Below are 57,671 nucleotides of genomic sequence, written 5' to 3' on the forward strand. Positions count from 1 at the left end.
CAGTTAGGCAGTATCATCTCGAAGGTATCCAGCTCCCCTTTCAGGAAGTGACGGAAGGCGATGTTGTGGTCGCGGATCACCTGCACCTTGATGGTGTCGAGGTTGAATCTGTGCTGGTTGTAGCGATCGTCCTTTGCCCACCAATCCTGCTGCTTGCTGAAGGTGACCGACTTGCCCTTCTTGACGTCGCTGATCACATAGGGGCCAGTGGTGGGCACCACAGCCCAGTTGTACTGCTTCACCCAGTTGGGGGTGAGCTTGTAGTAGTGCCTGGGCTGGGGCCACAGCTCTGTGGTGTTGAGCAGGTCCAGCTTGGCCTTGCGGTTGCCCGCCTTGACCAGAATGGTGTGGTCATCGATCTTCTCTACCGCCACCACCTCTGTGGTGTAGTAGTTGTTGAACCAGGGCCCCTTGATGTCTTTGGAGCGCATCATCTCGTAGCCGAAGGTGTAGTCGTCGGCATTGACCGGTTTGCCGTCGGACCACTTGGCCCGCGGATCCAGCTTGAAGTAGACGGTCTGATTGTCTGGCGCTATGGCCCAGTGGGTCGCCAGCGAGGGGATGGGGTTGCCGGTATTGGGGTGGAAGCTGATGAGCCGCAACTGGTTGTCCATGATGAAGGAGCGGAACGAACCGTTGGAGTCGGGCCCCACTGTGCGGAACGTCAGCGGAAAGCTGTCGACAAACATGTTGAGGCTGCCGCCCGGCAGCGCCTTGGGTGAGGCGAACACGGGGTCGGTGTCGTTGGTCTCCCATTTGAGATCCGTAGGCAGGCTGGCCGCCCACACCCAGGATCCGTTCACCAGCACAAAGAGAGCACCTATCCATTTGATTTTATTTTTCATGTTTGACTTCCAGGTCTGGCCCCTGCACTGGGGGCTTCTCAATTAAGGGTGGATACACACGGCGATGAAGCACGCCGCGTGTCACTGATAACGGGTAAATTTGCGCGGGTCGAACGCCTCGCGGATCGCCTCGCCGATAAAGGAGACCATGATCAGCACCAGACTCACCGCCGCGACGACCGAGCTGACGATCCAGATGGCATCCAGATTGTTGATGCCCTGGGAGAGCAGCTCGCCCCAGCTCGGAGTCGGTGGTGCCAGCCCGAAGCCCAGATAGTCCAGCGCCGTCAGAGTCGAGATATTGCCCACCACGGCGAACGGTGCCAAGGTGACTATCATCATCAGGGTATTGGGCAGTATGTGGTTGAAGATGATCCGTTTGGTGCTCGCCCCTTGCGCCCGCGCCGCCATCACATAGTCCCGCGCCCGCTCCTTGTAGGTGAGGGTGCGCATATACCAGGTGATACCCATCCAGCCGAACAGCACGTTGATGCCGACAAACAGGCCGAAGTTGGGCTTGGCCAGCGACACCAGGATCATGATGACGTAGAGAAACGGCACCTGGGACCAGATCTCGATAAAGCGCTGCAACACCAGGTCAAACCGCCCGCCGAGAAAACCCATCATGCAGCCAATGCTGACCCCGATGGCATAGCTGGCCGCCAGGGCTATAAAGGCAAAGCCGATGGCGATGCGAAAGCCATACACCAGCCGCGCCAGCACGTCGCGGCCGCTGGTGTCGGTGCCGAGGAAGTGGAGCTCCTCGGCGCTGGGGGCGTAGGGCGGATAGGCATCCTGCTTGAAATCCTGCTCATAGGGGTTCCAGGGCACAGGGGGCAGCAGCACCCAGTCGCCCTTGCCTTCCTCTGCGAATTTGGCCTTCAGCTGGCGGTAGTTGGTCTCGTACTCGTAATCGAGCCCGAAGTGCTGGCCCGGGATCACGTCACCATAGGTGGGGAAGTGGAGCTGGCCCTGATAGCTCACCATCAGTGCCCGGCTGTTGACCAGCAGCTCCGCCAGCAGGGAGAGCAGCACCAGGGTGGTAAAGATGACAAAGGAGTAGTAGCCGCGTTTTATCGACTTGAAACGCTTGAGTTTTTTTAAGGTGACCGGGTTCATGTTCACTCTCCAAACCGCACGCGGGGGTCAACAGAAGGTGCAACGCAGATATCGGAGACGATATGGCGTGATATCAGCATCGGCATGACAAGAGAGATAGGGTTCATGCTCACTCTCCAAACCGTACGCGGGGGTCAACAGAAGGTGCAACGCAGATATCGGAGACGATATGGCGTGATATCAGCATCGGCATGGCAAGAGAGCTCTGGTTCATGCTCACTCTCCAAACCGCACGCGGGGATCGACCAGGGCAACGCAGATATCGGAGACGATATTGCCCACCAGCATCAACATGGAGGTGATGGCCAGTATGCCCATGACGGTGGGGTAATCCCGCTCGACGATCGCCTCGTAGCCGAGCAGGCCTATACCGTCGATGTTGAAGATGGTCTCGATGAGGAAGGAGCCGCCGAAGAAGACGGTGAGCACGGACCCCAGGTGACTGGCGATGGGGATCAGGCTGTTGCGCATGGCATGATCGGTCACCGCCTTGCGAAACGGCAGCCCCTTGGCCACGGCGGTACGCACATAATCCGCCGACAGGTTCTCCATCAGGCTGTTCTTCATGGTCATGGTGAGGATGGCAAAATCCCCGATGGCATAGGCGATAAGCGGCAGCAGGGCATGGGCGAAGACGGTACGGATCTGGTCCCAACTGCTCTCCATGGAATCGAAATCGTCCCCCGGAAAACCGCCCATGGGCAGCCACTCCAGATGGAAGGCGAAGACTGTGATGAGGAAGATCCCCACCACGTAGGCGGGTAGCGCATAGGCCATGTAGATGAGCATGGAGCTGAGCGAATCGAAGCGGCTGTTGTGCCTGAGGGCCTTGGCTACCCCGAGTGGTATGGATACCGCGTAGCTCAGCAGAAAGGTGGCCAGCCCGAAGAAGGCGGTCACCGGCAACCTCTCCTTGATGAGGCCCCACACCGGCTCGTAATAGCGGGTCGATTCGCCGAGATCCAGCACGGCCAGCTTCTGCAGCCACTCCCAATAGGCGATCAGCATGGGCTTGTCGAGCCCGTAAAAGGCCTTGAGCTCCTCGATCTGCTCATCGGAGAGCGCCTGGGCGCCCTTGCTGCCACTGGAGCGTCCGGTCTCGTTTTGTGACACCTGCGCCTGCAGCAACATGCGTTCGACCGGGCCGCCCGGCACGAAACGGGTGATGGTGAAGACGAGCAGGGTGATACCGAGAAACGTCGGGATGATCAAAAGCATCCGACGTAAGAAATACGACAGCATGGTGAAACCTCGTCCTTGTTGTTCTTTTATGGCCAGTCACATCCGGTGACGGGCCTCTCCTTCCTGGCATTACTCACTGGATAGGCTGTTATTGGCAGACAATCCGCTGGGTCACTGTAAAAGCTCTGCAACAAAAATCAAGTAGAACGAAGAGGACAGCATCTGCCTTTGGCAAATAGCAGAATTTACTGTGAGTTTTTTATGAAAACCCCAACTTCAAGATAAAAAACTACTCACAGAGCAATTCAACCATCGTTTAAATTTTAAATTAAAATAATAAAAAACAACCACAAAAACAAAAATACCTTATTAAACATGGCATTAAATAAAAACTTGTTAATTTACCCTATCTATATACACAAGTTTGAATTCCGCAAAATACCAAGTCTGAACAGAAACACAACACACCACAAAAACAGCTAATAATTCTATATAAGCAGCCTTTTACAAGATAAATATCAAGGGGACAGATCCCTTATCGATAAGTTCAAAATTAATCAATAAAATGGAAACACATCGATTTAACACCGATTTCACATCGTAAATGAATGCCAAGTCAGAATAAAAAGCTGGCAATAGCGAACTAATAAAACATAGTCATCTTATTGCCCACCCCTACCCCATCCGCACCGCCTCAATTGACGTCCACATCGAAAGCTTGATAAGCCTTACGCATCGCTCCAACGAGGGCGGTATGGAAGCAAACAAAAAAACAACCAGGAAGGATATAGCGATGCTTAGGAAAAGCAGACTCTCTGCTGCCGTTGCGTTTGCCTTGGCGAGCGCGGCAGTGGTAGTTACCCCCGCCATGGCCGAAGAAAGCCAAAACGTCGAAAAACTGCAGAAAATCAAGGTTACCGGCTCCCGCATCTCCCGTGTCGATGTGGAAGGCGCCACCCCTGTCGTCTCCGTCACCAAGGCCAAGATCGAGCAATCCGGTCAGCAGACCGTTGCCGATTACCTGAAACAGGCCTCCTACAACTCCTTCGGTGGTGTATCTCCCTCCTCCGGCAGTTCTTTCCAGTCTCAAGCCACCATTGGTCTGCGCGGTCTCGGCTCCGAGCGCACCCTGGTACTGTTGAACGGCAAACGGGTTGCCGGTTCTCCCACCATGGGCGGTACCTCCATCAACCTGAACACCATTCCCATGGCCGCCGTTGAACGGGTGGAAGTCAATCTGGATGGTGGCTCAGCCATCTACGGCTCCGATGCCATCGGCGGCGTGATCAACGTGGTGCTGAAAGAGGGTTATGAAGGCCTGACCTTCCAGGGCAGGATTGGCAGTCCGACTGAAGACGGGGGCGATGAAAAGAGCGGCTCCATCGTTGCCGGCATTACCGGTGAAAAAGGCTCCCTGATGACTGTCTATGAGCATGACAAGAAAGACGTCATCTACAGCCGTGACCGTGACTATCTCGCCAAGCAAGGCAATGATTCCCCTAGCGTTTACGGCCGTAACGTGGAAGGTATCACAGGCCTGGACGGCAATGGCGATGCCATTTGGAAATACGGTCCACTGGCAGGTTCCACCAATGCAGACGGCACCTGTAAGGAACCCTTCACCAATTTCGAAGGCGGTTGTAACTTCAACTACGGCCAGGTTGCCGCCAAGACGGCCTCACGCAGCCGTGACACCCTCTACGTGAACGGTCGCTACCACATCAACGACACCGTGGACTTCGTGCCGCAGATCATCGGCTCCAGGGTCGAGAGCTTCGGTCGCTTCGCCCCCGCCGCAGGTGCCTTCACCATAGACCCGGCCAACCCGAAAAATGCGCAGTTTTTCACCGACAACGGCCTGGATGCCGCAGCCACTCAAGGGCTGGGAGAAGCTGCTTATGCCTACTACCGTTTCAACAACGTCGGTACCCGTGACAATCTGGTCACAGACACCACTGGCAGCATGAACCTGGGCTTCGAGGGCACCATTGCGACCGAAAGCGTCGGCGACATGCAGTGGAACGCTGGTTACATGTACTCCAAGACAGACAACAAGGAGAACGGGACCGGCTATGTGCTGAAGTCTGCCGCTCAGAAAGCGATCGAGGATGGCAAGTTTGTCGGTGGTGAATTTGATGCCTCCACCACTGCCTCCATGACTGCCGATACCAGCCGCCGCTCCACCATGGACTTCTACCAGTGGTATGCCGGTGTCCAGTGGGACATGGGTGAACTGCCGGCCGGTCCGGTCAGCTGGTACGCCGGCGCCGAATACAACGACTGGGTCTATGCCGACAAGTACGATGCCCAATCGGAAGCTGGCAACATCATAGGTTCAGCGGGCAACTCCTCCGGTGGTGTTCGTGATGTAACGGCTGCCTATATCGAGTCCCTGGTTCCCATCACGGATCAGATTGAGCTCAACGTGGCCGGTCGCTTCGACAAGTACAGCGACTTTGGCAGTGCCTTCTCACCCAAGACCAGTCTGCGCTACCAGCCGCTGGACAACCTGATGCTGCGCACCTCCTGGTCCCGTTCGTTCCGGGCCCCCAGCCTGAGCGATCTCTACTCTGCAGATTCTGAATCTGCCGACTGGGCCAAGGACTATGTCTATTGCGAAGCAAACGGCATCTCGGCTGCCGCCTGCCCGAACCAGCAATACACCACCATCCGCACCGCCAATGAGAACCTGAAGGAAGAGACGGCCGATACCTGGAACTTCGGTGTGGCCTACAGTCCGCTGGATGAGCTGAACCTGTCGCTTGACTACTACACCATCAAGATCACCGACCTCATCCAGCTGAACTCCCTGCAGTCCATCATCTATGACGAGCTGAACAACGGCAGTTCCAGCAACATAGTGCGTAACAGCCAGGGCAAGATCAAACAGGGCACAGCCCCCATGGTCAACCTGGGCGAGCTGAACACCAGCGGCCTGGACTTCAAGGCGGATTACAAGTACGACCTGAACATGGCGACAGTGCGTTATGACTTCGGCAGCACTTACATCCTGGAGTACAAGGAAGGTCTGTATGCCGGTGGCCCCGTCGTCGACAAGATTGGCCAGAACGGCAAGCCACAGCTGCGCTTCAACACCGGGGTTGGTGTCAACGTGCCCCAGTGGTGGAACATGGACACCTACCTGAGCGCCAGCTACATCGACTCCCAGAGCCAGGACTACATCGCAGATACCGGTGAGGAAGTGGGCCATATCTCGTCCCAGACCACCTGGAACCTGAACGTCGGTGTCGATGCGCCTTGGGATGGCAAGATCCAGGTCGGGGTGAAGAACATGTTCAACACGGCTCCGTCTCTGGAAAGTGATGGCTTCACCTATGACGATGAGCTCTACGGCATCGACGGGCGCATCTACTACCTCGACTACACCCAGAAGTTCTAATCAACCTCGTTGATATACAACCCAAGCCGGCCCGGTCGGGCCGGCTTTGCCCAAGGTTCCAAGGAAGTTACGGAGATAGGGTAATCCTATGAAGACAAGGACAATTACAATGAAGAAAGCGCTCCTCGGCAGCCTGGTTTCGGCCGCCTTGCTGACCAGCTTCAATCTGAGTGCCGCCTCTGCCGGTCAGGCAGTGGACGCTCAAGCCGCCACCGACAATGCATCCAAAGTTTCCCAGCAGAAGATCGACAACTACGCCGAGTCTGCCGAGTCTGCCCTGGCGCAGTACAAGGCCGCCTTGCGTCAGGTCGACAGTCTGCGCACCTACAACGAGCAAGTGGGCAAGATGGTCGACTCCCAGACCACAGAGCTGGCCTCGATGCAGCGCCAGATCGCCCAGATCGACCAGACCAGCACCGAAGTGGTGCCCCTGATGCTCAAGATGATCGACTCCCTCGATCAGTTCGTCTCTCTGGATCTGCCGTTCCAGAAGGTCGAGCGGGAGGACCGCGTGGCGGCCCTGACCGATCTGATGAACAGGGCCGATGTCACCATCTCCGAGAAATACCGCAAGATCCTGGAGGCCTACCAGATCGAGGAGGGCTTCAGCCGAACCATAGAGTCCTACAAGGCCAGCCTGGACAAGGCCGGCACCGAGAAGACCTATGAGTTCCTGCGCGTCGGCCGCATCGCCTTGCTCTACCAATCCCCGGATGGCAACGAGACCGGCATGTGGAACAAGAAGACCCGTCAATGGGAAGAGTTGCCCCAGGAGTATCGCAGTGCAGTAGAACAGGGCTTGCGTATCGCCAAGAAGCAGGCGCCCCCCGCGCTCATCAAGCTGCCGGTTCAAACTGCGGAGAAAGCATCATGAAAGGAATCAAACTTGCCATTGCCTCCCTGATCGCGGGAGCCACCCTGATCACCCTGCCGGTGACTGCCGCCGAGAAACCGGTGGACTTGAACGCCCTGCTCAATCAGGTCAAGGCCGCCAGTACCAGCGAATCCCAGCTCAACAAGGAGCGGGAAGCCCGCTTCCTGGCAGACAAAAACGAGCAAGGCGCCCTGCTGGCCAAGGCCAAGGCGGAGCTTGCCGCCGAAACCGCCAAGGGGGAGAAGCTCAAGGCCACCTTCGATGCCAATGACAAACAGCTGACAGAGCTGACCGACACCCTGCGCCAGCGTTCCGGCAACATGGGCGAGATGTTTGGCGTGCTACGCCAGTTTGCCGGCGAGTTCAAGGGGATCTTCAACGCCTCAGCCCGCCGGGTCGAACACCCGGAACAGGCGGCGCTGCTGACCCGACTGGCAGAAAGCAAGGAGCTGCCCTCCAGCGATGATCTGAGCGCCTTCTGGACCACCACCCTCAGCCGCATGGTCGATGGTGGCAAGGTGAGCCAGATACCGGCGACTGTGGTGTACGGCGAGGGCAACCAGGCCGAGAAGACGGTGACCCAGATAGGTGAGTTCAATACCGTCTCCGAGGGCAAGTACCTGACCTTCGTCCCGGAAACCGGCAAGTTCGAGCAGTTGCCCCGTCAGCCCGACAAGGGTGTGCTGGAGCCCATCGCCGAGTTTGAGCAGGGTGGCGGTGGCGTCAAGCCCATCTTCGTCGACCCGTCCCGCGGCGTGATCCTCTCCCTGCTGGTTCAATCCCCCACCTTCAAGGAGCGGGTCGATCAGGGTGGGGAAGTGGGTTACGTCATCATGGTGCTCGGCGTGCTCGGTACCCTGCTGGCCCTGTTCTGCGGCGCCCGCCTCTCCCTCATCGGCGGATCCATGCGCAAGCAGCTGAAATCCAATCAGATCATCAAGGGCAACCCCATAGGCGACATGCTGGGGGCTTACCAGAACCATCGTGGCGACAACATTGAGGATCTGGAATCCAAGCTCGACGAGATCATACTGCGCAACGTGCCCAAGTTCGAGAAGGGCATCAGCATCATCAAGCTGATCGCCTCGGTCGCGCCGCTGCTGGGTCTGCTCGGTACCGTAGTCGGGATGATAGCCACCTTCCAGGCCATCACATTGTTTGGTACCGGCGATCCCAAGCTGATGGCGGGCGGTATCTCCGAGGCCCTGGTCACCACCATGCAAGGTCTGGTCGTGGCGGTGCCCATGCTGTTCCTCTACACCATAGTGCAGACCCAGAGCCGCCGTCTCATCCAGATCCTGGAAGAGCAGAGCGCCGGTTTCGTCGCCCGCTATCAGGAAAATCTGCACGCCGCCAAGGCCGCAGCCTAAGGAGTCACCCATGTGGTTCTGGTTGATTGAAGAAGTCGAGTCGGTCCGCCGGTTTCTGGGATTGGGGGGCGACGTACTGGTCGCCCTGTTCTTCCTGACCCTGCTGATGTGGGCCCTGCTGCTGGAACGCTGGTTCTACTTCATGACCGTCTATCCCAAGCAGGTGAAGCAGACCAAGGCCGCCTGGCTGGCCCGCAGCGACCACCTCTCCTGGTCCGCCAGGCAGATCCGGCGCGAGCTGGTCTCCCGGGTCGCCATGGCGGTGGACAAGGGAATGCCGGTCATCAAGGTACTGATCGCCCTCTGCCCGCTGATGGGGCTGCTGGGAACCGTGGTCGGCATGGTGCAGGTGTTTGACACTCTGGCCATCACGGGCACCGGCTCCCCCAGGGCGATGGCATCGGGCATCTCAAAAGCGACGGTACCGACCATGGCGGGCATGATTGCCGCCCTTTCCGGCCTGTTTTTTGTCAACCAGCTCGATCACAAGGCCAAGCTGGCGGTCGAGAAGCTGGAAGACAACCTGAAACACGGTTGATGCAGGATGCACTCCCCCGCCGGGCGCGAGCCTGGCGGGGGCACAGAACAAGCAAGGAGTTTTTGCCATGAGAAAACGTCACAGCGACAGCAGTGCTGATGAGGCGGCCATCGATTTGACCCCCATGCTGGACATAGTGTTCATCATGCTGATCTTCTTCATCGTCACCACCTCGTTCGTCAAGGAGTCCGGTGTGGAGATCAACCGCCCGAGCGCCAGCACGGCCGAGACGGTGAAGAAGGGGAACATCATGGTTGCGGTCCGTGAAAACGGCCAGGTCTGGGTCGACAAGCGCATCGTCGAAGTGGGCGCAGTGCGCGCCAACATAGAGCGGCTGCGAGCCGAGAACCCGGAGAGCGCCGTGGTGATCCAGGCCGATACCGAATCCCGTTCAGGTCTGGTGGTCCAGGTCATGGATCAGATCCGCATGGCCGGTGTCCAGAACATCTCCATCGCGGCGAGCAAGAGCAGCTGATGCCGGAGCGAGCACCATGAGATACCTGATATCGTTGGCTGTCTCCTGTGTGGTGGTGTTCTTCCTGTTTCTGGGAATGAACAAGCTCATCACACCGGATCACCGGGAGTTGGTGGAATCCGAAGACGTCAGCATGACCGACTTCATTCGGGTTCGCCCTCAGGAGACACTGCAAGAGAGACAACGCGAGCTGCCCAAACCGCCACCTCCGAACCGGCCGCCTCCCCCTCCCGAGATGGAAGTGGCCAGCACGGACCGGCCGCAGATGGAGAGCTCGCCGATGGACATGCCCAAACTCGACATCCCGGTCAACATAGGCGGCGGCAACGCCCTCGGTGCCTACAGTACCGGGGGCGGTGGTGGCGGCATGGGTGGCAACAACGGCGCCATCCCGATGGCGACCTTCGAGCCCATGATGCCCCGCAAGGCGGCGCTGGCAGGACTCGCCTCCGGCAAGGTGCTGGTGGAGTTCACCGTCACCGAACGCGGCACCGTCAGCAACGTGCGGATCGTGAAAGAAGAACCCCGTAGCTATGACCTCGGCAAGGAGGCGCGCAAGACCATCGCCAAATGGACGTTCAAACCGGCCATGGTCGATGGCAAGGCGCAGGCCACCCGCATGCAGCAAGAAATCGAGTTTGCGGTCAACTAAGGAAGGTGGCGATGAAAAAGTTACATACCCTGATCCTCGCCCCGGTCGCCATGGCGGTGCTGCTTTGCACCGCCAGCTGGGCCGCCGAGCAACCTGCCCTCTCTGACCGCGCCTACCGCGCGGTCAACAAGGCACAGGCACTGATCACCGAGAAGAAATACGGCGAGGCCAATGCCAAGCTGCAGGAGGCGCTGTCCGGCGCCGGCGAGCGGGTCTACGACAAGGGGGTGATACTGCAGACCCTGGGCTTCGTGGCGGCGCAGCAGGAGAAGTACGGTCAGGCGACCAAGTACTTCGCCGATGCCATCGCCACCGGCGGCCTGCCACAACCCGTGGCCCAGCAGGTGCGCTACAACCTGGCCCAGCTCTACATGGCGGAGGGCAACTTCAAGGCCTCCATCAGCACCATGAACCAGTGGTTCGCGAGCCTGGGCAAGGACGAGAAGCCGACCCCGCACGCCTACATCACCCTGGCCAACGCCCATGTGCAGCTCAAGCAATATCGGGAAGCCATTCCGGCGGTGGACAATGCGATCAAGCTCTCCGCCGGCAAGGCACCTGAATCCTGGTATCTGCTCAAGATGGCGGCCCACTACGAGCTGAAACAGTACAAACCGGCCACCGAGGTGCTGACCGCTCTGGTCGACCGCTATCCGGAGAAGAAGAAGTACTGGACCCAGCTGTCGGCCATGCACATGCAGGCGGGCAACGATGGCAAGGCGCTGGCGGCGCTGGAAGCCGCCTACAACCTCGGCATGCTGACCGAGGCGGCCGAATTGCAGCGCCTCGCCAACTACCTGGCTTTCGCCGGCATTCCCCACCGCGCGGCACGCGTGATGGAGAAGGCGATGAAGGAGGGCTCCATAGAGAGCAACGCGGCCAACTACAAGGCGCTGGCCAACTACTGGCATCAGGCCAAGGAGCTGGATCCCGCCATCGATACCCTGGCGAGATCCTACAAGCTGGCTCCGGACGCGGAACTGCAACTGAAGATGGCGCGCATGATGATCCAGAGCAAACGCTATCAGGATCTGGTGGCCCTGGCCGCCAAGCCTGCGGCCAATGCCAATGGTGAACAGCGCGCCGATCTCAAGTTCCTGACCGGGGTTGCCTATTTTGAGCAACAGAAGCCGAAGGAGGCGCTCAGCGCCTTCACCCAGGCCGCCCAGAATGGCAACGTCAGTGGCCGCGCCTCCCCCTGGATCAACTTCCTCAAGGAGCAAGGGGGCGGCGCCGTCACTCAATAAACAAGGCCCCGGCCTAGCGCAGCAGGGTGGCGCAGTCCCCCTAGAGGTGCGAACCGCGTGACGGCCCGGCCACCCGGCCTCGGCCATCACGTCATGGCACCCGGCAAGGCGCCCTCCCCGCCCGTCGCAGATAACAAGGGGTTCGCCCCGCAGGTTGCCTTGGTGGCAATTGGCCGCTCTTCGGAGCGGTCTTTTTTATTCCCCTCTTTATATAATCCGCCATAAAAAAATCCGGAGCCTGAGCTCCGGATTGTCATGCCGCTTGCTGGTGCTGCCTTGCCACGAATGGCGTCGGCAGCCCAGACTCCATGCAGGGGTTATCAGTAACTACATACCTGCTTCCAGCTGCCATCGGTGGCCTTGGGTTCGCTGCTGGTCCACCAGTTCGCCTGCCATACCACCTTGTTGTTGGTCATGCGATCGCCGCCATTGGCGTGATCCCCTTGCGGCCAGCTCGGATAGGCCTTGTAGGCCGCCGGGTTGACGTTCTGGCTGCTGCAGGTGGCGCCGCCCGGATTCTCGCCGCCACCCGAGCCCAGTACGGCCTCCGGCAGGGTCGGGAACTCGGCCTTGAGCCCTATGGTCTGGCTGCCGCTGATGATGATGCGCATGCCGCTCGGCACGCCGGCGGCCGGCAGGTAGTAGGTCATGGCGACTTCAACCTCGGCGCCCGGTGCCAGGGTCTGCCAGCTCGGCAGCGTCATGGCGACCTTGTGGAAGTCCTTCTCGTTGGCGATGCCTTCGGAGTTGTCGTTGCCACCGCTCTCCACCACCTTGAGCCCCATACCGCTCTGATCCGTGATGGTGTCAGAGGTGGAAGTGGGCATCAGGAACTCGATCCTGGCGCCGCCCGGGATGGTCTGGGTCGACTTGTTGACCAGCTTGAGTTTCGGGTTGATCGGGTAGTTGGAGTCCCCTTCCTTGAAGCCGGAGAGGCTCACGGCGATGTCGAGCTGGGCGCTCGGTGCCGCCAGATCGTTCTGCCTGGTGTTGTACTTGGCTGCCTTGGCGAACTTCTCGTAAGCAAGGGTAGTCAGAGTGCTGCCCATGCCGTACTCGTTCTTGGCCGGATCGAAGGCGTAGTCGCCCGCCATCTCCCAGAACATGACGCCGCCCAGACCCCGCTTGATGATGTAGTCCAGCTTGTGACCCATGGACTCCTCATCTTCGGTGGAGAGGAACACCTTCTTCTCTGCGTTCCACAGCCAGGGCGCCTGCGCCTTGTCATCGTAGTAACGCACGTACTTGCCCTGCATCACGTGGGCCTGATTGTTGGGATCCAGACCCCAGGCCGTGCCGTAGCTCGGCAGAATCGTGATGCCGAGGCTGGCCGCGTTCTCCAGGTTCTTGGCATGCCACATGGGCACGGCGCCACCGCCTATCTCCTTGCCGTTCTTGTCCAGATCGTGCCAGATGTTGTCGATGCCGACCGCCCCGTTGCCGCACGGAATCGTGCTGCCACCCGTGCCGGGCTGACACTCGTTCTGGCTCGGCAGGGCCGCCTTGCCGCCCAGCCCGTTGCTGCCGCCGCTCACCCCCTGCCAGCCGCGGGTGTAGTAGGGCACACCCACGTTGATCTTGCCGGCCGCCAGGGCGCCACGGAAGTAGTGGGCAGACCAGGCCGCGTTCAGATAACCGATGCCGCCGAACTGGGCCTGGCTATAGACGCCCCAGTGGGAGAGCTCGGGATCGGCATTGTTGTCGAACAGGGCGGCGTTGTGGCCGACGAAGTGGTTCCAGGCACCGTGGAAGTCATAGGTCATCAGGTTGACATAGTCGAGGTACTGGGTGACCTGAAAGTTCTCCATCCCGCGCAGCAGGTAGGCCGACGCCGGCGAGGCTATGGTCAGCATGTACTTGCGACCGTCCTCGGTGCCGGCATTGTCGAGCCGCGCCCGCAGGGTCTTCATCAGCACCTCGTAGTTGGCGAACAGCTTGGCCCGGCACTGGTTGGAGAGCGGGAAGTCGTTGGGGTTGCCCGCATCCTTCATGGAGGTGGGGTACTCGTAGTCCACGTCCACCCCATCGAAGCCGTACTGGCGAATGAAGCTCACCGCCGAGTCGGCAAAGGCGCTGATGCCGGCGGTATTGACCGAGCAGTCACCCTTGGTGGTGGCGGTGTAGAAGCCACGGGTATCGGCCCAGCCTCCCACCGAGATCAGGGTCTTCACGTCCGGATATTGCTTCTTGTACTTCGACAGCAGGTTGAAGTGGCCCTGATAGGCGAATTCCGGGTCCATTTCGGCGCCCGGCACCCCGTTCCAGGTCATCTTGGTGGCGGCGTCGTCCACCTTGATCAGGTGGCTCTGCTCATCCACAGCCGCGAAGGCGTAGTTGATGTGGGTGATCTTGTCCCAGGGGATGTCGCTCACCAGGTAGGAGGGCAGACCGTTCTTGCCGGTACGCCAGGAGGTGAAGTAGCCGATGACCCGGCGAGCATGGTCATCCCCCATGCACTCGTAACCGTCCGGGCGATAGATCTGGCGGATGTCGCAGGAGAGGTTGCCACCTGTGGGCGGCAGGGCCGCCTCTTCCACCTGCACGTCGACCTGGGCCGACTCGCCGGTGAGGTTCTCCTTGTCGGTCGCCACCAGCTTGAGGCCGGCAGCGCCCTTGCTCTGGGGCGTCCAGCTCACCTGCCAGGGGGCGCTTGTGTCTTCACCCACCTTCTTGCCATCCACGTAGAGCTCGACCCTGGCCACGTCGTTGTTGGCATCGGTGACATTGCCACTGACCGCCACGCTGCGACCCAGGGTCACCTTGGCGCCGCTGGCCGGGCTGCTGATGCTCACCCTGGGCGCCTCAGGCGCCACCACGGCGTTGACGCTGAAACTGGCATCCGCCTCGCTCAGCAGCTTGCCATCCTTGTCCAGCCCACGAGATTTGAGTTGATGGGGGCCGACACCGGTAGCAACCCAGCTGGCCGACCAGGGGGATGCACTGCTCAAGGCGACCTGCTTGCCATCGACCAGATACTCCACCTTGACCAGGGCGTTGCTGTCGCCGCTCAGGGTCACAGCGAGCGCCACCGATGCGCCCTCGTTGAAAGCGCTACCAACGGCGGGCGAACTGATTGCCAGTCCGAGCGCCGGTGGTGGCACCTCGCCGCCATAGAGCTTCCAGGCATCGGCCCAGACCACTCCCACCCCGGGGGCGTAGTGATAGGGCGAGGCCCCGCACCAGCCGGAGTAGGGAAATTCTTTGCATTCGTAGAGGGAGCCTGCGTTGCTGACGACATCGCCAGCCTTGTAGGCGGTGCCGGCCTGATAGGCGGGATAAGACGCGGCTTGTGCCCAGGCGGGCATGGCAGCCAGGGCCACCAGCATGGCAAGCCTGCTGGGCCTAAAGGTCTGTTGCATATTGTTATCTTCCTTGTTTTATCTTGGCATTGGTCACCAGGACAAAGAACAATCGCAACCTGCGTGATGGAGGGCAGACAACTGGCAATGGACCTGCCACAGACACCACCATCACCCCGGGAAGCCCCGCTATCTGGATCGACTGATCTTGAGACCGGAGGCATTGCGTCCCGGCCTCTCGGCCGGTTTGCCCTTTACCTGGGTTCCGTGAGGAACAAGCCGAGTATAGGAATCAAGCAGCCGAGTCTCAATCTTCATTCTCGAAGAAAAATATGTGGATGCCAGCCAGATCACAGTTTCCCGCTTTGGTTGAATTAATGATTTTGTCATTAATTTCATACTGTTAGCCAAGTCAAAAAAACCGAGATTGCCCTCATTTGCATCCCCGTAATGTGCGTTGGCTCACTGGTATGACATGCCGGAAATGTGACAATGCGCGCCCTTGGCCGATGAGCCAAGGCTATGGAAACACTGGCAAAAATAAAAAAGGAACCGTTATGAAAGGAACACGTACCCTGCTTTCGCTGGCCGTGGGGCTTGCGCTCGCGTCCCCGTCCGTCCATGCCGCCGGCTTCAGCTGCCCGGCCGACAGTGCCCTCACCCCCATCCCCGTCATTCAGGGCAGCGGCGACAAGAGTCCGCTCATTCCCAGCGACAAGTTCGAGAGCCCCCAGAGCGTCATGGTCAAGGCGGTGGTCTCTGGCCTCGGCGAGAGCCTCAACAAGGGATTCTACCTGCAGGACGTGCAGGGCGATGGCAACCCCCAGACCTCGGACGGCATCTTCGTCTACCTCAACGACAAGAACTTCGCCAGCAAGTACCCGGACATCAAGCCGGGTGCCGAAGTCTGCCTGGAGGCCAAGGTCGAGGAGTACTACAACCACACCCAGCTCAAGCCGGTCGCTGACAGCGGCACCCCGCGCCTGCGAGTCCTCGCCCAGGGGACGGCCCCTGCCGCCGTGCCGCTGCGGGTACTGGAAAACGAGACCCTGGCCCGGGCGCTGGAGCGTCACGAAGGGATGCGGGTACGGCTCGATGCCGACAGCGCGCTCAAGATAAGCCGCAACTTCAGCTATGACTACGCCGCCCGGCGCAACAACCTGGTGCTCTCCCACCAGGCGCCGCTGATGAAGCCGACCCAGTTGCACGATGCAGACAGCAAGGCCGCCAAGGCACTGGCCAAGGCCAACGCCAACAACCGGGTGTTCCTCGAATCCGACGTCAAGGCCGCCGACGGCAAGCTGCCCTGGCTGCCGGGCTGGGAGCCGGAGCAGGGTTACCTGCGCATCGGCGACGCCCCGGTCAACCTGGATGCGCTGGTGGGTTACAGCTACAACGAATACCGGTTAATAGTGCCGCAGGATCAGGAGATCACCGCCGGCGATCTGCTGCGCACCAGCGACAACGATCGCCAGAGCGCCCCGGCCCGTGCCGATGGCACCGACCTGCGCATCGGCAGCTTCAACGTGCTCAACTACTTCACCAGCCACTCCAGCGTGGGCGGAGCACTCAATGTGCTGTGCAAGGATCAGGCCGATGCGGACAGCGCCAAGGGCTGCAACCGCGGTGCCAAGAACCTGGAGGACTTCCAGCTGCAGCGCACCAAGATAGTCAACGCCATCACGGAGATGGATGCCGACCTGCTCGGCCTGATGGAGATGGAGAACAACGGCTTCGACAGCCACTCCGCCATCAGTGATCTGGTGCAAAGCCTCAACGCCCAGCAGAAGGATGCCAGCAAGCAGTACGCCTTCGTGACCCTGCCCAAGGCTCTGCTTGGCAACGATCGCTTCTTCGGCGGTGACGCCATCATGGTGGCCATGATCTACCGACCCGCCAAGCTGGCACCGCAGGGGGATGCCGGCGTCATCACGCTGCCGGTGCAGAAATACCTGGATGCGAAAGGGGTCGAGAAACAGGCCTCCCAGCGTGACTCTCTGGTGCAGAGCTTCACCATCGAGGGCAGCAAGGAGCCGCTGACCCTGGTGGTCAACCACCTGAAATCCAAGGGATCCGGCTGCCTGGAGAACCTGGACGGCAAGGAGCCGGCCGATCTGCAGGGCAAGTGCACCGAGTTCCGGGTCAGTGCCGCCAAGGTGCTGGGCGAGGCGGTGAGCAAACTGCCCGGCCAGGTGCTGCTGGTGGGGGATTTCAACTCCTACGCCCGGGAAGATGCGATCCGGGTGCTGACCGACTATGTGCCGACCGAGGGTCAGCGCAAGATAGTCTCCGCCTCCCAGACCTTCCTCGGCGCTCAGGTCTTTGAGCAGACCGGCAGCGAGGTGAGCAAGAGCTACGGCCTGGTGGACATGAACGTCAAGTTCAACAAGGAGAAGGCCATCTCCTACAGCTACGAGGCCGAACTCGGCACCCTGGACTATGCCCTCGCCAACCCGGCGCTGGCCAGCAAGGTAGTGGCGGTCGCCGACTGGCACATCAACTCGTTCGAGAGCAACCTGTTCGAGTACGGCCGTGACTTCAGCGGCGACATGATCAAGTCCGGCAACCCGTTCAGCGCCTCCGACCATGATCCCATCATCGTCGACCTCAAGCTGAAGGAAGAGAGCAACGGCGGTGGTGGAGCCATGGGCGCCCTGCTGCTGGCCCTGCTGCCGCTGGCCTGGCGTCGCCGCCGCTGATGCAGCCTTGCCATAACGCCAAAAGCCCGCTGCGATGCGGGCTTTTTTACGGGCAAGAAACGGGCTGGACGCAAGAATGAGCCAAAACAAAAAGGCCACCGCGATAACGGTGGCCTTTCGGCTTCTTGTAACAAGAATTTGGTGGAGCTACGCGGGATCGAACCGCGGACCTCTTGCATGCCATGCAAGCGCTCTCCCAGCTGAGCTATAACCCCAAATTTCGTACTCGACAAATGTTCTGGCGGCCATCTGTCGCAAATAGTGGTGGAGCTACGCGGGATCGAACCGCGGACCTCTTGCATGCCATGCAAGCGCTCTCCCAGCTGAGCTATAACCCCAAATTCTTTCTTCATTAGACAACCGGTTCTGGCGGCCGGTTGCCCTAACTCTGGTATTCAAATATCAAATAGTGGTGGAGCTACGCGGGATCGAACCGCGGACCTCTTGCATGCCATGCAAGCGCTCTCCCAGCTGAGCTATAACCCCACAAAGGTCGGCCTGGGTGATACACACCGCACTGCCCTGGGTACTTCATCTTCAATCAGGAACCTGGTGGAGCTACGCGGGATCGAACCGCGGACCTCTTGCATGCCATGCAAGCGCTCTCCCAGCTGAGCTATAACCCCTTGGATTCCAGATTGTTCGAGGAGAATTTGGTGGAGCTACGCGGGATCGAACCGCGGACCTCTTGCATGCCATGCAAGCGCTCTCCCAGCTGAGCTATAACCCCAACTCACCTCGGCGTTACCAAAGTTATCTCCGGCAACGGAGGCGCATGATAGGCATCACCCGCTTTGCTGTCAACCCAAAAATAACGCCGATTGGCGCGTTTAGTCAAAATTCAATCAGTTAGCTGTTTTTACCGGCAACCTTGCCGCTATCTCGCTGTTTTATGTCACAAATCTGGTCAACCAACAAAAACAAAGGGCCCCCTCGCGGGAGCCCTTTTGCATGCCATCACAGGCACTTATTCAGCAGCCATACGCGCTTCGATATACGCCAGGGCGCGATCGATGCGGGCGAGTACCCGCTCCTTGCCCACCAGCGCCATCACGGCGTCGATGCCGGGGGACTGCCCCAGACCGGTCACAGCGACGCGCAGCGGCATGCCGACCTTGCCCATGCCCTGACCCAGCTCGGCGGCGGTCGCTTCGATCAGCTCGTGCAGCGCCTCTGTGGTCCAGGTTTCCAGCGCCGCCAGCTTGGCCCTGGCCAGGGTCAGCGGCTCGGCAGCCACACCGCGCAGGTGCTTCTTGGCGGCCGCTTCGTCGATGGCCTCGTACTCTTCGAACAGATAGCGGCTCTGGGCGGCCATCTCCACCAGGGTATTGCAGCGTTCGGCCAGCAGGGTGACGACCTCGGCCAGGGCCGGGCCCTTGCTGGTGTCGATCTGCTGGTTCGCCATGTGCCAGGCCAGGTGCTTGGCCACATAGGCCGGATCCAGGCTGCGCATGTAGTGGTTGTTCAGCCACAGCAGCTTGTCGGTGTTGAAGGCGGAGGCGGACTTGGAGATGGCATCCAGGCTGAACAGCTTGATCATCTCGTCCAGGGTGAAGATCTCCTGATCGCCGTGGGACCAGCCCAGACGCACCAGATAGTTCAGCAGGGCTTCCGGCAGGTAGCCATCGTCACGATACTGCATCACGGAGACGGCGCCGTGGCGCTTGGACAGCTTGGCACCGTCGTCGCCCAGGATCATGGAGACGTGGGCAAACTCAGGCACAGGCGCGTTCAAGGCCTTGTAGATGTTGATCTGGCGCGGGGTGTTGTTGATGTGGTCTTCGCCACGCACCACGTGGGTGATCTCCATGTCCCAGTCATCGACCACCACGCAGAAGTTGTAGGTGGGGGCGCCATCGGTACGGCGGATGATGAGATCGTCCAGCTCTGTGTTGGCAAACTCGATACGGCCACGGACGTGGTCATCGAATACGACGGAACCTTCGGTCGGGTTGCGGAAGCGAATGACGTGCGGCGCATCGGCCGGGTGATCGTGGGCCGCATCACGGCACTTGCCGTCATAGCGGGGCTTCTCGCCGCTGGCCATCTGGCCTTCGCGCAGCGCGTCCAGGCGCTCACGGGAGCAGTAGCACTTGTAGGCGCGGCCGTCGGCCAGCATCTCGTCGATGATGCCGTTGTAGCGATCGAAACGCTTGGTCTGGTAGTAGGGGCCCTCATCCCAGTTCAGCTCCAGCCATTCCATGCCCTCAATGATGGCGTCGATCGCCTCCTGAGTGGAACGTTCCAGGTCGGTATCCTCAATACGCAGCACGAACTCACCGCCCTGGCTCTTTGCAAACAACCAGGAATAGAGTGCGGTACGGGCACCGCCGACATGCAAAAAGCCGGTCGGGCTGGGAGCAAAACGGGTTTTGACTTTCATCTTTAAGCCTTGTGTAGAGGGCCTTGGGCCAATTCGTTAGAAAAAACCGTCGCATTTTAGCACTCAGAATCCCGGATGGGAAAACCATGAGGCGGCGGCGCGCTAAAGTAGGGGGTTAAATTGGCCGGGCGACCGCTTGGCACCTGATATTTGAGGGGGATCGCAAAACAGAAGCGCCATTTCCGATTTGCTATGGGAAGTGTTGGAGAGCTGCCTCCTCCGGCCGATATTCAAATAACTCTCACACTACTTCTCACGAAACAAGGAAGAGACGATGCAGTTCCGTTCTATCCAGAATCGTATTCTGGTGATGGCCGGGATCGCCATGACCACAGCCCTGGTCATATTGATCCTGCTCAACCAGTATTCCGGTCAACAGACCCAACAGCTGACCATCAGTTCCAGCCGTGCCGCCCTGCAGCAGGAGGCCTGGCAGAAGGTCAGTGCCAACGCGCGCGCCGAGGCCGCCACCATCACACAGTTGCTGCAAAAGGGACTCTCCTATACCCAGCAGATGGCCAGTGCCCTCGCCCTGCAACAGGAGGGCAAGCTGCCGCTGGATCGCCAGCAGGCCACGGATCTGCTCAAGGCACAGCTCAACCTGGAACCGCAACTGTATGGCGCCTTCGCCGGCTTCGAGCCGAACGGCTTCGACGGCCAGGACGCCGCCTTCGCCGGTCAGACGGCACTGGGCAGTGACAGCCAGGGCCGCTTCGTCCCCTACTTCTACCGTGACAAGGATCAGATAGGCACAGACCTGCTGCTCTCCATCGAGAAGAGCGATGCCGACGAATTTGGCAATCCGGCCAACGACTACTACGCCTGCCCGAAACGGGAGGGACGCTCCTGTCTCATCGATCCCTTCAAGGTGGACATCAACGGCCAGCAGGTGCTGGTGAGCACCATCACCACCCCCATCATGGTGGCGGGTCAGTTCAAGGGCGTCGCCGCGCTGGATCTGGCGGTGGACTCCATCAGCCGGCAGGCCCAGTCCCTCAACAGCAACATCTATGACGGCAAGGGCGAGACCCTGATCGTCAGCGCCGCCGGCGTCATCACGGGCACCAGCGGCGATGCCAGCCTGCTGGGCAGCCGGGCCGACAAGCTGCTCGGCAACCAGTGGCAGCAGTATCTGAAACCGGAAGTGCAACGCCAGGAGCTGGACGAGTCGTTCCGTATCTCTGTGCCCATCGCTGTGCCGGGCATGAGCCGCAACTGGGCCATCATAGTCACCCTGCCCTACAAGGTGGTGCTGGCGGGTGCCGACCAGCTGGAGAGCCAGCTGAGCGACATGAACCGGGCCGCCATGACCCAGCAACTGGTGGGCGCCCTCATAGTGCTGGTGCTGGCGCTGGCCACCATGCTGGTGATAGCCCGCAGCATCACGGGCCCCATCCGCCAGATGGTCAGCCTGGTGGATGACATCGCCGATGGCGAGGGAGATCTCACCAAACGCCTCACCACCCGCTCAGTCGACGAGCTGGGGGATCTCGCCAAGGGCATCAACCGCTTCATCGACAAGCTGCAGGTGCTGCTGGGGGATGTGCTGAAAACCGCCAGCGAGGTGAATCGCCACGCCGGCGATACCGACCGCATCGCTGGCCAGACCGACACAAACCTGCAGCATCACCAGGCGGAGATGGAGCAGATGCTGACCGCGGTGCAGGAGATGTCCTACGTCAGCCAGGAGGTGGCCACCCACGCCAACAACACAGCCGACTCGGCCAAGCAGGCCCAGGGGGCGGCGGATCAGGGCAAGGTACGTTTCCAGCAAGTGATCCAGTCGATGCACAAGGTGGCGGCCGAGGCCGGCAAGGGGGCCGAAGTGGTCGAGGGGCTGGCCCACGACAGCGAGCAGATCACTAGCATTCTCACCGTCATTCAGGGGATTGCCGATCAGACCAACCTGCTGGCGCTCAACGCCGCCATCGAGGCGGCCCGGGCCGGTGAGCAGGGCCGCGGCTTTGCGGTGGTGGCCGACGAGGTGCGCAAGCTGGCGGGCAACACCCAGCAGGCGGTGCAGAATACCCAGGAGCTGATCGAAAAGATCCGTCACAGCTCGACCAATGCGGTCAACGCCATCCAGCAGAGCCAGCAGCTGACCCACCAGGCGGTGGGCGAGGCGGATCTGGCGGAAGAGGCGCTGGGCAGCATCTACAAGGCCATCTCCACCATCAACGACATGACCTACCAGATAGCCTCCGCCGCCGAGGAGCAGAGCTCGGTTTCCGAGACGGTGTCCGGCAACCTGTCAAAAACCAACGCACTGGCCAACGACATCGCTCAGGATGCGACCGAAACGGCCAAAGCCAGCCAGGCATTGCGTCAGGCGGCCGAGCGTTTACAGCAATTACTGGGACAATTTCGTCTCAGCTGATAATTTTCCGTATCAGGACTCTCCCCCTCGGGGGCGAGTCCGTTTACCATAGGCAAGGAATTTGCCTGATGGCAGGCAATGTAGTGAGAGGTAAATGCCGTGCCCACCCCGGACCGTCGCCCACGTGGCCATAACAGACGAGCCCAGCAGCGTCGACAAGACGAATCACAAGGATCCCTGCTCCATCGTATCAATGCCGCTACCCTGCCCCTGCGCCAGCGCATAGGCCAGGGGATGCGTGGCCTTGGCCAGCGCGGCCAGGAGGCCAAAGCAGGCAAATTCAAGCTGACCAGCCCGCTGCCCCGCAAACACACCATAGGCCTGCTGGTTCTGGTGCCCATCTGGCTGCTGTTGCTGGCCTGGGAACCCGCGCCTGCCGCCCCGAAAGTCGCCCCGTCCGGCTCGCTCGAGGTCCCCCTCGCCGTGCCCGCCCAGGCCCTGACGGCCGGCAATGGCAGCTCGACTGCAGCCAAGCCGGTCGAAGAGAAAGTGGACGGTACCTGGCTGCAGCACGACGTGCAGGCCGGCGAGACCCTCTACTCCATCTGGCGCAAGTTCGAGCTGCCGGGGGCCGAGCTCAGCCGACTGATCGCCATCGAAGGGCCTGATCGCCCGCTGACCCGGCTGCAATCGGGCAAGTCGGTGTTCATACTGATCGATGACAACCGCCGCATCCAGCGGGTCGAGATCCGCTCCTACGGTCAGGCCATCTATCGCTATGACCGACAGGGCGAAGGGTTCGCCCTCAAGGAGTAATGAAACGGGAGGCCATGGCCTCCCGTTTTTTTGACCTGACGCCATGAAATAAGCCGCTGACTTCACAATATTTTTAGCTTGCTCAAAAAATGAAAAGCGCCAAATTGACAAGGGATCGCGCTCACGTACAATCGTTTGTGCTTTAGACAGGGATTGTTCTACATGCTACTGGGACAAATTGACGTGGTCAGTCATGCTGCAACCCCTGATTTCTAGGCAAATGCTGCCCAACAAGGCTTAGTTTCATTTTGTTATAGATAGGACTTACCACATGTCTGACATTCGCACCGGCCAAGTAAAATGGTTCAATGAGACCAAGGGTTTTGGCTTTATCGAGCAATCCCAGGGACCGGACGTTTTCGTTCACTTCTCCTCCATCCAGAGCACAGGCTTCAAAACCCTGGCTGAAGGTCAAAAAGTCCAGTTCACTGTGACCCAGGGCAAAAAAGGCCCTCAGGCTGAGAACGTTACCCTGCTCTAAGCCACGCCAGTGAGCCTGTAGGAGGAGACTTGCTCCTCCTATTTTTTTGTCTGTCATTCCCTGCCCCGTATCAGGCGAGCCCTTCGCCGCCCTGACCTTCCCCTCCCCTCTCCCAAGCCGCCTACGCTCAGCTGCCGCCGCCATAGTCCATGGACCGAGGGCAATGACGGGAAACCGGCACAGATGCTGACAAGCGGATATGGCAAAGCATCGCGGCGCGATACGGGATCTATTCGAAAGGGGATAAGAAAAAGAATGAACGACTAGGACTACGAAGAGAAATTGGAGCGGGAAACGAGACTCGAACTCGCGACCCCGACCTTGGCAAGGTCGTGCTCTACCAACTGAGCTATTCCCGCAACAGGATGTCACTTGCAAATGTGTTGGAGCGGGAAACGAGACTCGAACTCGCGACCCCGACCTTGGCAAGGTCGTGCTCTACCAACTGAGCTATTCCCGCAACAGGATGTCACATTGCAAATGTTTGGAGCGGGAAACGAGACTCGAACTCGCGACCCCGACCTTGGCAAGGTCGTGCTCTACCAACTGAGCTATTCCCGCAACATAAATGGTCGTTTTGCGCTGGTGAAGATGATTGGAGCGGGAAACGAGACTCGAACTCGCGACCCCGACCTTGGCAAGGTCGTGCTCTACCAACTGAGCTATTCCCGCATCGGGCTGGATTGAACCAGTTTCATCATCACATTTTGGAGCGGGAAACGAGACTCGAACTCGCGACCCCGACCTTGGCAAGGTCGTGCTCTACCAACTGAGCTATTCCCGCAACAGCGTTGTCATTTTGTGGTCTGTGAGGATGATTGGAGCGGGAAACGAGACTCGAACTCGCGACCCCGACCTTGGCAAGGTCGTGCTCTACCAACTGAGCTATTCCCGCATCGGGCTGGATTGAACCAGTTTCATCATCACAATTTGGAGCGGGAAACGAGACTCGAACTCGCGACCCCGACCTTGGCAAGGTCGTGCTCTACCAACTGAGCTATTCCCGCACACACCATAAAATGGCATCAAAACAAATCGTGCAGCATTTGGTTGCTTGCGCTACTGCACGGGAGCCGAATTATAAGAGCAGTCTTTCCAATTGCAAGGGCTTTTTCGTCTGGTTGCGCGCGTTCGCTCAAAAGCTGGCCGAACTGTCGATTTTAGCAACCGATCGATGGCAACTCCTTGCCTGGCACTCAGATCTTGAAGACATGGCTGCGATAGAAGCGCAGCTCGGCGATGGATTCGCGGATGTCGTCCAGCGCCTGATGGGAGCCACTCTTGCTGAACTGATCCAGCAGTTCGGGCTGCCAGCGACGTACCAGCTCCTTGATGGTGCTGACGTCGACGTTGCGGTAATGGAAGAAGGCCTCCAGCTCGCCCATGTGCTTGACCATGAAGCGGCGATCCTGGCCTATGCTGTTGCCGCACAGCGGGCTGGTACGCTCCGGCACCCACTCCTGAATGAACGCCAGCGTCTCGGCCACAGCGCGCGCCTCGTCGTGCTGACTCGCCTTGACCCGGGCCACCAGCCCGCTCTTGGTATGGGTGTTGACGTTCCAGTCGTCCATCTTGGCCAGCTCTTCATCGCTCTGGTGGATGGCGATGACAGGCCCTTCGGCCAGCACGTTCAGATCCTTGTCGGTGACTATGGTGGCGATCTCCAGTACCACGTTCTGTTCGGGGTCCAGACCCGTCATCTCCATGTCGATCCATACCAGGTTCTGCGCGCTGACTGTCATGATTGCTCTCTCTATTGGGAGGAATGGCGGAATTTTGCCAATTTGCATGTATCATACTGGCTTTGGATCTGTTCATAAACTGGCGAATCGAGTGGCAAAGAAAGCAAAACTCAATCTGGGTCAACAAAGGCGCGTCCAGGCCAACCGCGAGCGGCGGCTGCAAAAAGATCACACTACTGTCGTGGATGACACCCTGTTTGGCCCGGCTATCGAAGGGGTGGTGATAAGCCGCTTCGGTCAGCATGCGGACGTGGAAGCCGTCGATGGCACCATACACCGCAGCAACCTGCGTCGCAGCAGCATCAGCAGCCTGGTGTGCGGCGACAAGGTGGTCTGGCGTCCCGGCCTCAATGCCGCGACCGCAGGGGTCATAGAGGCGGTGCATCCGCGCCACTCTGTGTTGACCCGGCCGGACTTCTACGACGGGGTCAAACCCATCGCCGCCAACATAGACCAGATCATCATCGTCTCGGCGGTGATGCCCGAGTTCTCCACCAACATCGTCGACCGCTATCTGGTGGCCGCCGAGGATGTGGAGATACAGCCGCTCATAGTGCTGAACAAGGTCGACATGCTCGATGCCGCGGCCCGTGCCCGCATCGATAGCCAGCTCGACCCCTATCGCAAGCTGGGCTATCAGGTGATCCTGGTCAGCTGCGAGAGCGGCGAAGGGCTGGATGAGCTCAAGGCCCAGTTCGAAGGCAAGATCAGCATCTTCGTCGGCCAGTCCGGGGTGGGCAAATCGTCGCTCACCAACGCCCTGATGCCGGGGCTGGATGTGCTGACCGGCGAGATCTCCGAAAACTCGGGACTCGGTACGCACACCACCACCACAGCGCGGCTCTATCACTTCCCGAGCGGCGGCGATCTCATCGATTCCCCCGGGATCCGCGAGTTCGCCCTCTGGCATCTGGAAGCCGATCGCATCACTTGGTGCTTCATCGAGTTCCGCGACTACCTGGGTGGTTGCCGATTCCGCGACTGCACCCACAAGGACGATCCCGGCTGCGCCCTGCGTGCGGCGGTCGACCGTGGTGACATCAGCGCCGATCGCTTCCACAACTATCACCGCATCCTGGAAACCATGCAGGAAGCCCGCCACGGTCGGCAACAGGCCCGACTGTGACCCATTCAACTTATTATTTCGATGAAGATCATGAGCATCACTGACAACCTGAAAATTGCCGGTCAATACTGCCTGCCCAAACACGCCCTCTCCCGTCTGGTGGGCAAGCTGGCGGCTGCCGAAGCAGGCAACCTCACCACCAGGGTGATAGAGGCGTTTATCAAGCAGTACGGCGTCGACATGAGCGAGGCGCTGCACGAGAGTCCGGCCCACTACAAGAGCTTCAACCAGTTCTTCACCCGTGAGCTCAAGCCGGGGATACGTCCGCTGGTCGAGGATGCCATGACTCTGGCCCTGCCGGTGGACGGCACCGTCAGCCAGCTCGGCCCCATCCATCAGGGTCGCATCATCCAGGCCAAGGGCCACGACTACAGCGCCCGTGAACTGCTGGGTGGCTATGAGGATCTGGTGGCGCCGTTCAAGGATGGTGACTTTGCCACCATCTATCTGGCGCCCAAGGATTACCACCGCATCCACATGCCGCTGGACGGCGTGCTGGAGAGCATGGTGTTCGTACCGGGGGATCTCTTCTCCGTCAACCCGCTCACCGCCGAAAACGTGCCCAACCTGTTCGCCCGCAACGAGCGGGTGGTCGCCACCTTCCGTACCCCCCATGGTCCCATGGCGCTGGTGCTGGTTGGTGCCACTATAGTCGCGAGTATCGAGACCATCTGGGCCGGCAATATAGCGCCGACCAAGCAGAAGGAAGTAGTGCGCTGGGATTACAGCGGCGATGAGGCCATCACACTGCAAAAAGGGGCCGAGATGGGCCTGTTCAAGCTCGGCAGTACAGTCGTATGCCTGTTTGGACCCGGCATGCTGGCGGGCTTCGAGCCGCATCTGGCCAATGGCGTCACCACCCGCATGGGTCAACCCTTTGCCACCTTGGCGGCCAAGGCATGAGTGAGCAGCCAGGCGCCTCGCAACCAAAGAACCCGCTGCACGGGCTGACCCTGGAGGCGATCGTCACCGCCCTGGTCGAGCACTATGGCTGGGAAGAGCTGGGACAGCAGATCAACATCCGCTGCTTCACCGACGATCCCAGTATCAAGTCCAGTCTGAAGTTCTTGCGCAAGACTCCCTGGGCCCGGGAGAAGGTCGAAAGCCTCTATCTCTATGTCCAGCGCAAGCAAGCCAAATCGAAGAAGGAAGGGCCAGATGGCGTTTAAGATTACCTACACCTACAAGAAACAGACCAAAGAGCTCGGCTATGCGAACGACAAGTTCCGCAGCATCTACGACGCCATTGCCGCCGCCGAAGGGCTGGACCTCGCCAGCTTCCACGCCATGGAGGCCCAGCTGGCGCAGGTCTGCCGCCGCGACAAGAAGAGCGTGAAGGATTACCAGGAGAACTACTTCAAGGAGCTGGGTTTCTCCAACATCGTCATCGAACGGGACAATCTCGAAGACAAGCAGGAGTAAGCATGCGCACTCTGACTCTGATGGCCGCCTCCCTGCTGCTGGCGGCCTGCAGTACCCCGACCCAGCATATGGTCGGCAATGATCAGGATATCCACGGCTGTCGTGCCAGCGCCGGTTATCAATGGTCAGCGCTGACCAACCAGTGCGTGCGTCTGTTCGAGCAGGCGGTGCGGCTGCAATCCCTCGAAGCGAACGAAACCGGCAGCGCCTTCGTGCTGTTCAACGCCGACCAGAGCCAGGCCGAACTGACCCTGCCAAGCGGTGAGCAGACCCGCCTGACCCGGCAAGGGGACGAAGGCAACTGGTTCTGGCAGGGCGGCGCCTATCAGCTCTTCCCCTGGAAGGGTTATCTGCTCAAATCCGGCGAGCAGGCACTGTTTCACGGCGACAGCGCCCTCTGATTGCCAGCCCATGCCATCAAACGCCCCGGTTCCTGCCGGGGCGTTTTTTTATGGCTGGCCGCACCATGCTGGCATGCGGGAGTGGCAGCCAGGATAAGCGGATGGCGGCATTCCCCGCCTTGCGGCACACGGCCCCAAAAACAAATACCCCGTTGCAGGCAACGGGGTATTTGGTGCGAGCCGCCAGGCAAGCGGGCGGCTGACGGAGGCGGATCAGTTGCCCAGAGTAGAGAACAGGCTCTGTTCCAGGCTGCCGCGAGAGACGCAGACCGGGGTGATGGAGGGTGCCAGCACGCGCTCGCCGGAGGATTCGACGAAGTAGAGCTGGGTGTTGCCCTTGACGTTGACGGTCGCCACGCTGTTGTTGCCGCTCTGGGTGATGATCAGGTTGATCTGCAGATTGGGGTTGCCCAACGCCACTTTGGAACCCATGGTGCCGCAATCCAGCCACTCCAGGCCATCGGCCGAGTTCTCGACGTTGGCGGTCATCAGGCCTGAGCCACGCTGGCTGTTCTCGATGTTGAGGCCGTGATCGCCAAACCACTTCTCGGCGCGGGCCCACACCAGATCCACCGGGATCTGCATCTCCTGGGTGTTGTTGGTCGCCTTGGCAACCGGCGGGGTATAGCGGTACTGCTCGCCGCCATTGTTGTCGCTGGCACAACCGGCCATCAACAGGGCCAGGGCTACTCCCACAATCTTTTTCATGCTGCTTCTCTCATCCATATAATCCGGCCATAGGCCAACCGGCGGCTATTATGGCGTCAGCGACATAGACTGTCAGCAGAGATCGACAGAAATGCATCAGCCTTAACCCAAGCTTTACAAAACCAGCCTGCTATCATAGATTTGCTCGAAATTTCCCCCGTGAGTGTCTGCGTGAATTCCTTGCTCACCCTGACTCTGCTGCAGCAGATCATCGATCAGTTACCCATGAATATCTTCTGCCGGGATACGGCCGGACGCTACCTGTTTGCCAACCGGGTCTTTACGGAGCAGGCGGGCCTGTTGCAACCGGCGGATCTCATCGGCAAGACGGACGCGGACATGCCGTGGGGCGACATCTTTCGGGAAGAGGATCAGCAGCTACTGACGGATGGCAAGCCCCTGCTCTATCAGCAGTTGCACTGCCACAGCGGCGATGCCACCAGCTGGATGGAGATCCACAAGATCCCGCTCTATGACGAGCAGGGCAAGCCGGTTGCCCTGTTCGGCATGGTCAACGAGATTGGTCAACGCAAGGAGCTGGAGCAGACCTTCCGCCAGCAACAGCTGCTGCAGCGCCGCCTGCTGGACGCCATCCCAGATCCCATCCGGTTGGAGGATCATCAGGGCCTGCTCATCGACTGCAATCAGGCCTTTCTCGACTTCATGGGCATGGTGACGAGCGAGGCGCTCGGCCAGCGGGTGGCTCACCGCCTCTCCACCGAGCTGCCGATGGGGCGCGGTGAATATTGTCTGGTGGATGCCAGCGGCCAGGGCCGCTACCTGGAGGTCACCCGGGTCGATGTGCCGGACGACGAGGGCAACTCCCTCGGCATCCTGACGTTGAGCCGAGACATCACAGGGCTGCGCACCACCCAGGCCCAGCTGCAGCAGGAGCAGCACTACGACAGCCTGACCGGCCTGCTCAAACTCTCCCACTTTCTGCAGACCAGCCGCCATCTCGGCGCCCGCAAGGCCAGCCTGCTGCTGGTCGATCTGCAGCACTTTCGCGAGATCAACGACCGCTTCGGCATCCGGGTGGCCGATCGTCTGCTGAGTCAGGTGGCTCGTCGCCTGCAACAGCTGGCCCCGCCCCAGTCGCTGGTGTGCCGGGTCGCCGCCGACGACTTCGCCATGCTGCTGCCCGAGCTGACCGAACCGCTGGCCGACTGGAGCCGCCGCCTGCAAGGGGAGCTGATGGTGCCCTATCAGGTCGAGGAGCACAGGATCCAGATCCCGGTGTTCCTCGGCATAGCCCACGGCAAGGCCAACGATGCGGAGCGGCTGCTGAGCCATGCCGAGGCCGCGCTGGCCCAGGGCAAGCGTCAGCAGCAGCACTGCACCCTGTTCGATCCCGAACTCGATGCCAAACTCAAGCGCCGCCAGCTGATCGCGGCCCAGCTGCCGCTGGCCATCAAGTCGGGTCAGCTCACCGCCGTCTATCAGCCCATCATCAGCACCCGCAACAACCAGCTGCACGGGGCCGAGCTGCTCTGCCGCTGGCCTCACCCCGAGCTCGGCATGATCTCGCCGGATGAGTTCATCCCGCTGGCGGAGGAGCTGGGGCTCATCGGCCAGCTCGGCCAGCGCATGCTGGAACAGGGCTGCGCCCAGCTGGCGCGCTGGCAGGCGGCGGCGCCGGATCTGGTGCTCTCCATCAACCTGTCGCCGCTGCAATTTCGCGATCCCGAGCTCTGCCCGCAGATCTACGCCTGCATCGAGCGCCACGGCCTGGCCCCCTGGCAACTGGAGCTGGAGATCACCGAAGGCGTGCTGATGGAGAACGCCGACGAGATCGAGAGCAACCTGGCCAACCTGATCGAGGCGGGATTCCAGCTCGCCATCGACGACTTCGGCACGGGCTACTGCTCGCTCGCCTACCTGCCGAGGCTGCAGGTAGCCACCCTCAAGCTGGACCGCAGCTTCACCCAGGGGCTGGCCACCAACCAGGCCACCACCGCCATAGTGCGCTCCGTCATAGGTCTGGGTCACGAGCTGGGGATCAGGATCACGGCCGAAGGGGTCGAAACCCCAGAACAGCAGGCCTGGCTGGTGCAGGCCGGTTGCGATCGGCTGCAGGGCTACCTGTTCAGCCGCCCCCTGCCCCCCGACGAGTTTGCCCGCAGCTACCGGCTGCCCGGCGCCTGACCGCCAGCCAACGAAAAGGCCACCCAGAGGGTGGCCTTTTGCTTGTCAGGCAGACAGTCAGCTGTGCTTCAAGCGCTTACTCCTGGAAGTAGGTGCCCCAGCCGTCATAGTCCACGCCGTATTTCTGAAGGATAGGCAGCATCTTTTCGATGTCGGCGACTATGGTCTCGATCTCCAGCTTGCACTCGACGGTGGCGTCGAAGCAGAAGATGGGGGCGCCGTCATCCAGCTCCATCTCTTCGGCATCTGTCACTTCAAAACCGGCCTTGAACAGGTCGACGGCGGCCTTCTCCAGCTGATCGAAATCCTGGCAGGCGAAGTGGTGCTCAATCTCGTATTCCAGATCCGGGTTGCTGCCATCGGCCAGCAACTCGTTGACGATGGCGGTGGTCTCTGCACGCCACTCTTGCATATCAAGACTCATATTAACCCCAGATGGTACTTGGTTGGTGTCAAATGCCGTCGGCCACAGGGTGCCTGTTCAGACTCGCTGCACCCCGGGCGGCATAGTTGCGGCAAAGCATACCCGCAGAGCGCATCCGGCTCAATGCGGCAAACCAAGATAGCGGGTCCGCCACGGCCACCCCAAATGGGGTGCCATCACAAAAGGTTAATAAAGTGTAATCTGCCACCGCCCACATCATGTCCCATACGGAACTTCACCAGAGAGGTCGCCAGCGGCATAACGCAATCGAAAAGCACTTTAATATCAGTACTATCAACCAGCCTGAACACGGTGACAAGGCCAGGCCCGGGGTGTATCAAGGGACGCGGGCGGAGCACTGCCCGTACGGAAAGAGGAGCCAGCAGGGCTCCCTTTTTATCATGTGAAGGAGCACATAGATAATGCCTAAAAAAACAATAATGAGCCTGCTCATGGGCTCAACCCTTATGATTGGAAACCACGCCATGGCCGCCCCGGTACATGGCCCGTTCGATGCCCCTCTGGCGGACGAGGTGAAGGTGCTGGAGATGCTCAAAAAGAGCGGCCGCATCCCGACCCTGGCCTCTCCCGAGATGGAACAGGCCGCCCTCGCCAGCTTCTACCGCGAAAAGTCACGGGCCTACAACGGCAGCAGTGGCACCCTGGCGGTGAAAGAGGGCAGGGTGCGGGAGACCATCCTCAAGAAGATCCGCTTCAACGGCACGGCCCGTCCTGGCGATCGGGTGCCCACCCTGCTGCTCAAGGCCATCGAGAAGGAGCACTACCAGGGCAAGATGCGCAAGGACAAGATCCTCGCCATCCTGGTGGACTTCCCCGACTACCCGAAGAACAGCGTCAGCCCCGAACTCACCAAGATGTACTACCCGGATTACACCCAGGCGCACTACAACGACCTGCTGTTCTCCGACAAGGGCTATGCCGGCCCGAACGGCGAGAAGTTCATCTCCATGCGCCAGTTCTACGAGCAGCAATCCGGCAAGAGCTACAGCGTGCGCGGTCAGGTAGCGGGCTGGTATACCGCCAGCAAGAATGCCGCCTACTACGGTGCCAATGCCACCCCGAACACCATACGGGACCTGGTGAAGGAGGCGCTGATCCAGGTAGCGAACGACCCCGCCATCGATCTGGCCCAGTTTGACCAGGAGGATCGCTACGATCTGAACGGCAACGGCAACCGGGACGAGCCGGACGGCCTCATCGACCACCTGATGATCTTCCACTCCAGCGTCGGTGAAGAGGCTGGCGGCGGCGATCTCGGCGAGGATGCCATCTGGGCACACCGCTGGAACCTGGGTGCCCCCTTCCCCATCCCCGGCACCAGCAGCCCGCACGGCAGCTTCGGCGGCCAGTTTGCGGCCTACGACTACACCATTCAGCCCATAGATGCGGCGGCCGGGGTCTGTGCCCACGAATATGGCCACGATCTGGGGCTGCCGGATGAGTACGACACCAAGTACACCGGCAAGGGAGAGCCGGTAGCCACCTGGTCCATCATGTCCTCCGGCTCCTGGGCCGGGGTCATAGGCGGCACGGAGCCGACCGGCTTCTCCGCCTGGGCCAAGGAGTTCCTGCAGGCCTCCCTCGGCGGCAACTGGCTGCATGGCAGCAATGTGCAGCTCGCCGACCTCAGCCCCCGCGGCAATGTCTACATGCTGGATCAGGCCAATGACAAGGGTCGCAACGACGACGTGGTGCGCATCAACCTGCCCGCCAAGCAGATCCCGCTCAACCCGCCCTACGCCGGCCAGTACCAGTACCACGGCGGCAAGGCCAACAACCTGGACAACCGCATGAGCCTCAGGCTGGATCTGGGCGGCAGGCAGAGCGCCAGCCTGGCGTTCAAGGCCTGGTATCAGATTGAAGAGGGATATGACTACGCCAGGGTGCTGGTCAACGGCCAACCCATCGCGGGCAACCTGACCACCAGCGACGATCCGAACGGGGTCGGCTTCGGCGTCGGCATCACGGGCAATTCCAATGGCTGGACCGATGCCGAGTTCGACCTGACCCCCTGGGCCGGTCAGCAGATCACCCTGACCCTGCAATACCAGAGCGATGGCGGCGTGGCCGAAAACGGGCTGTTCGTGGATAAGCTCCAGGTGGCTGCCGACGGTGAGGTGCTGCTGAGCGACGGGGCCGAGGGCAGTTCTGCCTTTACCCTGGCCGGCTTCGTGAAGAGCAACGGCAACGAGGCCAAGGATCACTACTACCTGGCCGAGTGGCGCAACCACGCCGGGGTCGACAAGGGGCTGGCCCACATCAATGTGGCCGATCAGCTGATGCGCTACGAGCCGGGCATGCTGCTCTGGTACGTGGACAACAGCCAGGCCAACAACTGGGTGGGTACCCATCCGGGTGAGGGCTTCCTCGGGGTGGTGGATGCGGATCAGCGCACCCTTATGTGGAGCGATGGGGCCGTGGCCGGTACTCGCTACCAGATCCACGATGCCACCTTCAGCCTGGGCTTCCAGCAACCGCTCAACCTCAAGCACCCGAGCGGCTCCTTGCTGCGCGACTTCTGGATCACCCCGAACCGGGTGTTCAAGGATTCCCGCAGCTACCAGAGCAAGGAGATCCCGGATGCCGGTCGTCTGCTGCCCGAATACGGGCTCAAGATCAGCGTCACAGGCCAGGCCCGTGACATGAGCACAGGCAGGATCATCGTCAGCCGTCATTGAGTCATGACACTGGCGTTCAGGGGGCCTCAGGCCCCCTTTTTCATGGCAGCAAACAGGCAGACAGCACAACAGGGCACGAATGAGGGAAAAAACGGATGACAAGCGGGCAAATCGTTCGGTTATCGAGCGAACGGTGCAGCAATCTGCGCCCTGCGGTTGACACCCGAACGCAGAAAGGGTTTAATGCGCGCCGTTGCCCAGATAGCTCAGTCGGTAGAGCAGGGGATTGAAAATCCCCGTGTCGGCGGTTCGATTCCGTCTCTGGGCACCAATAATTCCTCCTTAGTTCAGTCGGTAGAACGGCGGACTGTTAATCCGTATGTCGCTGGTTCAAGTCCAGCAGGAGGAGCCAAATTTGAAAAGCCCGCTCATCGAGCGGGCTTTTTTCATTCAGGTCAGCTGCCGTTGCAGGCCGCCAATAGCAGCGTTGCCCCACAGGTGGCGCTAAACAGCCACAGGCCCGTTTGCAACACCCCCTCCGGATCCACCTCTTTTTCTTTTTTCCTGAATCGTATCCACTTAGGCTTCATCGAGCCCACCTCAACCTGTTGCGGCGCGTATCCCCTGCCCAGCTCGGCAGGCGAGCCATCTTTGTGTAACCACCAGCCAGCGTCAACTCCCTTCTCGACAATAAATTCATCAGCCAGACGCCCGCGTCTCGACTCATGACAATGTTAACAATTTGGAAAACCGGCGTGACCCATACCCACGCCAGGGCTATGATGAGGCCGACGATTTTCCTACCCTCAGGGAGACCCAAGATGAGCAGCCCCTTGCGTTACGTGCTGGACGGCATCCATTGCGAACCACACTTCTTCACCGTGCCCCTCGACCACCAGCAGCCGGACGACGAGGAGACGCTCACCCTGTTTGGTCGCACCCTCTGTCGCCAGGACAGGCTGGACGATGAGCTGCCCTGGTTGCTGTTCCTGCAGGGAGGCCCCGGCTTTGGCGCCCCGCGCCCGACCGCCGACAGCGGCTGGCTCAAGCGGGCCCTGCAGGAATTTCGGGTATTGCTGCTCGATCAGCGCGGCACCGGTCACTCAGCCCCCATCAGCGCCGATGCGCTGGCCCAGCTCACGGCCCGGCAGCAGGCGGATTATCTCAGCCACTTTCGCGCCGACAGCATAGTGCGGGACGCGGAATGCATTCGCGAGATCTTGAGCCCGGACCACCCCTGGAGCCTGCTCGGTCAGAGCTTCGGCGGCTTTTGCAGCCTCACCTATCTCTCCTTGTTCCCGGACAGCCTGCACGAGGTCTACCTCACCGGCGGGGTAGCCCCCATAGGCCGCAGTGCAGATGAGGTATACCGCGCCACCTATCAAAGGGTGGCGGACAAGAACCGCGCCTTCTTCGCCCGCTTCCCCCATGCCCAAGCCATCGCCAACCGGCTGGCCAACCACCTGCACCGCCACGAGGTACGCCTGCCCAACGGCCAGCGTCTGACGGTGGAGCAGTTGCAGCAGCAGGGGCTGGATCTCGGCGCCAGCGGCGCCTTCGAGGAGCTCTACTACCTGCTGGAAGACGCCTTCATCGGTGAGCGGCTCAACCCCGCCTTCCTCTATCAGGTACAAGCCATGCAGCCGTTCAACACCAATCCGGTGTTCGCCATACTGCATGAGTCCATCTACGCCGAAGGGGCCGCCAGCAACTGGGCGGCCGAGCGGGTCAGAGGCGAGTACCCGGCCCTGGCCTGGGCGCCCGGCAAAGACTTCGCCTTCACCGGCGAGATGATCTTCCCCTGGATGTTCGAGCAGTTCCGCGAGCTCATCCCCCTGAAGGAAGCCGCCCACCTGCTGGCCAAGAAGGCCGATTGGGGGCCGCTCTACGACCCGGCGCAACTGGCCCGCAACACAGTGCCTGTGGCCTGCGCCGTCTATGCCGAAGACATGTATGTGGAGTTCGACTACAGCCGCGAGACCCTCAAGGGGCTTGGCAACAGCCGCGCCTGGATCACCAACGAATACGAGCACAACGGCCTGCGGGTCGATGGCGAGCAGATCCTGGACCGACTCATCCGCTTGAACCGGGATCGCTGATCCCGACCGGGCGACGAGCCCGCAGCCATAACACCATAATATCGAGGGCGACCCATGAGTCGCCCCGCTCCCTGGAAGCAGCACAATAATAAGGACACCCATTGGATCACCCGGAAATCTCGGCCGGCTGGCTGAGCCGCCTCTTCTATCACTGGACGGGCCCGCTGCAACGCAAGGGGCTGAAAGAGCCCCAGGTCGGCCTCGACGACCTCTATCCCCTGCTGCCGGAAGACAGACGCGATGGCAGGGCCGATGCCTTCCTTCGACTCACAGCCCGCGCGCCTGTGCGTCCCTGGCCCATCACCGCCTTCATCTGGCGCCATTACAAGGGGCGGATTGGCCTGCTCACCCTGTTGCAACTGCTCGGCATGCTGGCGACCCTGGCCAGCCCCTGGCTGCTCAACCACAGCATGACCCAGCTCGGTGCGGGCGCCCCCACGGAGCAGAAATTGCTGCTGGCCTTCGCCCTGTTTGCCTCGGTGCTGGCCGCCGGCATGCTGGCGGAGCACTCGCTGCAGCTGGCGCTCAAGATGCACGTTCCCATTCGCCGTCTGCTGGCCGAAGCCCTGCTCGCCAAGGTGATGAAACTCGGCGGCAAGAGCTTCGACGACAGGGCCGGTGGCCGGGTGCAGAACCTCATCAACCGGGACGTGTGGGACATTACTTGGATTCTTGCGGACCCGGCCATGCCGCTCACCATGGCACTGCAGTTGCTCGGCACCATAGCCCTGCTGGTGTGGCAGGTGGGCAGCGCCGGTCTGGTAGGCTTTGCGGTGCTCACCCTGCTGCTGCTCATCTCCACCCGGGTGGTGCGGCGGATGAACCAGCAGGAGCAGCAACTCAAGCGCCAGCAGGACGAGCGCAACGGCATACTGGCGGAATACATCAAGAAGCTGCGGCTGGTGCGCCAGAATGGGCTCGGCGCCTTCTTCACCCGCGCGGCCAACAACAAGCGCCAGCAGGAGCTGGGGGTGCTCGGTCGGGTGCTCAAGCTCGACGCCATCAACGACAGCCTGATGCTGAGCACGCCGCTGCTGGTGACGCTCGCCACCTTCACCACCTATCTGGTATCCGGCCAGAGCCTGACCCTGCCCCAGGTGTTCACCACCATAGCCCTGTTCGCCGTGCTGCGGATCCCCATGATGCGACTGCCCTATCTCATCCGCACCCTGATCAACTTCAACACCGGCTTCAACCGGCTGTGCGAGTTCCTCAACAGCCCGGAGCAGCACAGGGATCTCACCGATGCCAGCCTGCCCGTCGGCAGCCTGCGGATCCAGGACGTCACCGCCCTGCACCAGCAAAAAACTGTGCTGCAGGGGGCCAGCCTCATCATACAACCGGGGGAACTGGTGGGGATCACGGGCACGACCGGGGCCGGCAAAAGCTGCCTGCTGCACCTCATCGCCGGCTTTGACGACAGTTTCGAGGGGGAGATCCGCCGTCACGGCCGGGTCGCCCACCTGGGTCACAAGCCCTGGCTGATGAACGACACCATCCGCAACAACATCCTGTTCGGCCAGCCCTGGCACGGCGAACGCTATCGCTGGGTGCTGGGGGCTTGCGCCCTCGGCGCCGACCTCAGCCTGCTCAGCCATGGCGATCAGACCCTGGTGGGGGAGCTGGGCACCCGCCTCTCCGGCGGCCAGCAGCAGCGGGTCGCCCTGGCCCGCGCCCTCTATGCCCAGGCCGACATACTGCTGCTGGACAACCCTCTCTCGGCGCTCGATCCCATCGTCTCGGCCCAGGTGCTGGAGCAGGGGCTCGCCTTCAAGCCGGGACCGACCCGGCTGCTGGTGAGCCACGATCCTGACGTGCTGGCCCACTGCGATCGGGTGATCCGCATCGAGCAGGGCCAGTTGGTGGAGCTCGATGCCCACCAGCTAGCGGACCTAATCCAGCATCCGCTCCCCGCCCCCATGGTGGCCCCCCAGGAGGCGGAACAGTTCAACGAAGAGAAGGTGGTGGAAGGCAAGGTGGACTGGGGCCTGTTCGGCTTCATGTGGCAGCGCCTCGCCGCCCCCGGCGCCATCCTGATCGCCCTGCTGCTCACCCTGGGTCAGGAGGGGCTGCGCATCGCCTCGGATCTCTGGCTCGGCGGCAAGGCCGGCCTCACCGGGGTGAGCGAGCTGCTCGGCATCTATGTGCTGCTGGGGGCCGGCTCCCTCACCTGCATCATGGTGGTGCGGGTCATCAACTACAAGCTGGGGCTCAAGCTGGCCTGGACCCTGTTCGACGGCATGCTGAGCCGCATCAGCCGTGCCCCCATGGCCTTCTTCGACAAGGTGCCCCAGGGGCGCATCCTCAACCGCTTCGATCGGGATCTCGGGGAGGCGCAGGAGATACTGCTGTCCATGCTGATGGGGCTGTTCGGCATGCTCATCTCCGTGCTGCTGCAGGTGGTGGTGATAGGCGTCAACATGCCGCTGCTGCTGCTCATCGCCCCCCTGGTGGGCTGGGCACTCTACGTGCTGCAGCGACGCTACCGGGCGGTGCAGCTCAAGCTGCGGCGGCAGGCATCCGTGCTGCGCTCGCCGCTCTACATCAGCATCAGCGAGACCATCCGCGGCGCCCCCGCCCTGCGCCTTGCCGGGGCCGAGCGCTTCGCGCTGGATCAGGTGCTGCTGCACTATGACAACAACCTGCGCAGCTGGTACACCACCACCTCCATCAACCGCTGGCTCGGCATGCACCAGACCCTGCTCTCCGCCGCCCTGGTGGGCGCGGTGGCGCTGATGGTGGCCTTTGGCAACAGCTCGCTGCTGGGGGCCGTGGCCATCACCTACGCCTTTACCGCCTCGGCCATGCTCAACTCCCTCATTCGCACCTTCGCCGAGGTGGAGCAGGTGATGAATGCGGTGGAGCGGGTGCGCGAGTACAGCGAAATCGAGAGCGAACGCCAGCATGGGGAAGCGCTGGCGACGCCCCATCCCAGGGTGCGCTTTGACAACCTGGGGCTGCGCTATCCGGAAGCCAGCCAGTGGGCCCTGCACAAGGTGAACTTCGAACTGGCCCCCGGCGAAAAGGTCGGCGTGTGCGGACGCACCGGCGCGGGCAAGAGTTCGCTGCTCGGGGTGCTGCAGGCCATGTACCCGGCCTCCCAGGGAGAGATCCATTACGGCGATCAGCCGCTGTCCCGGCTTGCACCGGAGGCGGTGCGCGATCTCTACGACACCGTCTCCCAGACGCCTCTCACCTTCTTCGGCACCCTGCGCGCCAACCTGGCGCCGCTGACCGAACAGGATGACGAGGCGCTGGAGCAGGCGCTGGCCCGGGTCGGTCTGGCCGAGCGCTGCGCCGGCCGGCTGGATGAGGATCTCGACAAGCTGCAGCTCTCGGCCGGCGAGACCCAGCTGCTGGTGATCGCCCGCATCCTGCTGTCACGCCGTCCGCTCATAGTACTGGACGAGGCGACCTCGGATCTCGATCACGGCGGCATGCGCAAGATGGCGGAGCTGCTCTATCGCTACCGGCCCGAGGCCAGCTATCTGGTGATCGCCCACCATCTGGAGCCGCTGCTGTCGGTGGACAAGGTGGTGGTGATGGAGGCGGGAACCGTGGTGGAACAGGGCTCGCCGGTCAGCCTGCTGGCCAACTCCCACTCCCGCTTCCATCAGCTGTTCGTGGGCCAGGTCAATCGGCAGGTGGCCCAGATAAGCTGAGGCCGAAAATAACAAGGGCTGCTCGCGGGCAGCCCTTGTTCTTTGGTGGAGCCTCAACGCTCCATGATCTGGGTGACGTCGTCCTTCTTGATCATCACCTCCCGCCCTTCGGTATCGTAATAGCGGTACATGCCGGTGCTCTCATCCAGCTTGGGCTTGCTGTCGGTGGTGATCATCTTCCCGTCCTTGGTACTCATGATGTATTGAGAGCTACACGCCACGAGTCCCAATGCACACACCAGGATCATCATCAGTTGCTTCATCGCCTGTCTCGTCTCCCTCTTCACCCTCACCACGAGGATGGTGACTGAAGCCTAGCTCAACCCCATTGTCCCGGAAAAACAGATTGCCGGAACGGGATCCATGTCAAAAATCAGCTACTTACGACCACCCGGCTTGCCACTGCCTCCGGTGCCCGGGCCGCAGCCGAGCGCCAGCCGATCCGCCGCGGCCCTGGCCTGTACCAGGCCATAGCCATAGCTGTTGTCGCGCCCAGGCGCCCCCAGATCCTGAGCACTGCTGCGCAGGGTCTGGCGCAGCTGATCGTTGCTGCACTCCAGCCGCTGTGACCAGGCCAAAGCAGCGACCCCGACCACGTGCGGCGTCGCCATCGAGGTGCCGCTGTAGTTGGCATAGCCGGTCGGCACGGTGGAGAGCACGGCGACGCCGGGGGCGGCCAGCTCCACCTGATCGTTGCGTTGGGAGAAGTATGCCAGCTGCTTGTTGGCATCGATGGCAGCCACGCTCACCACGCTGCCATAGGAGGCCGGGTAGGATTTGCTGGTATTGCCCGCATTGCCTGCCGCCGCCACGCTCAACACGTTCTGGCCATAGGCCTGATTGAAGGCCTGCTCCTCCGTCTTGCTGGGCACATTGCCCCCCAGGCTCATGTTGATGACCATGCGGGTAAAGCCGCGACTGGTCATCCCCTGCTTGCAGGCGTTGAGGGCCCCCACCAGGTTCGAGGTATAGGCCCAGCCGTTGGCGCCGAACACCTTGATGATGTGCAGCGGCACGCTCTGGTTTGGCAGCACCCCGACCACGCCGATATCGTTGCCCCCCACGGCGGCTATGGTGCCCGCCACATGGGTGCCGTGCCCGTTCTCGTCGCTGCTCCAGCTGCCGGTGCCTGCGTTGTCACTGCCCTGCACCTGAGCCCCGTGGGGCAGATCTGGGTGGGCGCCGCTGTAGCCTGAATCTATGATGCACACCAGCACCTCTCCCGCCGCCGCGTCACTGAGCAGCGGAGCCTGCACCATGGGAATGCCGTAGGGCAGGGTCTCGGCGCTGGTGTAGCGTTTGGCATCCGGCTCGACCCACAACACCTTGGGGTTGCGGGCCAGGGCCGCGGCCGCCACCTGGGGCAACCAGAGCGCCAGCGCATGCTGCTCAGGCAGCTGCAATGCCAGCTCGCCGCCCATTCCCTTGCTCTGGGCCAGCACAGCCGCCTCGCCACCCGCTGCCAGCTGCACCAGATAGCGGGCCCGCTCGGCGGCCATGGCGCCCTGCCCCAGCACGCCTGCCACCAGCAGGCCTATCCATATCCGTCTCATAGGTCACTCCTTGCATCGACCTGATTGTCACTCGCAAAGTGTAGTGCCCGGCTGGCGCAGGCCCAAGCGGATACAAAAAGGCCGGACATCTGTCCGGCCTCGTTATCACTATTGGCTCATTGCTTGGCGGGCTGACGCTCGCCGGTCACGATGGGGTTCTTGGGATCCGAGCTCCACTCATACCAGCCGCCGTCGTAGACGCTGATCCGCTTCCAGTCCATCAGCCAGGCGTAGAAGAAGGCCTCGGAGGCGCGCCAGCCGGTACCGCAGTAGAAGGCGGCCTGCTGGGCCGGCTCAATATTCCACTCGTCCCACATGGTGAGGATCTCCCCGGCCGGCTTCATGGTGCCATCCGGGTTGTGGAAATCGCTCATGCTGTTGGCATCCACACCGCCGCGACCCCACTTGGCCCCCGGGATGTCGCCCTTCGGCTTGATGTAGCTGTAGCCGGAGGTGTTGCCGACGAACTCGTCCCAGGTACGCACGCTGACCAGGGCGCCATCGGGCTGCTTGAGCAGCGCCTTGGCCTGGCTCAGGGTGGTGTAGTACTCGGGATGGGCCGGAATGGCGACCCCAAACTCCTTCACCGGCTCATATTTGTTGGGCAGGCCGGTCTCGGTACGCAGATGCTGCACGAACCAGGCATCCAGACCACCGTCCAGCAGGCGCACGTCCTGCACGCCGGCATACATCATCAGATGCGCCGCGCGGGCGGCGGCCATGGTGTTGCGGCCATAAAGGATGACTGTGGTGTCGTGACGGATGCCGTTCTCCAGCAGCAGCGCCTTGAGCGCCTCGTCAGAAACCTTGTTCCACAGCGGCTCCTCTTCCAGACGGTTGGTATCTATGTAGCCGGCCCCCGGGATGTGGCTCAGCAGGTAGGCCTTGGGCGAACCCCAATCCACTTCGAACAGCTTCCAGTCCCCTTTCGGCGCCGCCGCGACCGGCTTGCCTTCCTGCAGATCCGCCAGCCAGCGCGGATAGACCAGCTGCTGCCAGCGCACCAGATGGTCGCGCGGTGCGGCTTGCCAGCCTTGCAGCTCAAACAGCTGCTTGATGCCCTGCTTGCGCAGCATGCGGGCCACTTCGGCCACTTCCCGCGGCGCACCATAGAGGGCGACCGGACGATCGGCTTTCAGGCCCTTGATCTCGAGCGCCTTGGGCCACTCGTCATCGCTGTATTTCCACTCGGCGGAGAGGTTCTCGGCGCCGGCCACATGGCCGCCCTGTTTCTCGCCTTCCATCGGCCAGCCCTGATAGAAGTGGCTGGCACGGGTGTCCAGCATGACCGCCTGCTTGCTCTTGGCGTCGGCCAGCGAGAGCGGCGGCAATTCGGCGGCAAAGGCGGGCAGTGCGCACCAGAGCAGTAAGGTCGCCAGCGCGGCCTGCAGGAAGCGAAGATGTCGTTTCATGGTGATGTCTCGATTCATAGTGAACAGGGTTAAAAAATGGAGCGGCCCAGCCGCTCGGCCAGCAGCTCCAGCGCCGCCGTGCCCGCCAGCGAGTTGCCCGCCTTGTTGAGCTCGGGCGACCAGACACAGATGCAGAGCTCACCGGGGATGAGCGCCATGATACCCCCTCCGACCCCGGATTTGCCCGGCATACCGACCCGATAGGCAAAATCACCGGCCTCGTCATAGAGGCCGCAGGTGGCGAGCAGCGCATTGACCTGCTTGGTGGTGCGAGCCGGCAACAGCGGCGTGCTCTCGCCAAGCGGCAGCCCGCGATTGGCCAGATAGAGGAAAGTACGCGCCAGATCGACGCAGCTCATGCGAATGGCACAGGCATTGAAGTAGCTCTGCAACACCTTGTCCACTTCATTCTCGAAGTTGCCATAGGCCTTCATCAGATAGGCGATGGCCGCATTGCGGGCCGAGTGCTGATATTCGGATCGCGCCACCACCTGATCCGCCATGATGGCCGGATTGCCACTCAGGCGGCGCACCAGCTCCAGGGTACGCTGGCGCGGCGCCGTGAGCCGGGTCTCCAGCAGATCGCTCACCACCAGGGCACCGGCATTGATGAATGGATTGCGAGGAATGCCGTGCTCGAACTCCAGCTGCACCAGGGAGTTGAACGGCTGGCCGGAGGGCTCCTTGCCTACCCGGGCCCAGATCTCCTCCTCCCGATAGAGGGTGAGCGCCAGCGTCAGGCTCAGGGCCTTGGAGATACTCTGGATGGAGAAGGGCTCGAAGGCGTCACCTGCGGTGAACAGCTCCCCCTCCACGGTACAGACGGCAATGCCGAGCCGGTCGGCCGGCACCCGGGCCAGGGCGGGAATGTAGTCGGCCACCTTGCCCTGTCCGAGCAGCGGGCGCACCTCTGCCAGAATGCTGGCCAGTAATTCGGATGACAACACCATAAAGGATTCCATGACTAAAACGGGTGTGGAGATCCCATCCCCACCGACAAAAATCCCGCCAGCGGCGGGACTTGTCTATCTACCCACAACAAGGCGCCTGCAACAGGCGACCGAGTCTCAGGCCGGTTCACCGTACCAGAGGTCGAACAGCTCGGTGACCACCACGGCTTCCATCCCCTTGCTTTCCAGCCAGGATTTGACGACGGCGCGGTCTTCTTCGGTACATTTGCCCAGTTGCTGAGTGCAGATCATCCCTTCCCAGGCCAGGTGGCCTGAACCGGCGAAAGCCAGTCTACGGGGTTCAACAACCTCATCGATCATCGCATCGACTACTGTATCGATGGTCGCTTCGGCAGTGCCGACCGGGAAGTTGAAACTGATGTCGAATCCCATTTCCTGGAATTCGTCGACTCGCAGTTTCTTACGCAGACGGCGGCTACGATTGGCCATGATAGCTCCTTAGGTTAGTTGACTCGTTAAATTAGTTAACGCGTTTGAAAATCAGATCCCAAACCCCGTGGCCCAGACGATGGCCCCGTTGTTCGAATTTGGTCAGCGGGCGCCAGTCGGGACGCGGCACCCAGTTGCCGGTGGCGGAGGTGTTCTCGTAACCCTCGGCGACGCTCATCACTTCCAGCATGTGTTCGGCATAGTTTTCCCAATCGGTGGCCATGTGGAACACGCCACCTATGGCCAGCTTCTGGCGGATATCCTGGGCAAATGCCGGCTGCACTATGCGGCGCTTGTGATGACGGCTCTTGTGCCAGGGATCCGGGAAGAACAGCTGCAGGCAGGCAAGCGAGCCGTTCGGGATCATGTGCTCCAGCACTTCCACCGCATCGTGGCAGATAACCTTGAGATTGGTGACGCCCGCTTCCTGGGCTGTGCCGAGGCAGGCACCCACGCCCGGCGAGTGTACCTCGATGCCGATGAAGTTTTTCTCGGGGGCATTCTTGGCCATCTCCACCAGGGAGGCGCCCATGCCGAAGCCTATTTCCAGCACCACAGGGGCCTCACGGCCAAACAGGGCGACCAGATCGAGGGGCGCTGGCGCGAAATCGATACCCATGACCGGCCAGAGCTCTTCCAGAGCCTTCTCCTGCCCTTTGGTCAGGCGGCCTTCGCGACGGACAAAGCTGCGGATCTTGCGCATGAACTTGCCGTCTTCGTTAAATACATCTTGGGTCACAGGCATAATCAAATTGCTCGTTATTGCATCGGTCTGGGTCACAGACGACAGGAATGAATTGTTCGTTATTTCATCACCCAGGGTCACTGACGACATGAATGAATTGCTCGTTACTTCATCACCCTGAGTCACGGATCTCGTGGATGAATGGCGCGTTATTTCATCAATGCGCGAAACTGGGTAGCGAATTATCCCAAGATAGGCCCAAGGCGCAAGTGTTTCGCGAAACAAATCCCCCGTCCCTGACCAATTCCGCCACAAGGATTGACAAATGCCACCCCGTTCACAGAATCTGCCAGGCGCCGGGCGCATGCTGGTCTGCGCAAATAAAACCATACACAACAAAGGATTGCAGTATGAAACACACAGCATTGGCGTTTGCCATCACAGCCCTGCTGGCAGGGTGCAACACCTCCACCAATGATTCGCAGGCCCCCACCGCCGCCGAGCAGGCCTATGAGTATCTGGTGCAGTTGAGCTCGACCGCCGAGGGGATCGGGGCCAGACCCACGGGCTCAGAGGCCGAGACCCGCGCCGCCGTCTGGATCCAGGATCACCTGGCGGGCTGGGGTTACGAGGTGCAAAACCAGCCGTTCACCTACACCAAGAGCGGGGCCAGCAAAAACTCCCAGAACCTCGTCGCCGAGCTCAAGGGCCAGAGCGACAAGGTGATACTGATCGGCGCCCACTACGACAGCACGGGCGACAAGAAGGGTTCTGAAGGGGCGACCGACAACGGTGCCGGCGTCGCTGCCCTGCTGGCGGTGGCCGAGGCGCTCAAGGGGCAGACCCTGCCCTACACTGTGCGCTTCGCCTTCTTCGGCGCCGAGGAGAACGGCCTCAACGGCTCCAAGGCCTATGCCGCCAGCCTGGACAGCACCGCCATCGCCCGCCTGCTGGCCATGGTGAACTACGACACCATAGCCGGGGGCGACATCGTCTACGTTCACTCGGCCCACTCCGACGTGGCCGAGTACAACTGCGCCGATCCGAGCCGCTACAGCTTCGATCCCAAGGTGCGGGATCGCCTGCTGGCCGTCTCCAAGCTGACCGCCACCCCGTTTGCCATCCACCCCAGCTACGCCGGCTATCCGGAAGGGGAGACAGGCAGCTGGTCGGATCATGCGCCCTTTGCCTGCCTGGGGGTGCCCATCGCCTACGTGGAGGCCACCAACTTCACCATCAACGGGGCGGATGGCTATGACGGCTACTCCCAGACCACCAATCCGGCGCTGTGGGACTGCTACGACGACGCCACCAAGAGCGCCTGCGACCGGGACAGCGAGACCCAGTGGGGCAAGATCTGGCATACCCAGTACGACCGCCTCGACAAGATGGCCGAGCTGTTCCCGGGCCGGGTGGAGCAGCAGCTCAGCGCCAACACGGATCTGATGATCCGCTTCCTCAAGGAGCCGGGCCTGTAACGCCGGCGACTCGTCAATGGCGCGCGCTGGCCCGGGACCAATTCAGGGCTTTTTGCGCTCCACGGCCGCCCCCGGCCGATAAAATTCGGGCAGGTGCCAAACCTGCCTTTTTTATCGATTTTTGTTACAGCCATTGCCTCATTTTTTAAATCTGATACAAACGGATAACCTGGCGGTCGAATGGAGCGACCGCTCACCATGCCAGAGAGAGTCCTATGCAGCCGTTTTTTGCCCAGCGCTTTGAGAAGGTAGAGCCTTCCTTTATCCGCGAGATCCTCAAGGTCGCCGCCAATCCGGAGATCATCTCCTTTGCCGGTGGCCTGCCCAATCCGCACCTGTTCCCGGTCAAGGCCATCGATCAGGCCTGCCAGGACGTGCTGCGCGAGCAAGGGGCCGCCGCCCTGCAGTATGCCGCCACCGAGGGCTTCGCCCCACTGCGCCAGTACATAGCCGACCGCTATCTGGCCCGCCACGGCATGCGCGTCAACCCGGACAACATCCTCATCACCAGCGGCTCCCAGCAGGCGCTGGATCTGCTGGGCAAGGTGCTGATCGACGAGGGTCAGGATCTCATCATCGAAGAGCCGGGTTACCTCGGCGCCATCCAGGCCTTCTCCGTCTATCAGCCCGCCTTCAAGCCTATCACCCTCGGTGAAGAGGGACTGGATCTGGCGGCGCTGGATGCGCTGCTGGCCAGCGGATCCAATGCCAAGCTGCTCTACGGCGTGCCCAACTTCCAGAACCCGAGCGGCGTCTCCTACAGCCGCGCCAACCGCGAGGCGCTGGCCGAGCGACTGGTCAGCCACGAGCTGCTGATGGTGGAAGACGACCCCTATGGCGAGCTGCGCTTCGAGGGCGAACACCTGCCCCCCATCGCCAAGCTGGCGCCGAACAATACAGTACTGCTCGGTTCCTTCTCCAAGACGGTGGTGCCTGCCTTCCGCCTCGGCTGGATGCTGGTGCCGGACTGGCTGCGCAAGAAGGTCACCATCGCCAAGCAGGCCACCGACCTGCACAGCAACGCCTTCAGCCAGCAGGTGCTGCACCGCTTCCTGATCGACAACTCGCTGGATGCCCATCTGGAGAAGATCAAGGAGGTCTATGGCCGCCAGCGTGCCGCCATGGAGGCCGCCCTGGCCCGTCACTGCCCGCCCGGCGTGAGCTACACCCGACCGGAAGGGGGCATGTTCCTCTGGCTGACCCTGCCTTCGAGCGTCAGCGCCATGGCGCTGTTTGACGAGGCGATCAAGGAGAAGGTAGCCTTCGTGCCCGGCGCGCCCTTCTATGTGCGCCCCGAGATCCAGAACACCCTTCGGCTGAGCTTCTCCTGCGTGGACGAGGCCACCATAGAGGAAGGGGTCAAGCGCCTGACCCGCGCCCTCGCCCGCATGCTCTGACAAGCCACGGCATGAAAAAAACCAGCGACCTCGGTCGCTGGTTTTTTTATGTCCCGCCCTCTGGGGAGCCGGACCGATCAGGCGCTCAGCGCGCTGGCGAACGCCTTCATCGGCATGGGGCGGCCATAGAGATAGCCCTGCAGGAAGGTCACCTGACGCGCCCTCAGGTAAGCGGCCTGCACCTCGTTCTCCACCCCTTCGGCGACCAGCAGCAGACCGAGCCGGGTCGCCAGGTCGATGACGTTCTCCACTATGTGGCTGGAGAGCGCATCCGAGCCTATCATGCCGACGAAGCTCTGATCGATCTTGAGAAAGTCGACCTGGAACTGCTGCAGATAGGTGAGGCTGGAGTGGCCGGTACCAAAGTCATCGATGGCGATGAAGACCCCCAGCTGGTGCAGCTCGGCGAAGAGCCGGTCCGTCACCTCGTCCGCCACTATCAGCTCCCGCTCGGTCAGCTCCAGCACCAGCTTGATGGGGTTCTCCCTGAAGGCGTTGATGAAATCGCGGCAATCCGCCACCAGGCTCAGATCCTTGCAGTGGCTGGCGCTGATGTTGAAGCCAAAGTGGAATCCCCTGGGCAGGGTATGCACAGCGCCGGCAAACTGATCACGCACCTGCTCCATCAGCAGCCGGGTCATGGGCACTATCAGGCCGCTGTCTTCCGCCAGCGGAATGAAGCGATCCGGCGAGATCAGTCCCTGACGGGGATGCTGCCAGCGCATCAGCACCTCGCAGCCGCACCAGTGGGCGTCGTCGCCGGTCACCACGGGTTGCAGGTAGGGGATGAACTCTCGCTGATCCAGCGCCCGCCGCAGCTCTTGCGAGGGGGACGTCGAGCGGCCGGTCAGCCAGAACACGCCAAATCCCACCAGTATGCCCAGCAGGGGATAGATGATGATGCTGGCCTTGGAGTAGTGCCAGATGTGGCTGCCGTACTCGTCGTGGGACAGGTCAGTGACCACCCGGTATTGATACTTCTCCGATACCTGTTCCAGATAGCCGCGTGTTTTGGGCGGGATCTCCTCGCTGACCATGCCGCTGGCCAGCATGGCCTGCGACCCCACCACCAGCGCCAGCGGCGAATTGCGGCTCAGCATGTCGAGAATATTGTGCAGATAGTAGCCATCCACCCCGACCAGCACGCTGTAATCCCCCACCGCCTGCCGATAGACAACCAGCGGCCGATCCGGCGTCACCGGGTTGCCCCGCATCAGGTCGAGCTGACCACCGGCATAGTCGGCCAGCGCAAAGGGGCCGCTATAGGCGCCATAGAGGGAGGAGCAATAGATGGTCTCTCCCCTGGCCAGGTTGACGGTGCGCACATCCGGCACTGTCGCCACCTGATCCCGCAGCCCCTGTACCACCTCGGCGCAAGGTCGTCCCACACCGCCCTGCACCATGGACGCAGCTCGATGGGCATTGTCCAGGGTACGGTCAAACATGCGTCTGGCATGCAGCAACCTATCCTCGGCATCCTGCTTCATGCCAGAGAAGGTCTGCCATGAGATGATCAGCACTCCCAGCAACACGGGGAGCAGACTCGCCAGCAGGGAGGCCCCCAGCCGGGTGTAGAACTGGCGTAACCTTAAACGACGAAATGGCATGGTCATCCTCACGGCAACGGCGAAAAAGCGGGCAAGTCTACTACTCTCCGCCCCCCTGACAAGTCATTCTGATACAAACAACAGCAAGAAAGTTTGGCCTGATTGGCACCGAACCTCGTCGAAACAGGGCTTGCAGCCACATCTTCAACGGCTCTGGGGCCTGACAGCCTTGCCTCCCCTGACAGGGTCCAAGCCTGGCTCCCCTCTGCGCAGTGAAGATTATAATCTTTGCAAAAACAGTTGCTTGTTCATCTTGCGCCAGCCCACTAGAGTAGAGCCAACAGCGTCAGGGAGTCTGGACATGAAAATACTGATCACGGGAGGAACCGGTTTTATCGGCCGCCGTCTGGTGGCCCATCTCAAGGTCAACCACGAGGTGGTGGTACTGACCCGTCAGGGCAGCCGCGCCTATGAACTGCTCGGCCACGACGTCAAACTGCTCGACAACCTGGATCGGCTCGACGACCTCAACGACGTGGATGCCGTCATCAACCTGGCGGGCGAGCCCATCGCCGCCGGACGCTGGAGCGAACAACGCAAGCAGCTGCTGTGTGACAGCCGCTGGCTGCTGACCGAACAGCTGGTCGATCTCATCAAGCTCTCCAGCACGCCGCCCAGGGTGCTGATCAATGCCTCCGCCATCGGCTGGTATGGCAGGCAGGGAGATGTGGCGCTGGACGAGCAGTGCCGGACGCCCCACGACGAGTTCACCCACCAACTCTGCCAGCAGTGGGAAACCCTGGCCCGCGAGGCCCGCAGCAACCGCACCCGGGTCTGCATAGTGCGCATCGGGCTGGTGCTCGGCACAGATGGCGGTGCCCTGCCCAGGATGCTGACCCCCTATCGCCTCGGTCTCGGCGGCCCCATGGGATCGGGCCAGCAGATCATGAGCTGGATCCACATTCAGGATCTGGTGCGTGCCATGCTGTTCCTGCTGGAGCACGAGGAGTGCGACGGCATCTTCAACGGCACGGCGCCACAGCCGGTCAGCAATCGCGAGTTCAGCCAGAGCCTGGCCAGCGCCTTGCATCGACCACACCTCTTCTTGGTGCCGGCCCCCCTGCTGCAGTTGCTGATGGGCGAGGCGGCCGACCTGCTGCTCACCGGCCAGAAGGTGCTGCCCGCTCGCCTGCAAGAAGCCGGCTTTCACTTCACCTACCCGGAGCTGCCCCAGGCCCTCACCAATCTGTTGAGCACGCCCCGCTGACTGGATCCTGCAAATCAGGCAACCGGATAGCAATCAGCCCGGCCATTGGCCGGGCTGATCCGTTATTGCGCCTGGTGGCATCCGCGCAGGATGCTGTGATTACAGCAGGCCCTGACCCAGACCACGAAGCCGATCGCTCAAGGTGCCCGCCAGCAACTGGCGTTGCATGCCCTGCCCCGCCAGCGTCACCAGCAGGGCGCCCAGCAAGGGCAGGCCGGCCCAGATGGCCCAGTGGAACTGCCACTGCCCCTCGAACCACCACCATTGCAGACCGAAAGAGCAGAGCTCGACCACAATGGCGGCGCACAGCCCCGCCAGCAGACCGCTGGCGACCAGCTCCCAGCGCAGCATCTTCTTGAGCAGCTCGCTGCTGGCCCCCAGGGTGCGCATCAGCAACAGCTCGCGACGGCGGTGGGCCATGCTGGCCTGGGTCTGGGTCAGCAGCACCAGCAGCGCCGCCACAGTCACCAGCCCCAGCATCAGCCCCAGCGCCCGGCTCACCTGCTCAGACACGGCCGTGAGCCGCACTATCAGATCGTCCACATCGATGAGGCTCACCGTGGGGTGTCTGCGGATCAGCTCCACCTCCGCCACCCGCCCCTGCTCCGGCAGCCGATAGCTGCCGAGCCAGGTCTGGGAGAAGGGGGCCAGCACGTCCGGCGAGAAGATCATGTAGAAGTTGGGCCGCATGTTGTCCCACTTGATGGCCCGCAGGCTGGTCACTTGCGCCTTGAAGCTGCGCCCCTCTATGGTGAAGCCCAGGGTGTCGCCGAGCGCTATGTCGAGCCGCTTGGCCAGATCCTTGTCCACCGACACCTGCCCGGGGCCATCCAGCCAGCGCCCCGCGGTCAGGGTATTGTCCGGCGGCAAGCCGGTGGTGGTGGTGAAGTTGAGCTCGCGGTTCACCCCTTCACGGCCATCCTCATCGCTGTCTCGCACCGCCTCGCTGGCGATGCTGACCAGCCGGCCCCGCACCATGGGATAGAAATCCGAGGTCAGGGCGCCGGCACGGTGCAGATCGGCCAGGATCCCCTCCCGCTCGTGGTCGGCTATGTTGACCAGGAAGCGGTTGGGGGTGTCCGCCGGCAGGCGGGCGGAGAAGTCATCGAGCAGATCGACTCGCACCGCCCACAGCAGACCGAACAGCATGAGCGCCAGCGCAAAGCCCGCCAGCTGGAACAGGCCGCTGCCGCGCTCGCGGGAGAGGTGACTGATGGCCAGACGCAGCGCATGGGGGCCCTTGACCCGGCGACCGAACCGCAGCAGCAGGGAGGCGATCAGGGCCAGCAGACCCATCAGCAGGCCCATGCCGCCGATCAGCCCCAACGCCAGAGTCACATCGGCGGTAAAGCCCCACACCAGACCAAACAGGCCGAGCAGGGCGACCGGCAGCGCCAGCCAGGGGGGAATGCCCGCCTCCAGCTCGCGGCGCAGCACCCGCAGCGGCGGCACCTTGAGCAGCCGCAGGAAGGGCACGAAGGCCAGCAGCAGGGTGATGAAGAAGGCCACCGCCAGACCGAGGGCAAAGGGTCGCCACGACGGCGGTGGCAGATCCGCCGGCAGCAGGTTGCCCAGCAGATGCAGGGTCAGCCACTGCATGGCGCTGCCTGCCACCAGACCGATGAGCGCCCCCGCCAACGTCAGGGAGAACAGCAGGGTGCCCATCAGTTGCCAGAGCGTGCGACGGGAGGCCCCCAGCGTCTTGAGCAGGGCCACCATGTTGGTCTGGCGCTCGGCGAAGTGGCGCACCGCTATGCCCATGGCCAGCGCCCCCAGCAGCACCCCGGCCAGGGAGGCGAGCCGGAAGAAGCGCTCGGCATTGGCCAGTGAACGCCCCACCTGGGAGCCCTGATCGTCCGGCTTGATCAGCTTCTGCCCCGCTTTGAGCTTGGGCCTGAGCCAGCGCTCATAGCCGGCAACGTCCTCGCGTGCCCCCTTGAACAGGTAGCGCCACTGCTGGCGACTGCCCGGCAGCAGGGCACCGGTCGCCTCTATGTCCGCGCTGTGGATCAGGGCCCTGGGCGCCAGCAGGAAGGGGCTGAAGCCCTGATCCGGCTCCTGCCCCAGCTCACCCGCCACCTTGAGGAGGGTGTTGCCCACCTCCAGCTCATCGCCAATTTTCGCCTCCAGCAGCTGCATCACCCGGGCCGAGAGCCAGATCTCGCCGGGCGCCGGCGCGCGCTGGGGGCTAAGTTCCAGCTTGCCATAGAAGGGGAAATCGCTCGGCACGGCCCGGATGGAGGCCAGTTGCAGCGCATCGCCATGAAACAGCATGCTGTTGAAGCTGACCGTGGTCTGCACCGACAGGCCCGCCTTTTCCGCCTGCTTGAGCCAGGCAGCCGGGGCCGGTGTGGCGGAACGCAACGCCCGATCGGCGCCGATAAAGTCACGCCCCGAGGCCTTGAGCCCCGCATCCAGCCGATCCGCCACCAGGGCCACGCTCAGCACGCAGGCCACACTCAACGCCAGCGCCAGCACGAACCAGCGCAGCTCGCCGCTGAAGCCTTCCCGCCGCAACAGCTTCACACCCAATCGCCACCGACTCATAGCAGCTCCCTGACTTGGGAGGCCGCACCGGCACCGGGTGCTGGCGCATCCGCCTCCAGCCGTCCCGCCGCCATCACCAGTTGCCGCTGGCAACGCTGGGCCAGCTCGTGGTCATGGGTGACCACCACGAGCGTGGTGCCGTGCTCGCGATTGAGCTGGAACAAGAGTTCGATCACCGTCTCCCCTGTCTTGCTGTCCAGGTTGCCGGTCGGCTCATCGGCCAGCAGCAGGCTGGGCCTTGTCATGAAGGCGCGGGCGATGGCGACCCGCTGCTGCTCACCGCCGGAGAGGCGCGGCGGCAGATGGTGCAGCCGCTCGCTGAGCCCCACAGCCGCCAGCAACTCGCGCGCCCTCGGCTCGCAGCGGGTCTCGCCGCGCAGCTCGGCGGGCAGCATGACGTTCTCCAGCGCGCTCAGGGTAGGCAGCAGCAGGAAGGACTGGAAGATGAAGCCCACCTGCTCGGCACGCAGGCGGGCGCGGCCCTCCTCGTCCAGCTGCACCAGCGACTGACCGAGGATCTCTATATCCCCCTGGCTCGGCAGATCCAGCCCTGCCAGCAGCCCCAGCAGGGTGGATTTGCCGGAGCCGGAGGCGCCGACCAGCGCCAGGGTCTCGCCGGTATTGACTTGCAGGTCGATCCCTTCAAGGATGGTGAGGCTTTCCTGGCCCAGGCGAACGGTTTTGCCCAGACCCTTGACGACAATGATGGGAGTTGAACTCATGATGCGTTTCCTGTTTTCCCGGGCCAAAAAGTGGGGAGTGAACCCGTGATGTCTATCCTGCTCACCCCGGCATTGAATGACAATGCATGCCGGGTGTTGGCATCATCACACGTATCCCCTTTGCCCGGATCCTTGATGACAATGAATGATGGGAGTTGAATGCATGACACGTTTCCTGTTCGCCTTGTGTTGCCTGGTTTCATCGGTGCAGGCCCAGACCCTGCTGGTGCTGGGCGACAGCCTGAGCGCTGGCTATCAGATGCCGGCGGAGCAGAGCTGGCCTGCCCTGCTCAATCAGAAATGGCAGCAGCAGGGCGGCGAGCATCAGCTGGTCAACGCCAGCATCAGCGGTGAGACCACGCAGGGAGCCCTGGCCCGCCTGCCCGCCCTGCTCAAGGAGCATCAACCGGACTGGGTGCTGATCGAACTGGGTGGCAACGACGGGCTGCGCGGGTTCGCGCCCGCCATCACCCGTGACAATCTGACCAGGATGGTGGCCTTGACCAAGGCGCAGCAGGTGAAAACAGTGCTGACCCAGATCCAGCTGCCCCGCAATTACGGGGCCCGCTACCTGCGCCAGTTCGAGCAGATCTTCCCCGAGCTGGCGGCCGCCAACCAGCTGCCGCTGATGCCCTTCTTCATGGATGATATTGCGCTGCGCCCTGAACTCATGATGAACGATGGTATCCACCCCACGGCCGCGGCCCAGCCGCAGATCCGCGACCGGGTCGCCAGCTTTATCGAGCCCCTGCTGACCCAATAACACCCCAATCGCCATACGCAGAAAAGGGCACTGTCGGCCCAAAACAAAGATCCCGCCGAGGCGGGATCTTTGTTTGCATGAGCATCAGCGTTCCAGTATCTGGCGCAGCCGCTCCTGGGCCACCCCGACCAGCAGGTCTGGCTGGAATTTGGAGATGAAGCGGTCACACCCCACCTTCTTGACCATGGCTTCGTTGAAGTTACCGCTCAGGGAGGTATTGAGGGTGATGAAGAGATCGGACATGCGGGCATCGCTGCGGATCTCGTGGGTCAGCCGGTAGCCGTCCATCTCCGGCATCTCCGCATCCGTGATCATCAGCAGGATCTCGTCGGTCACCTTCTTGCCCGCATCGCACCACCCCTTGAGCAGATTGAGCGCCTGCAGGCCATCCTGGCACTCGATCACCTCCAGACCCAGCTGACCCAGGGTTTCCCGCACCAGATTGCGGGCCGTGCTGGAGTCATCGACGATGAGCACCTTGCGGCCATGCATCTCGGGCAGTATCTCCCGATCCAGTACCTCTTCCGAGATGCGGATGTCGTAGGTGATGATCTCGGCCAGCACCTTCTCCACATCGATGATCTCGACGATCTGGTCGACGCCGTCCTCGGGAATGCGGGTGATGGCGGTCAGGTAGTTGGCCCGCCCGGCGGAGCGCGGCGGCGGCAGTATGTCCTTCCAGGTCATGTTGACGATATGGGCCACCTGCCCCACCAGGAAGCCCTGAATGGTGCGGTTGTACTCTGTGATGATGAGGTTGGACTCGCTGTCGATGGGCATGGCGCGCATGCCGATGGCGCTGCGCAGATTGATCACCGGGATCGAGGTGCCACGGATGTTGGCCACCCCGCTGATGTTGTGGTGCGCCCCCGGCATCTTGTTTAGATGGGGCAGCTTGACCACTTCCCGCACCTTGAACACGTTGATAGCAAACAGCTGTCGGGATCCCAAACGGAACATCAACAACTCCAGACGGTTCTCCCCTACCAGCTGGGTACGTTGATCCACTGAATCCAATATGCTCGCCATATAAAGCCCTTACGTCCGTTTCCCGAGTCTCGCCATAGTATAGAAGGGTCAGAATCCCAACACGACCCGTATTCTTATCCTATGTCGGCAAGATGATGACGGAACTTGATGAAAAAAAGCGAGATTCGGCTCAAGGCCGGACTCTCTTCACACTTATCAATAGCAAGCTGGCCGCTCGATCGAGCCCAGGGGGGCCGGTGTGGGGTACATCCTTGATATCCGTCGCAAAAGCCCCGCCATCAGCGTGGCTCCCCCCGATAACCAGGCATAAAAAAAGCGGCAGATTGCTCTGCCGCTTGTTGTGCTGCCCTGACGGGATTACTTGTCGATATCCAGCAGATTGTTGCTCAGCATGTAGTCGATCACCTGGGAAGAGGTGGACGCCGCGCTGCCGGTGAGGCTGTCGAACGTGTGGTTCATCAGCACTATCTCCTGAGTCACAGGGGCCGTGCTGGTCTCCTTGACCTGCAGGTGCACACCCTCGCTGTCCTGGAACACAGAGAGCAAGCTCTTCAGATCGGTCTGGTTGCGAGAACCATCGTGATCCAGCAGATCGCTCAGATCCAGCTTGTCACCCTCAGCCTTGGAGAAGTCGACCACGTAATCCTTGGCGACGCTGCCCGTAGCTGTATCCCCCTGCAGCCAGGTGAAGGTATCGGCCCCCGCATCCCCCTTGAGGATGTCGTTGCCCAGACCACCGACCAGGATGTCGTTGCCCAGACCGCCACTCAGGGTGTCGTTGCCGGCGCCGCCATACAGGGTATCGTTGCCACTGCCACCATAGAGCTGGTCATCACCCAGACCGCCGAGCAGCATGTCATCACCGGCACCACCGAACAGTATGTCGTTGCCGGCACCACCGTCCAGAATGTCGTTGCCACCCTGACCGAACAGAATGTCATTGCCATCCCCGCCGAACAGCACATCCGCCTTGTCATTGGTGGCGGACTGATCAAAGTCGGTGGCATGGTCCGTGATGTAGTCATGGACCTGGGCATCGGTCACCGAACCGGCACTCAGCTTGCCAGCCACGTACTGCTTGATGGCCGCATAGCCTTCCCCGTTGATGCCGGCAAAGTGAACCGCATCACCGAACAGGATATCGTCACCGGCACCGCCATCGATCCGGTCGCTGCCCGGCAGGTTGTTGACCGAGGTTCCCAGGATGGCATTGGCCAGGTCATTGGCAGACACGTTGGACTGCACTACCTGGTCGCTGTCAAACAGCTTAAGGGTCTCGATAGAGACGTTCCTACCTATCCCGATGGCTTGCAAGGTCACATTGTTAGCAATGAGGAGCGGCAACACTGCCAGTGCATTTTGCAATGCCCAAGGCTCATAACCATCAGAGTCAAAGCTAGAGATCTCATAAGTACCGTCGCCTTGGGCACGGAGAGTACCAATGATATTTGAGCGCCAAGCTCCATTATCCCTTTGATACCATTGATTAATGTTCCCATTGCTATCAATCAGAACCCGATCTTGCCCACCAATGTTGGCATAGAAGGTTTGCCCTGAAACATAATTGTTAACGTTGACAAACGAATCCAACCGATCATTCGTCGTGGTGTTCACAACAGGATTGGTATTTTCATTGATGTAATAAGTGTTAGGTGCCCCATCAGTAATGAAATAAGCGAGGTTCTTGGCGTTGGTATTCAACTTGGCCACATCGCTATTGAACCAGTTCGAAGTGCTCTTCAGCGCATCCTCATAGTTGGTTGAACCGCTGCTGCCATCCATGCTGTTGATGATGGCCTGCAACTTGGTCAAGGCATTCGGATCCTTCAGGTCCACACTGATGGA

At 61.4% G+C, this 57,671-nt stretch carries 44 protein-coding genes, 14 tRNA genes and 1 riboswitch (2 of these 59 only partly in view); of the genes, 26 read left to right on the forward strand and 32 right to left on the reverse strand.

Annotated elements, in window-relative coordinates; translation table 11 throughout:
* From BN1118_RS11855 to BN1118_RS11865, 3 genes are all read right to left on the reverse strand, one after another.
* Positions 1–845 carry the beginning of an extracellular solute-binding protein gene (locus tag BN1118_RS11855; RefSeq protein ID WP_043556245.1) on the reverse strand. Its footprint begins 973 nt before the window's first position, so the window shows 845 of its 1,818 coding nt (coding positions 1–845); its start codon is at positions 843–845; its stop codon lies beyond the left edge, outside the window.
* Between the two features lie 81 nt (positions 846–926).
* A complete protein-coding gene (locus BN1118_RS11860; RefSeq protein WP_084214088.1) occupies positions 927–1,970 on the reverse strand; it encodes an ABC transporter permease in 1,044 nt (347 codons plus the stop codon).
* A gap of 210 nt (positions 1,971–2,180) precedes the next feature.
* The gene (locus tag BN1118_RS11865) at positions 2,181–3,206 is read right to left on the reverse strand and encodes an ABC transporter permease subunit (RefSeq protein WP_043138106.1); all 1,026 of its coding nucleotides are present in this window, start codon (positions 3,204–3,206) and stop codon (positions 2,181–2,183) included.
* Positions 3,207–3,939: 733 nt separating this feature from the next.
* Here BN1118_RS11865 and BN1118_RS11870 point away from each other — a divergent pair.
* The 7 genes from BN1118_RS11870 (at position 3,940) to BN1118_RS11900 (ending at position 11,702) form a co-directional block, all read left to right on the forward strand.
* Complete coding sequence (locus BN1118_RS11870; protein ID WP_043556248.1) at positions 3,940–6,546, forward strand: TonB-dependent receptor plug domain-containing protein; 2,607 nt, start codon at positions 3,940–3,942, stop codon at positions 6,544–6,546.
* Between the two features lie 109 nt (positions 6,547–6,655).
* Positions 6,656–7,420: a DUF3450 domain-containing protein gene (locus BN1118_RS11875; RefSeq protein ID WP_043138100.1), complete on the forward strand. Its 765-nt coding sequence runs from the start codon at positions 6,656–6,658 to the stop codon at positions 7,418–7,420.
* A complete protein-coding gene (locus BN1118_RS11880) occupies positions 7,417–8,790 on the forward strand; it encodes a MotA/TolQ/ExbB proton channel family protein (RefSeq protein ID WP_043556250.1) in 1,374 nt (457 codons plus the stop codon). Before BN1118_RS11875 ends, BN1118_RS11880 begins: the two co-directional genes overlap by 4 nt.
* 10 nt (positions 8,791–8,800) lie before the next feature.
* A complete protein-coding gene (locus BN1118_RS11885) occupies positions 8,801–9,328 on the forward strand; it encodes a MotA/TolQ/ExbB proton channel family protein (protein ID WP_043138094.1) in 528 nt (175 codons plus the stop codon).
* Between the two features lie 67 nt (positions 9,329–9,395).
* Positions 9,396–9,803 (forward strand): ExbD/TolR family protein, encoded by a 408-nt coding sequence (locus tag BN1118_RS11890; RefSeq protein WP_010633018.1) that lies wholly within the window; start codon positions 9,396–9,398, stop codon positions 9,801–9,803.
* Between the two features lie 16 nt (positions 9,804–9,819).
* Positions 9,820–10,455 carry an energy transducer TonB gene (locus BN1118_RS11895; RefSeq protein ID WP_043138091.1) on the forward strand — a complete coding sequence of 212 codons (636 nt, stop codon included), beginning with the start codon at positions 9,820–9,822 and terminating at the stop codon, positions 10,453–10,455.
* A gap of 11 nt (positions 10,456–10,466) precedes the next feature.
* Positions 10,467–11,702, forward strand: coding sequence for a tetratricopeptide repeat protein (locus tag BN1118_RS11900; RefSeq protein ID WP_043556252.1), 1,236 nt, complete (start codon positions 10,467–10,469; stop codon positions 11,700–11,702).
* Between the two features lie 320 nt (positions 11,703–12,022).
* Here the strand turns inward: BN1118_RS11900 and BN1118_RS11905 are convergent, their stop codons facing one another.
* A complete protein-coding gene (locus BN1118_RS11905; protein WP_052449192.1) occupies positions 12,023–15,061 on the reverse strand; it encodes a glycosyl hydrolase family 18 protein in 3,039 nt (1,012 codons plus the stop codon).
* A gap of 116 nt (positions 15,062–15,177) precedes the next feature.
* A riboswitch (cyclic di-GMP riboswitch) is annotated at positions 15,178–15,263 on the reverse strand.
* Between the two features lie 295 nt (positions 15,264–15,558).
* Here BN1118_RS11905 and BN1118_RS11910 point away from each other — a divergent pair.
* Positions 15,559–17,700: an ExeM/NucH family extracellular endonuclease gene (locus tag BN1118_RS11910; protein ID WP_043556255.1), complete on the forward strand. Its 2,142-nt coding sequence runs from the start codon at positions 15,559–15,561 to the stop codon at positions 17,698–17,700.
* 139 nt (positions 17,701–17,839) lie between these two features.
* Here the strand turns inward: BN1118_RS11910 and BN1118_RS11915 are convergent.
* The 6 genes from BN1118_RS11915 to gltX form a co-directional block, all read right to left on the reverse strand.
* Positions 17,840–17,915 (reverse strand) — tRNA-Ala (locus BN1118_RS11915).
* 47 nt (positions 17,916–17,962) lie between these two features.
* Positions 17,963–18,038 (reverse strand) — tRNA-Ala (locus tag BN1118_RS11920).
* Positions 18,039–18,110: 72 nt separating this feature from the next.
* Positions 18,111–18,186, reverse strand: a tRNA-Ala gene (locus tag BN1118_RS11925).
* Positions 18,187–18,250: 64 nt separating this feature from the next.
* Positions 18,251–18,326: transfer RNA gene (locus BN1118_RS11930), tRNA-Ala, on the reverse strand.
* 28 nt (positions 18,327–18,354) lie between these two features.
* Positions 18,355–18,430: transfer RNA gene (locus BN1118_RS11935), tRNA-Ala, on the reverse strand.
* Between the two features lie 237 nt (positions 18,431–18,667).
* The gene (gene gltX / locus BN1118_RS11940) at positions 18,668–20,083 is read right to left on the reverse strand and encodes a glutamate--tRNA ligase (protein WP_043138083.1); all 1,416 of its coding nucleotides are present in this window, start codon (positions 20,081–20,083) and stop codon (positions 18,668–18,670) included.
* Positions 20,084–20,357: 274 nt separating this feature from the next.
* Between gltX and BN1118_RS11945 the strand changes: the two genes are divergently transcribed.
* The 3 genes from BN1118_RS11945 (at position 20,358) to BN1118_RS11955 (ending at position 23,697) form a co-directional block, all read left to right on the forward strand.
* Complete coding sequence (locus tag BN1118_RS11945; protein WP_043556256.1) at positions 20,358–22,460, forward strand: methyl-accepting chemotaxis protein; 2,103 nt, start codon at positions 20,358–20,360, stop codon at positions 22,458–22,460.
* A 99-nt stretch (positions 22,461–22,559) separates the two neighbouring features.
* The gene (locus BN1118_RS11950; protein ID WP_043556257.1) at positions 22,560–23,216 is read left to right on the forward strand and encodes a LysM-like peptidoglycan-binding domain-containing protein; all 657 of its coding nucleotides are present in this window, start codon (positions 22,560–22,562) and stop codon (positions 23,214–23,216) included.
* Between the two features lie 271 nt (positions 23,217–23,487).
* Positions 23,488–23,697, forward strand: coding sequence for a cold-shock protein (locus tag BN1118_RS11955; RefSeq protein ID WP_005327092.1), 210 nt, complete (start codon positions 23,488–23,490; stop codon positions 23,695–23,697).
* A 283-nt stretch (positions 23,698–23,980) separates the two neighbouring features.
* Here BN1118_RS11955 and BN1118_RS11960 read toward each other — a convergent pair.
* The 8 genes from BN1118_RS11960 to orn all read right to left on the reverse strand — a co-directional run bounded on the left by BN1118_RS11960 (position 23,981) and on the right by orn (position 25,439).
* A tRNA-Gly gene (locus tag BN1118_RS11960) sits at positions 23,981–24,056 on the reverse strand.
* A gap of 25 nt (positions 24,057–24,081) precedes the next feature.
* Positions 24,082–24,157: transfer RNA gene (locus BN1118_RS11965), tRNA-Gly, on the reverse strand.
* 25 nt (positions 24,158–24,182) lie between these two features.
* A tRNA-Gly gene (locus tag BN1118_RS11970) sits at positions 24,183–24,258 on the reverse strand.
* A gap of 35 nt (positions 24,259–24,293) precedes the next feature.
* Positions 24,294–24,369 (reverse strand) — tRNA-Gly (locus BN1118_RS11975).
* A gap of 36 nt (positions 24,370–24,405) precedes the next feature.
* Positions 24,406–24,481, reverse strand: a tRNA-Gly gene (locus BN1118_RS11980).
* A 35-nt stretch (positions 24,482–24,516) separates the two neighbouring features.
* A tRNA-Gly gene (locus tag BN1118_RS11985) sits at positions 24,517–24,592 on the reverse strand.
* 36 nt (positions 24,593–24,628) lie between these two features.
* Positions 24,629–24,704, reverse strand: a tRNA-Gly gene (locus BN1118_RS11990).
* A 189-nt stretch (positions 24,705–24,893) separates the two neighbouring features.
* The gene (orn, locus tag BN1118_RS11995) at positions 24,894–25,439 is read right to left on the reverse strand and encodes an oligoribonuclease (protein ID WP_043556260.1); all 546 of its coding nucleotides are present in this window, start codon (positions 25,437–25,439) and stop codon (positions 24,894–24,896) included.
* A gap of 91 nt (positions 25,440–25,530) precedes the next feature.
* Between orn and rsgA the strand changes: the two genes are divergently transcribed.
* Genes rsgA through BN1118_RS12020 form a run of 5 tightly spaced genes read left to right on the forward strand, consistent with a single transcriptional unit; the run spans position 25,531 to position 28,388 of the window.
* Positions 25,531–26,565 carry a small ribosomal subunit biogenesis GTPase RsgA gene (gene rsgA / locus BN1118_RS12000; protein ID WP_042870911.1) on the forward strand — a complete coding sequence of 345 codons (1,035 nt, stop codon included), beginning with the start codon at positions 25,531–25,533 and terminating at the stop codon, positions 26,563–26,565.
* Between the two features lie 30 nt (positions 26,566–26,595).
* Positions 26,596–27,468, forward strand: a complete 873-nt coding sequence (gene asd, locus BN1118_RS12005; RefSeq protein ID WP_043556302.1) for an archaetidylserine decarboxylase — start codon at positions 26,596–26,598, stop codon at positions 27,466–27,468.
* On the forward strand, positions 27,465–27,734 hold the full coding sequence (locus tag BN1118_RS12010) for a VF530 family protein (RefSeq protein WP_043556262.1): 270 nt from the start codon (positions 27,465–27,467) through the stop codon (positions 27,732–27,734). Before asd ends, BN1118_RS12010 begins: the two co-directional genes overlap by 4 nt.
* Positions 27,724–27,987: a DUF2960 domain-containing protein gene (locus tag BN1118_RS12015; protein ID WP_043556263.1), complete on the forward strand. Its 264-nt coding sequence runs from the start codon at positions 27,724–27,726 to the stop codon at positions 27,985–27,987. The genes BN1118_RS12010 and BN1118_RS12015 overlap by 11 nt, the downstream gene beginning before the upstream one ends.
* A gap of 2 nt (positions 27,988–27,989) precedes the next feature.
* The gene (locus BN1118_RS12020) at positions 27,990–28,388 is read left to right on the forward strand and encodes a hypothetical protein (protein WP_043556264.1); all 399 of its coding nucleotides are present in this window, start codon (positions 27,990–27,992) and stop codon (positions 28,386–28,388) included.
* 213 nt (positions 28,389–28,601) lie between these two features.
* Here the strand turns inward: BN1118_RS12020 and BN1118_RS12025 are convergent, their stop codons facing one another.
* Entirely contained in the window at positions 28,602–29,096 is a 495-nt protein-coding gene (locus tag BN1118_RS12025) for a hypothetical protein (RefSeq protein ID WP_017410927.1), read from the reverse strand.
* Positions 29,097–29,267: 171 nt separating this feature from the next.
* On the opposite strand from BN1118_RS12025, the gene BN1118_RS12030 reads away from it, so the two are divergent.
* The gene (locus BN1118_RS12030) at positions 29,268–31,241 is read left to right on the forward strand and encodes a sensor domain-containing protein (RefSeq protein ID WP_043556265.1); all 1,974 of its coding nucleotides are present in this window, start codon (positions 29,268–29,270) and stop codon (positions 31,239–31,241) included.
* Between the two features lie 76 nt (positions 31,242–31,317).
* Here BN1118_RS12030 and rraB read toward each other — a convergent pair whose 3' ends face one another.
* Entirely contained in the window at positions 31,318–31,665 is a 348-nt protein-coding gene (rraB, locus tag BN1118_RS12035) for a ribonuclease E inhibitor RraB (protein ID WP_080741122.1), read from the reverse strand.
* 452 nt (positions 31,666–32,117) lie between these two features.
* On the opposite strand from rraB, the gene BN1118_RS12045 reads away from it, so the two are divergent.
* The 3 genes from BN1118_RS12045 to BN1118_RS12055 all read left to right on the forward strand — a co-directional run bounded on the left by BN1118_RS12045 (position 32,118) and on the right by BN1118_RS12055 (position 34,716).
* Positions 32,118–34,364 (forward strand): immune inhibitor A domain-containing protein, encoded by a 2,247-nt coding sequence (locus BN1118_RS12045; protein ID WP_244463603.1) that lies wholly within the window; start codon positions 32,118–32,120, stop codon positions 34,362–34,364.
* 195 nt (positions 34,365–34,559) lie between these two features.
* Positions 34,560–34,635: transfer RNA gene (locus BN1118_RS12050), tRNA-Phe, on the forward strand.
* Between the two features lie 5 nt (positions 34,636–34,640).
* Positions 34,641–34,716, forward strand: a tRNA-Asn gene (locus BN1118_RS12055).
* Positions 34,717–34,759: 43 nt separating this feature from the next.
* Here BN1118_RS12055 and BN1118_RS22375 read toward each other — a convergent pair.
* The gene (locus BN1118_RS22375; RefSeq protein ID WP_156994929.1) at positions 34,760–34,894 is read right to left on the reverse strand and encodes a hypothetical protein; all 135 of its coding nucleotides are present in this window, start codon (positions 34,892–34,894) and stop codon (positions 34,760–34,762) included.
* A 231-nt stretch (positions 34,895–35,125) separates the two neighbouring features.
* Between BN1118_RS22375 and BN1118_RS12065 the strand changes: the two genes are divergently transcribed.
* Together BN1118_RS12065 and BN1118_RS12070 are read left to right on the forward strand one after the other, a co-directional pair.
* On the forward strand, positions 35,126–36,403 hold the full coding sequence (locus BN1118_RS12065; protein ID WP_043556269.1) for an alpha/beta hydrolase: 1,278 nt from the start codon (positions 35,126–35,128) through the stop codon (positions 36,401–36,403).
* A gap of 101 nt (positions 36,404–36,504) precedes the next feature.
* Positions 36,505–40,065 (forward strand): ATP-binding cassette domain-containing protein, encoded by a 3,561-nt coding sequence (locus tag BN1118_RS12070; RefSeq protein WP_043556271.1) that lies wholly within the window; start codon positions 36,505–36,507, stop codon positions 40,063–40,065.
* Between the two features lie 53 nt (positions 40,066–40,118).
* On the opposite strand, the gene BN1118_RS12075 is transcribed toward BN1118_RS12070, so the two are convergent.
* The 6 genes from BN1118_RS12075 to trmB form a co-directional block, all read right to left on the reverse strand.
* Positions 40,119–40,328: a YgdI/YgdR family lipoprotein gene (locus BN1118_RS12075; protein WP_042870938.1), complete on the reverse strand. Its 210-nt coding sequence runs from the start codon at positions 40,326–40,328 to the stop codon at positions 40,119–40,121.
* A 114-nt stretch (positions 40,329–40,442) separates the two neighbouring features.
* A complete protein-coding gene (locus tag BN1118_RS12080) occupies positions 40,443–41,618 on the reverse strand; it encodes a S8 family peptidase (RefSeq protein ID WP_043556273.1) in 1,176 nt (391 codons plus the stop codon).
* A gap of 116 nt (positions 41,619–41,734) precedes the next feature.
* Entirely contained in the window at positions 41,735–43,030 is a 1,296-nt protein-coding gene (locus tag BN1118_RS12085; RefSeq protein WP_043556275.1) for a sulfurtransferase, read from the reverse strand.
* Between the two features lie 29 nt (positions 43,031–43,059).
* Positions 43,060–43,980 carry a glutaminase B gene (glsB, locus tag BN1118_RS12090; RefSeq protein ID WP_043556277.1) on the reverse strand — a complete coding sequence of 307 codons (921 nt, stop codon included), beginning with the start codon at positions 43,978–43,980 and terminating at the stop codon, positions 43,060–43,062.
* Between the two features lie 117 nt (positions 43,981–44,097).
* The gene (locus BN1118_RS12095; protein WP_042037566.1) at positions 44,098–44,430 is read right to left on the reverse strand and encodes a YggL family protein; all 333 of its coding nucleotides are present in this window, start codon (positions 44,428–44,430) and stop codon (positions 44,098–44,100) included.
* A 31-nt stretch (positions 44,431–44,461) separates the two neighbouring features.
* Positions 44,462–45,175 (reverse strand): tRNA (guanosine(46)-N7)-methyltransferase TrmB, encoded by a 714-nt coding sequence (gene trmB / locus BN1118_RS12100; protein ID WP_042870947.1) that lies wholly within the window; start codon positions 45,173–45,175, stop codon positions 44,462–44,464.
* A 350-nt stretch (positions 45,176–45,525) separates the two neighbouring features.
* Between trmB and BN1118_RS12105 the strand changes: the two genes are divergently transcribed.
* Together BN1118_RS12105 and BN1118_RS12110 are read left to right on the forward strand one after the other, a co-directional pair.
* Positions 45,526–46,593: a M28 family metallopeptidase gene (locus BN1118_RS12105; RefSeq protein WP_043556278.1), complete on the forward strand. Its 1,068-nt coding sequence runs from the start codon at positions 45,526–45,528 to the stop codon at positions 46,591–46,593.
* Between the two features lie 215 nt (positions 46,594–46,808).
* Positions 46,809–47,990 (forward strand): aminotransferase-like domain-containing protein, encoded by a 1,182-nt coding sequence (locus BN1118_RS12110; RefSeq protein WP_043556280.1) that lies wholly within the window; start codon positions 46,809–46,811, stop codon positions 47,988–47,990.
* Between the two features lie 77 nt (positions 47,991–48,067).
* Here the strand turns inward: BN1118_RS12110 and BN1118_RS12115 are convergent, their stop codons facing one another.
* Complete coding sequence (locus BN1118_RS12115) at positions 48,068–49,597, reverse strand: EAL domain-containing protein (RefSeq protein ID WP_043556283.1); 1,530 nt, start codon at positions 49,595–49,597, stop codon at positions 48,068–48,070.
* Positions 49,598–49,898: 301 nt separating this feature from the next.
* Here BN1118_RS12115 and BN1118_RS12120 point away from each other — a divergent pair, with 301 nt between their 5' ends.
* Positions 49,899–50,804: a TIGR01777 family oxidoreductase gene (locus tag BN1118_RS12120; protein WP_043556284.1), complete on the forward strand. Its 906-nt coding sequence runs from the start codon at positions 49,899–49,901 to the stop codon at positions 50,802–50,804.
* Between the two features lie 99 nt (positions 50,805–50,903).
* Here the strand turns inward: BN1118_RS12120 and BN1118_RS12125 are convergent, their stop codons facing one another.
* Together BN1118_RS12125 and BN1118_RS12130 are read right to left on the reverse strand one after the other, a co-directional pair.
* Positions 50,904–53,351 carry an ABC transporter permease gene (locus BN1118_RS12125; protein WP_043556287.1) on the reverse strand — a complete coding sequence of 816 codons (2,448 nt, stop codon included), beginning with the start codon at positions 53,349–53,351 and terminating at the stop codon, positions 50,904–50,906.
* On the reverse strand, positions 53,348–54,073 hold the full coding sequence (locus BN1118_RS12130; RefSeq protein WP_043556289.1) for an ABC transporter ATP-binding protein: 726 nt from the start codon (positions 54,071–54,073) through the stop codon (positions 53,348–53,350). The genes BN1118_RS12125 and BN1118_RS12130 overlap by 4 nt, the downstream gene beginning before the upstream one ends.
* A gap of 163 nt (positions 54,074–54,236) precedes the next feature.
* Here BN1118_RS12130 and BN1118_RS12135 point away from each other — a divergent pair, with 163 nt between their 5' ends.
* Positions 54,237–54,836: an arylesterase gene (locus tag BN1118_RS12135; protein WP_043556291.1), complete on the forward strand. Its 600-nt coding sequence runs from the start codon at positions 54,237–54,239 to the stop codon at positions 54,834–54,836.
* Positions 54,837–54,920: 84 nt separating this feature from the next.
* Here the strand turns inward: BN1118_RS12135 and BN1118_RS12140 are convergent, their stop codons facing one another.
* Entirely contained in the window at positions 54,921–55,865 is a 945-nt protein-coding gene (locus tag BN1118_RS12140) for a chemotaxis protein CheV (RefSeq protein ID WP_042870959.1), read from the reverse strand.
* 318 nt (positions 55,866–56,183) lie between these two features.
* Positions 56,184–57,671, reverse strand: part of the annotated coding region (locus tag BN1118_RS12145) for a type I secretion C-terminal target domain-containing protein (protein WP_043556293.1) (this coding region is incomplete at its 5' end). Its footprint extends 4,026 nt past the window's final position; 1,488 of its 5,514 annotated nt are in view.

It is taken from the genome of Aeromonas bestiarum (assembly GCF_000819745.1).
Lineage (GTDB): Bacteria > Pseudomonadota > Gammaproteobacteria > Enterobacterales > Aeromonadaceae > Aeromonas > Aeromonas bestiarum.

Coding starts and splice junctions, on each gene's coding strand:
- BN1118_RS12025 (WP_017410927.1), bottom strand. CDS start 29,096: ATGAAAAAGATTGTGGGAGTAGCCCTGGCCCTGTTGATGGCCGGTTGT.
- BN1118_RS11865 (WP_043138106.1), bottom strand. CDS start 3,206: ATGCTGTCGTATTTCTTACGTCGGATGCTTTTGATCATCCCGACGTTT.
- asd (WP_043556302.1), top strand. CDS start 26,596: ATGAGCATCACTGACAACCTGAAAATTGCCGGTCAATACTGCCTGCCC.
- BN1118_RS12080 (WP_043556273.1), bottom strand. CDS start 41,618: ATGAGACGGATATGGATAGGCCTGCTGGTGGCAGGCGTGCTGGGGCAG.
- rraB (WP_080741122.1), bottom strand. CDS start 31,665: ATGAGTCTTGATATGCAAGAGTGGCGTGCAGAGACCACCGCCATCGTC.
- BN1118_RS11900 (WP_043556252.1), top strand. CDS start 10,467: ATGAAAAAGTTACATACCCTGATCCTCGCCCCGGTCGCCATGGCGGTG.
- BN1118_RS12105 (WP_043556278.1), top strand. CDS start 45,526: ATGAAACACACAGCATTGGCGTTTGCCATCACAGCCCTGCTGGCAGGG.
- BN1118_RS12135 (WP_043556291.1), top strand. CDS start 54,237: ATGACACGTTTCCTGTTCGCCTTGTGTTGCCTGGTTTCATCGGTGCAG.
- BN1118_RS11875 (WP_043138100.1), top strand. CDS start 6,656: ATGAAGAAAGCGCTCCTCGGCAGCCTGGTTTCGGCCGCCTTGCTGACC.
- BN1118_RS12010 (WP_043556262.1), top strand. CDS start 27,465: ATGAGTGAGCAGCCAGGCGCCTCGCAACCAAAGAACCCGCTGCACGGG.
- BN1118_RS11945 (WP_043556256.1), top strand. CDS start 20,358: ATGCAGTTCCGTTCTATCCAGAATCGTATTCTGGTGATGGCCGGGATC.
- BN1118_RS12015 (WP_043556263.1), top strand. CDS start 27,724: ATGGCGTTTAAGATTACCTACACCTACAAGAAACAGACCAAAGAGCTC.
- BN1118_RS12020 (WP_043556264.1), top strand. CDS start 27,990: ATGCGCACTCTGACTCTGATGGCCGCCTCCCTGCTGCTGGCGGCCTGC.
- BN1118_RS12085 (WP_043556275.1), bottom strand. CDS start 43,030: ATGAAACGACATCTTCGCTTCCTGCAGGCCGCGCTGGCGACCTTACTG.
- BN1118_RS11870 (WP_043556248.1), top strand. CDS start 3,940: ATGCTTAGGAAAAGCAGACTCTCTGCTGCCGTTGCGTTTGCCTTGGCG.
- BN1118_RS12110 (WP_043556280.1), top strand. CDS start 46,809: ATGCAGCCGTTTTTTGCCCAGCGCTTTGAGAAGGTAGAGCCTTCCTTT.
- BN1118_RS11885 (WP_043138094.1), top strand. CDS start 8,801: ATGTGGTTCTGGTTGATTGAAGAAGTCGAGTCGGTCCGCCGGTTTCTG.
- BN1118_RS11880 (WP_043556250.1), top strand. CDS start 7,417: ATGAAAGGAATCAAACTTGCCATTGCCTCCCTGATCGCGGGAGCCACC.
- BN1118_RS12075 (WP_042870938.1), bottom strand. CDS start 40,328: ATGAAGCAACTGATGATGATCCTGGTGTGTGCATTGGGACTCGTGGCG.
- BN1118_RS12045 (WP_244463603.1), top strand. CDS start 32,118: ATGGGCTCAACCCTTATGATTGGAAACCACGCCATGGCCGCCCCGGTA.
- BN1118_RS22375 (WP_156994929.1), bottom strand. CDS start 34,894: ATGAAGCCTAAGTGGATACGATTCAGGAAAAAAGAAAAAGAGGTGGAT.
- BN1118_RS11905 (WP_052449192.1), bottom strand. CDS start 15,061: ATGCAACAGACCTTTAGGCCCAGCAGGCTTGCCATGCTGGTGGCCCTG.
- BN1118_RS12115 (WP_043556283.1), bottom strand. CDS start 49,597: ATGCCATTTCGTCGTTTAAGGTTACGCCAGTTCTACACCCGGCTGGGG.
- BN1118_RS12065 (WP_043556269.1), top strand. CDS start 35,126: ATGAGCAGCCCCTTGCGTTACGTGCTGGACGGCATCCATTGCGAACCA.
- BN1118_RS12120 (WP_043556284.1), top strand. CDS start 49,899: ATGAAAATACTGATCACGGGAGGAACCGGTTTTATCGGCCGCCGTCTG.
- trmB (WP_042870947.1), bottom strand. CDS start 45,175: ATGCCTGTGACCCAAGATGTATTTAACGAAGACGGCAAGTTCATGCGC.
- BN1118_RS12130 (WP_043556289.1), bottom strand. CDS start 54,073: ATGAGTTCAACTCCCATCATTGTCGTCAAGGGTCTGGGCAAAACCGTT.
- BN1118_RS12125 (WP_043556287.1), bottom strand. CDS start 53,351: ATGAGTCGGTGGCGATTGGGTGTGAAGCTGTTGCGGCGGGAAGGCTTC.
- gltX (WP_043138083.1), bottom strand. CDS start 20,083: ATGAAAGTCAAAACCCGTTTTGCTCCCAGCCCGACCGGCTTTTTGCAT.
- BN1118_RS12140 (WP_042870959.1), bottom strand. CDS start 55,865: ATGGCGAGCATATTGGATTCAGTGGATCAACGTACCCAGCTGGTAGGG.
- BN1118_RS11955 (WP_005327092.1), top strand. CDS start 23,488: ATGTCTGACATTCGCACCGGCCAAGTAAAATGGTTCAATGAGACCAAG.
- glsB (WP_043556277.1), bottom strand. CDS start 43,980: ATGGTGTTGTCATCCGAATTACTGGCCAGCATTCTGGCAGAGGTGCGC.
- BN1118_RS11895 (WP_043138091.1), top strand. CDS start 9,820: ATGAGATACCTGATATCGTTGGCTGTCTCCTGTGTGGTGGTGTTCTTC.
- BN1118_RS12095 (WP_042037566.1), bottom strand. CDS start 44,430: ATGGCCAATCGTAGCCGCCGTCTGCGTAAGAAACTGCGAGTCGACGAA.
- BN1118_RS11890 (WP_010633018.1), top strand. CDS start 9,396: ATGAGAAAACGTCACAGCGACAGCAGTGCTGATGAGGCGGCCATCGAT.
- BN1118_RS11910 (WP_043556255.1), top strand. CDS start 15,559: ATGAAAGGAACACGTACCCTGCTTTCGCTGGCCGTGGGGCTTGCGCTC.
- orn (WP_043556260.1), bottom strand. CDS start 25,439: ATGACAGTCAGCGCGCAGAACCTGGTATGGATCGACATGGAGATGACG.